Below are 57,671 nucleotides of genomic sequence, written 5' to 3' on the forward strand. Positions count from 1 at the left end.
GCTCCACCGATACTTTTACCAGCTTTTATATCACGAGCAAATTGCTCTACATCTATTTCTATCTTCATCTTTGTGTCCTTTGGTATTGTTTATTTTACCTGTTTGACACAAAATTTTGAACGATCCCATATATACCGAAATAGTCTAGTTTTTTCGGTATATTGTCTTAATATATTGAATTATATTCCTTTTTTCAACATATCAAAAAGTTCTAAATTTATAAAATATTTACTTCTTCCAATTTTTATAGGTTTTAAAATTCCTATATTTTCAAGTTCTTTTAAATATTTAGATGCTGTATCTCTATGAAGATTTAATTTCTCAATTAAAAACTCTATTTTTGTATAAGGGTGCATAAAAAGTATTTCTACTAAATCTTTACTGTAAATTTTTGGCAATTCTTGCGATATTTTATCTTGAGTTTTTATCATCAAATGACTAATATTATTAATAAGCTCAATGGTTTCAAGTGAAGTTTTTTCAACTGCATCAAGCATATATAAAATCCACTCTTCCCATTTATCTTGTGTTCGCACTTCTTGCAAAAGTTTATAATAATCAGCTTTATGAGTGATGATATATCTACTTAAATATAAAACTGGAATATCAAGCAAATCTTTTAAAATCAAATACAAAATATTTATAATTCTTCCCGTTCGTCCATTTCCATCATAAAATGGATGAATTGATTCAAACTGATGATGAATGATTGCCATATTTACAAGTGGGTCAATATCATTTGGTTCATTAATATAATTTTCAAGATTTGTCAAAAGCTCTTGAATAGTTTCATAATCTTGTGGCGGAGTATAAATCACTTTACCAGTCAAAGCATTTTTTAGATTTGTTCCTGCTTGTTTTCTCACACCTGCATCATTTTGTTCTAAAACACCTTGAATTTCTACAATATGTTTTTTAAGAAGTAGTTTTGTATCTTTTACAAGTGCAAAACCTCTTAAAAGTGCCTCTTTATAATTTTGAACTTCTTTTGCTTCATTTGTTACACTTTCAATATCAAGGTTTGCACGATAAAGTTCATCGTGAGTTGTAATAATATTTTCAATAGCTGAACTATCTTTTGCCTCTTGAAGAACTAAAGAGTTTATCAAAATGGCACTATTTGGAATAATACGAGCCACACCATTTAGGTTTGCCAAAGCCCTATTTGCCGATATTGCTTTTTTTAGGACTTTTTGGGTTTCAATTTGTTGTGGTAGAGATAAGGATTTTAGATTAAATGGATTCATTTTCAATCTCTGAATCTAAGTACTTTATCTATCTTATTGATTATTGATAAAGATTGATGGAAATAGTCATTATTTTTCTCAATTTCAATTGTTTTCAACAGAAGGTGTTTTATCTTTTTTAGATAATAATTGATTTCATCATGAAATTCTTCATCTCTTTCTTTGATATGCAATCTTTCTATAAATCTTGAATAACGATGAAATAAATGCCGAAGTTCGTCAAAATATTTATGTTCCATGCACAAGTGAATCAATTCATTCAATTGCATTTCTATTTCCATGTATAAATGCCTATTCTCCTCAAATCTACCATGAACAAATAAATTTCTTCTGTGTAATTCATATTCAGATAATTCTTTTCTTGCTCTAGTCATTTTCTTTTCTTCAAGTTCTCTTATTTTACGAACTTCATCAATAAATATTTTATCAATAGATTGTTTTGGATATTCTTGCTGATAATATTCTAAAAATCTATCCGCAGTATATATATGAAAATCAACTTCTGCTTCATCATAAATTTCTTTTTTTAATTGTGGTAATGGCATAATTCGTTTTCCATCTTTTTCAAGCCACCAATCTTCTTTGACATCTCCTGATATAAAAATTATAGGTTTTTTAGTAACTTTTGCTTTCTCTATAATTTGTTTCCAAAGGATTAAATCTCCATATTTCTTATCATCATCTTTTTTTGCATCTTTAAATCCAGGTGGAATCTTTTTAGAATATCTTATTTCTCCATCTTTTTTTATTTCTATAAGTTTTTTATCATCAAAGCATTCACCAACACAAGAGTTAAATAAGTTATTTATTTTTTCTAGAATATCATCTTTATCTAATAACTTTGGATGAGATTGCTTTTTCTTACTAATATCTTTAATAACAGATTCAAGTCCTTTGTCAATGTTACCTTTTAACTCTTCCCAATCTAAAAAAGGATGATTTTTATAGTCTTTATCAATACTATCTTTTGTAGTTTTTAATATATCTAAAATTGCATCATAAGACTTTTCATAATTTGAAATAACCGTTATTCTATTTTCATAAAACTCAAAACCTACTTGATTGGGAATCCAAAGCTTATTTTTAATTTTAAGCTCACTTAAAACTTCAAAATATTTATCTACTGTATCACGCCGATATCGATACATATTTAACAATGTGTTTGTATCAAACACAAAAATGCATTCATTCCAAAGTTTTTTGAATTCATTTTCTGAGTACTGGTGATATTCTCTAAAAGTTTTTTTCATATATTATTTCCTTATATTTAATTTTCCTTGTTCTTACTGTGCATATCATACAACTCTTTTCTATCTTCACCACTCAAAATCTTCATTTGACTAATAACAATTTTATTAACTTTTTAATTCTTTGGCTTTTGAAAAATCTTTCACTTTAAAATTAAGATCATAAAAATTTTCCACTTATTCTTACTCTTTTTTACTTTCTATCATCTTAATCCAAAAACATCCCGTTCAATCTCACTTTTCAATTCTTCCTCCGTTGGCAAATAAAGCTGATATTTTGATACAAAAAGATTATCTTTACTATTTATATGTGAGTATTTTACGATGATTTCATCTTTGTCTGTGCATAAGATTATTCCTATAGTTGGATTATCACTTTCATTTTTTTCTAAATCATCGTACATATTTACATACATATCAATCTGCCCAATATCTTGATGGGTTAGTTTTCCTATTTTCAAATCCACAAGTACAAAACATTTTAAAAGGTAGTTATAAAAAACTAAATCAATATAAAAATCACTTATTTGTGTTTTGATTCTTTTTTGTCGTGACACAAATGCAAAACGACGACCTAATTCTAATAAAAATTCTTGTATTTTTTCTAGTAAGGCACTTTCAAGTTCATTTTCTCTGAATGATTTATTATCTTTTAAATCTAAAAATTCCAATACATAAGGGTCTTTGATAATATCTTTTGCTGTAAGTTGTAGATTTTTTGTATTTTCTTTTGCTTCTTGAATAACTGATTGTTTTTCCTGACTTGATATAAGTCTTTCATAATAAAGCGAATTTATTTGTCTCTCTAATGCTCTTACACTCCAGTTTGAAGTGATTGTTTCTTGAATATAATAATCTTTTGCTTTTTCGTTTTCAATTTTCAAAATAAGTAAATAATGACTCCAACTCAATTTGGCAAACACTGTCTGCCAAATTGGAAAACAGTTATATAACTGTCTCATATTCCTTATATTTCTTACACTAAACCCACTACCAAAATCAACCGTTAGCTGTTTTAATAATTCACTTATAAGTTTTGAACCATATTTTGCTTTTGTTTCTCAATTTTGTTCAACTTCGACTATCTTTTTACCTATATTCCAGTAGGCTTCCACCATTATAAAATTTACGGATTTATAAGCATTGTCTCTTGCTGTTTGTAAAATAGATTTAATATCATGATAAAAAACAATAAATAATAATTATTTTTTCTTCTCAACTATAACACCAACAAATAAAATATTTAGCAATAATGAACAATTATTTTAGCAATGAATAAGAAGATTAAATTTAAAAAAAACTCTACAATTTCCAAATAAAATTAAAATCTACAAAAGGCAAAAATTAGATGGCAAAGATAAAAAAAGTACTTATAGCAAATAGAGGGGAAATAGCTCTTAGAATCATTAGAGCATGTAAAGAGTTAGAAATCGGAAGCGTTGCTATATTCTCAGAAGTTGATGTTGAGGGTATTTGGGTTAGAAAAGCTGACGAATGTTATCCAATTATGGGTGATTTAATTCAAGCTTACCTTGATTATGACAGAATTATCTCTATTGCTAAAAAATCTGATTGTGATGCTATTCATCCAGGTTATGGATTTTTAAGTGAAAATGCAGATTTTGCAAAAGCTTGTGAAGATAATGGACTAATTTTTATTGGTCCAAAACCTGAACATATTGAACTTTTTGGTGATAAAATGGCTTCAAAAGTTGCCATGAAAAAAGTTGGTGTTCCAGTTCTTGAGGGAACTGATGAGCCTGTTAAAGATATTCAAGAAGGTGAAAAAATAGCAAGAGAAATCGGTTTCCCTGTTATCATCAAAGCTGCATTTGGTGGTGGTGGAAGAGGAATGAGAATTGTAAAACTTGAAAAAGATTTCAAAGATATGTATGAAAGTGCGACAAATGAATCTATGAAATATTTCGGTAGGGATGAAGTTTTCATTGAAAAATATGTTGAAAATCCAAGACATATTGAAATCCAAATTATTGCTGATAAATACGGAAATGTTCTTCATTTAGGTGAAAGAGATTGTTCTATTCAAAGAAGACATCAAAAAGTTATTGAAATTGCTCCAAGTCCAAGATTAAATAACGAAACTAGAAAAGAGCTTTATAGAATTGCCACAAAAGCTATGTTTAAATTAGGATACGAAAGTGTTGGAACTGTTGAGTTTTTAGTTGATGAACAAGATAATATTTATTTTATTGAAATGAATACAAGAGTTCAAGTTGAACATCCAGTTACTGAAACAATCACAGGTGTTGATATTATTCAAAGAATGATTGAAATTGCTGAGGGTGATAAACTTCAATTTTTACAAGAAGAAGTTCATTTTAGAGGTTATGCAATTGAGTTCAGAATCAATGCAGAAAATCCACAAAAAAACTTTATGCCAGGAACTGGGACAGTTATCAAATACTTAACTCCAGGAGGTCCAGGAGTAAGAATTGATACAAGTATTTATACTGGATATAAAGTTCCTTCAAACTATGATTCTATGATTGGAAAACTAATTGTTTGGGCATTAGACTGGGAAGGTGCTGTTAAAAAAGCAAAAAGAGCTTTAGATGAGTTTTATATTGAGGGATTCCCTACAAATATTCCATTACACAGAGAAATTGTAAGAGATGAAGATTTTATTAATGGAACTTTTAATACAAGTTACTTAGATAAAAAAATGGAAATATTTACACTTCATAGTGAAGATAATATAAAAAAAGAAGAAGACAAAATAGCAAACATTATGAAACTAATGGAAACTATTAACAAAAACAACCTAAAAGTAAAACATTAAGAATCTCTTTTGAGATTCTTAATAACTACATAGCAAGAATTAATCAAAACAATGTAACAATCTTTTTATGAAAGATTTAAAATATACGATTATCAAATTAATAATAAGTTTCATTGTATTGGTTATTGCATTTATATTTTTTGAAGAAAAACCTGCTCTTAATGGTATTAATTTTGACATAAATAGAAGAGACAATTCACCAAGTATTCCCTCTCAACTTCAATGGAGTGAACCATTTAAAGGTATTGAAAATGTGCCTCCAAAACCAAGAGAAAATAAATAAAATTTAGACTTTTTTTAAAGCTAAAAATATTCCAAAAAGAATAATAAAAGTTGAAATACCAAGCTCAAAGCTAAACTTTTCATTAAGTATAATCACACTTAAAAAGATAGCCAAAATAGGAACAATAAGTTGCAAAATACTAGCTGTTGTTATTTTGATTTTTGGAAGAACTTCATACCATATCAAATAACCCAATCCTGAAGTAAGCGAACCTGAAAGAACTGCTAAAAAAGAAGTATATAAATCAAACTTAAATTCATTTATAAAAAATATCATAAATATTATTGTAAAGATTGTTGCTTTAAAAAAATTGTCAGTTGTATTTAATAAAGCATTTGTTGAAGATTTTCCAATAACACTATAAATAGCCCAAGCAATACCTGAAATAACCATCAAAAATGTATGAAAAAGTGAAATAGAAAAATCTTCTTTTGGATAAAGCAAATATGCCAATCCACAAAAAGCTACTAAAACTCCTAATAATTTATTAAGTGTAAGTTTTTCTTTATAAAAAAGTGCAATTAAAATCATACTTATTTGAACAACCGCAAAAAGTATAAGTGTTCCAATACCAGCAAACATATTTATATATGAATATGAAAAACAAATTGCATATAAAAAAAGCATAAAAGAACTCAGCCAGTTCTTTTTGAAACTAAATTTTAGATTTTTATTTTTAAAAAAATAGATACATAAAAGTAAAACTGCACCTGATAATATTCGGAAAAATGTAAAAGAAAAGGCATCTATATTTTGAGTAGAAATTGCCATTTTACATAAAATAGAATTTGTTGCTAGAAAAAGTAATGCTATAAATATTAGAATGAAGAGTTTAATATCTATAAAAATATTACTCTTCATCTTTTTATATTTTTGCTATTAATTTGTGAACAATTTTGTGAACTATTGGTGCCACAACCACAATAATTGGAAATGCACAAGTAAAAGCAATCAGCCAAGCTCTTATCCAACTAGATAAAAAAATATCAACAAACCCTAAATTTATAAATGTAATTATAAAACTCATTATAAAACTCATAAACAATGCCATAAAAAAAGCAAAAACTATTCTTTCATATTTTCTATTTATCATATTTATTACTATTAACCTTTTTGAATCATTTGATTTTTTTCTTATTCAAGATGAACAAGAAAGTTTTATATTAGCAAAATTCATAGGAGTTTGTCTAGCATATCTTTCAAAATCTGGATGTTCATCATAAGGATTTTGAGCGATTTTTAATAAATCATTTACTAAAGAATAATTACCATCATGGGCTTTTTCGATAGCTTCTTGAAGAATATAATTTTTTAATATATATTTTGGATTTACTTTTTTCATAACTTCAAATCTTGATTCAAAAGTTGTTTCTTGTTCATCACAAACTTTTTTATAAGATTCAAACCATTGTTTAAGTGGCTCTTGAAAAACTGCAATATCAAGAATTGAGCTTAAATCCTCAAAAGATTTAAGATGAGTTAATCTATAAAAGAAAACATTGTAATCCATTTTTGCATTTTCCAAACTTCCAAGTAACTCTAAAATTAAATTAAGATTTGAGTTTCCACTTTTTGAAGCATCCAAGCCCAATCTTTTATTCATCATATCTAAATATATCTTTTCATGTTGTGGCAAAAATGCTTTCATATAAGATTCTAATTTACTCTCATCACAAATTAGTTTTAGAGTTGGAATCAATGCAAATAAATTCCATCTAGCAACATAAGGTTGGTTATTATAAGAGTATCTTCCCTCTGCATCTGTGTGATTACAAATAGAATTTTTCTCAAAATAATCCATAAAAGCATAAGGACCATAATCAATAGTAAGACCTGCCATTGAAAAATTATCAGTATTCATAACTCCATGTTGAAAACCATAAACTTGCCAAAGTGCTAAAAGTTCAGCTGTTTTATCAGTCAAAGAATAAAACATTTTTTCATATTTATTCTCTTCATTTTCCAAGTGTGGATACGACTGTTTTATCACATAATCTGCTAGTTGAGAGATTGTCTCTTTATCTCTACTTCTGGCAAAATACTCAAAAGTTCCAACTCTAATCCAAGATGGTGACATTCGCAAAACTATGGCACATGATTCTTCTTCCCAATCTCTATGAGCAAAAGAATCTGAATCAATAATTCCTAAAGCTCTAGTAGTTGGAATTCCCAAACCAAACATAGCTTCACTCATAAGATATTCACGAATAGATGAACGCAAAACCGCTCTTCCATCACCCTGTCGTGAATATCGAGTAAGTCCAGAACCTTTTGTTTGTAAATACCAATTATTTACACTTCCTAAATTTATAGCTCGCCCATCACCAAGTTGTGGAACAAAATATCCAAATTGATGCCCAGCATAAGCCATAGCAAAAGGAGTTGAACCTTCTAAAATCTTACTTCCATTTATAAAATCCACAAAATCTTGTGTTTTACACTCTTCATAATCAAGATTTATTAAATCACAAGCAAGTGGGTTAAATGATACAAGTTTAGGATTTTTAAGTGGTGTGGGATTTATTTTGTTATAATACTTTTCATCAAACTCGAAATAATCAACTTCAAGTTTTAATTTGTTTAATTTCATAATTTTTCTCTTTTGATAAATATTTGTTTGTATATATGTAAGAAGCTTACCAAAAGGGAACATAAAAGAGGATGAATTTAGTCTTGTTTAGATATCTTTACAGAATTTACCTTTTTTATTTTTTTTGATATTGTAATCTATCTCTTTTATATAATTCCGAGCTTCAAATAACTCTTTTTTATGATATTCACTTTCTTCCCAAATATCTATGGCTTTTTGCATATACTCTTTTGCTTTTATACACTCTTTTAAATCTTTATATACTAAAGAAATATTACTATAACATGTAGCTAAAGAAAAATGTTTTTTTCCTAATGTTAGTTCAGAAATTTCTAAATCTTTTATTTGATATTCTAAAGCTTTTTTAAAATTTTTCATATCTCGATAAATTAGTGAGATATTATTATAACAAATAGCTAAAGATGGATGATTATCACTTAATATTTCTTTTAAAATTTCTAAATCTTTTATTTGATATTCCAAAGCTTTTCTAAAATCTTTCATATCTCGAAAAATCATTGAAATATTATTATAACAAGTAGCTAAAGATGGGTGTTTTTTATCTAATAAATCTTCAGATAATTTCAATGCCTTTTTTTGATATTCCAATGCCTTTTCAAGATTTTCTTTCCCTTTCATAGCTAAATAAATTAGTGAAATATTATTATAAGAAGTAGCTAAATTGGGATGTTCTTTTTCTAATAATTCTTCAAATAACTCCAATGCTTTTTTTTGATAATCTAATGCATTAACTAATTGTCCTTTGTATTTATAAATTAAAGAAATACTAGAATAAGATACAGCTAATAAATGATGCTTATTTTCTAATTTCTCTTCTCTTATTTTTAAAGATTTTTCTGAATATTCAAAAGCTTTTGTTAATTCTCCAATACTTAGATAAATAGAAGCTGTTGTACCATAACTTAATGCCAAATCAAGATGTTTATTCTCTAATTTCTCTTCTTTTATTTTTAAAGATTTTTCTGAATATTCAAAAGCTTTTTGATAATTTCCTATTACTTGATAAACTATTGCCAATAAGTTATAACTTATTGCTCCTTCTAAACTATTATCACCATAATTATTTATTCTAAATTCCAATGCCTTTTTTTGATAATCTAATGATTTTTCATATTGTGCAAAAGAATAAAACAAATGTGTTATTGAATCAAGAAGTCCACATATAAAATCATCTTCTTTTTCTTTAAATATCTCTAAAAAAGACTCAATTATAGAAATATATCCATTTAATCTGTTTGCAATCAAAGTTGAGTCATCAGGATTTATATATTTTGAAATATTTTCAAAAATAAAAGTAACCTTTTCATACTCAATTTTGTATTCACTTAATATAAATGTTTTAATAATCTGATGAAGTTTATATGAGTCTTCTTTGTTTGTTAGCCAACCTCTTTCAACTAATTTTTGAAGATTTACTCTTAATTTTTCTAATCCAATTGATTTTTGTAAAATCTCAAAACTTATCTCAATAGATGGGAATATTGCTAAGATTTGTAATAGTTCTTTTAGTTCGTCTTTTGATTCACTTGTAAACTGTTTATCAAAGGTATTTTGTAAATGTTCTTGAAAAGTTTTATCATCTTTTGAATCAATTTTTGAGATAGTGTTGTTTTTGATATTTTCTCTTAGTTCATCTAATGTTATATATTTTTTATCAAGTGATTTAGCAGTTAAGGTTATAAATAAAGGATGATTATCTAAATAAACTAAAATATCTTCAATATTTGCATCTTCATTAAAAATACTTAAAAATAACTCTTTTGCATCACTTGGATTTAATGTATCAAGATTTAATTGGTTTTGTTTATCTATATCTTTTCTTGTAGTTATTAATAAATCGAAATTTGTATTTAAAACTTTTACTTTTTCAAAGTCTTCAATATTTTCTAAATTATCTAAAAGTAAAAGATTTCTTTGGGGAAGTCTTTGTAATCGAATGATTACAGAATCTAAAGTTACATCATTTTCTAAACCAAATTCATTTTTAAATTTTCTGATAAAAACCTCTTCAATTGAAGAGTCATCTTTTGTAAACTCAACAAAAGCAATATTTTTATATTTGTGTGCATTTTCGTGTAAATACTTATATGATAACTCACTTTTACCAACTCCACCTATTCCATTTACTATGCAAATCAAACTATTTTGAGTTAGTCGTTTTTTTATCTCTTCTAACTCATCTTTTCTTCCAATAAAATCTTTATTTATACTTGGAAGAGTTGTAAGTTGTTTGAACTCTTGTTTAGTTTGCGTTGGAATTTTTTCTTCTATTTTATTTTCATTGTTTGTTAAAGTTGGAGCTAATGATTTTATTTTATCTATTAAATCTTGTCCATGATTTTCGTATTCTATTACTTTGATATTTTTATTTAAAGTATTTGGCTTTGAACCTTGTTTACATAAAACATAATGTTCATGGCTATTTCCACCAAAAATATCTATTGTTCTATTTAATTGCTTTACTACAAACTCATCATCTAAACTAAAGCCAATAAATAGAAGAGATTTTGTATTTATAGTTGTTCGTAAAGTTTCCAATGCACTTTTATATCTGCTGTTTGTAGAATCTGTTGTGTAAAGTTCATTATATTTTTGTGAAGTTAAAATAGTATTATTAACATTATCAATGTGTCCATGTAAATGCCAAATAGTGGATTGAGATATGCCATCTCTTAACGATGTAGCTTGTTCGTGAATTGCTTCAATATCCCAAATTTTTTTATTTGTATCAGAACAAGCGTGATAAAGTACTTTGTCATAATTAGTAGTGATAATAAGTTTACAATTAAGTTCCCAAATAGTTTTTGCAAGTTCTAAAGTTGTTTCATCAATCGAAGATAAATCAACATCAAAAGTCTCTTTTAATTGCTTATTAAAATCGTCTGTTGTTAACTCTTTTTCAATCATATCTGCAATTTGAAGATAATCAATATCTTTTGATTTTAAAAAAAATTCTATTCCATTTCTTTTATTTTCATCATTTACTTTTTGATTTAATATTTCTAATAATTCTTTCCAATTAACAAAAATATTTTTACCATCTTTATCTTTTACATCTTTAGAAACACCAGCACCCACAAAAGGAATAACTTTCTTTTCTCTAATTAATCTTTTTAATTCTTCTTCCAAATTTAACCAACCAATATATTTTTTACATTTTAGCTAAATTACTAATTAATAACCAAAGTTTAGTTATTACTAGCTACTGACTTAAATCATCTATTTGATATAATACAAAAACATTAATTAAAAGGTTTTCCTATATCAAAAAATAATATCTTAGAGAGTGCTTATAATTTACCAATTAAAGATAGAATCAAGTTAATTGGAGCTTTTTAGAAAGTCATAACTCTTTTAATAATAGTTCTATAGAAAAAGTTTGGATAGATGAAGTTACAAAAGAGCTGAAAAGCTTCCCCATTATGATACTTTATCTTATGAAGAATTTTCTAACTAAATACTAATAAACAGCTAATATTACACAAACCAAATCAGAACATAAGCCATAATATTGTATACAATAAATTGCAACACAAGACAAAGGGAATAATTATATGACTACAAATTTACAATCTATCAAACCAGATAGACCTAATATTATAACTACAAAAGTTGATGGTATAAGTTTTTACCGAAAAATGGATACAGAATCAGTTGTTAGGCAAATGATTGCAGGGAAATCTGTGATTGTTGAAGAATATTATAGTAATGGATTACAAGTTTTAGCTGAATTAAAAAAGAATCTTTCAGAAAAATACAAAGATAAAAGTTTTCAAGGACAAAGAGCTTATCGAACTGCGTTTAGAGAAGCTTCACACAGATTATTTATTAAAGTAATTGACAATAAACTAGCTGTTAAAAAAGCTCCGGATATTGGTTGGTTAAAATTATTATATCCAGAAGTTTCAGAATTTTATATCACTTATCCAGAAGTGCAAGGATTAAATAGTTCATGGCAATGGCATGAAAAAGGTCTTGAAATTAAAACTTTAAATTTATCTATTCATCCTTATTATGGAACTTATTTTCCAACAAGATTTGATCATTTAAAACTGTTTGATAAATGGTTAAAAAAATATGATGGACCTAAAGATAATGCCATTGATATTGGTGTGGGAAGTGGGATTTTAACATATCAATTAATCCAAAATGGTTTTGAAAATATTTATGCAACTGACACTAATAAAAATGCGATTATTGGTGTTTATCAAGAAAGTAGAAAATTAGATTTTCAAAAGAAAATAACTCTAAATCACTGTGATTTATTTGGAGATTTCGATAGAAAAGTAGATGTAATTGTTTTTAATCCTCCTTGGTTATTGGCAAAACACAATCTAGAAGAGGGAATTGATAAAGCGATGTATTATGAAGAAGACCTATTTGCAAGGTTTTTTGAAGAAGCAAAAAAATATCTAAAAGAAGATGGAAAATTAGTTTTAATATTCTCAAATCTTGCTCAAGAAGTTGATAATCAAAGCACTCATCCAATAATTGAAGAACTACAAAAAAACAATAGATTTAGAAAAGATTTACACTTAAGACGAGAAGTAAGAGCATCATCAAGAAGAACTCAACGAACAGATTCAAGAGAAACTGAAAAAGTTGAATTATGGGTTTTAGCTCATAAAAATGTAAAGAGTTAAATACTCTTTACATTTTCTTCTATACTATTGTATGAATAAGTTTTTATTTCATTATTTTCAACGATATATGAAACTTCTATTGGCTTTTTACAGAATTTACAATTATCAATTTTTGTTTGAAATCCAAAATTTTTATACTCTAAAAAAATAGAAATAGCTTGTAAACAATAGGGACATTGAATATATATTTCTTTCATTTTTATCCTTTAAAACTATAAAATATGTTACTATTTCAAAAACTTACAAAAGGACAAATCATAGCAACTTGTAAAAATTGTAAAAATGAAATTGAAGCAAAAAAAAGACAATGCCCATACTGTGGAATTTTAAATCCAACAGTAACCTTAAAAGATATTTTTATAGGATTAACAATTGTTATATTTGTTATGAGTATAGTTACTTATTTTCTAAAGAACTAACTATTTTCCTCTAATAATTGCATATAAAAATCCAACTGCTAAACCAATAAAGTGGGCATACCAAGCAATTGGAAGTCCAATTATCAAAGGTGCCACAGAGATTAGTAAAACCCAAGTTATTATCCCACTTCTTTGGGCTTTATCATAATAAGCCACATAACCTAAAAGCGCACAAATAGCACCTGATGCTCCAACTAAGTTTACATTATGATCCAAATAATAAATATATGCAAAAGAGAAAAGAGAAGTTAGTAAACCAGTTATTAAATATAAAGATACTAACTCTTTGGCTCCTTTAAATCTCTCAATTAGATTTCCAAATTGCCAAAGAACAAACATATTCATTCCAAGATGAGCAATTCCGCCATGAGCAAACATCGAAGTAAGTGGTTGCCACCAAAAACCATATACTAAAAAATATAGATTTAATCCAAATAATATTCCACCATTTGAGATATTTATTTGAATAATATACATTAAAACTGTAATTATTATTAGTACATTTGTAGCTGTAAAATCTTTTTTACTAAAGTTTTTTAACATTGTTTTTATATACCTTTATCGCGCAATCTATTTTTGAAGCTATCTCATTTTTATCATAAAGTTTAAAATCTGTATAAAATTTAAAAATCTCTTTATCATCGGCTAAAAATGAAGTCAAAATTCCTCCTGAACAAAATTTACAATCACTTATTTTCTTATTCTGTTCTTTTTTATCATTTTCTATTATCTCATATTTTATAGTTAAATATTTGGTAATATCTTCTTTTGATTTTTTCTCAATAGCTTTTATATAATAACTATTTAATTCCTCAATAGAGATAAAATCTTCAATAATAGATTGTGTTTGTTGGGATTTTTTATAAGAACCTTCTAATTTATAAAAACCCTTATTTAAAGCTTTTATAGATTTATTTAGAAGTTCTTGATTATAAATTTTTGAAACTGTGAAAACTTCTTTTTCACACAAAAGAGGAATAACTTCCTCTTTTGTTATCTCTTCATAACTATCATTTGCAATATATTTAGAATATAAAACTATAGTTATAGTAATTAATACAATTGAAGCTAGAGTAAAAAAGTTATTTACAATTAAACTATCTCTAGCTCCTCTTTTCATTTATTTAAACTAATGCTTCTTTCAAAACATCTTCTATTACATCAACAGCTTTTATTTCCATAGCATCTTTTACTTCTTGAGGTATATCTTCTAAATCTCTTTCAAAGTTCTTTCTAGGAACTAAAGCTTTTTTCATTTTTGCTTTATATGCTGCAATTAATTTTTCTTTTAGTCCACCAATTGGTAAAACTTTTCCAGAAAGAGTAAGTTCTCCTGTCATTGCAATATCTGATTTAATAGGTCTTTCAGATAAAACAGAAGCTATTGTTAATGCCATTGTAATTCCAGCACTTGGTCCATCTTTTGGAGTTGCACCCTCTGGAATATGTAAATGAATATCAAATCTTTTATAAACTTCACTTGAATCAACTACTACTTTATCCGTAATTTCTTGTGCAGTTTTTGGAATAATTTTATTATCAATTTTTAAAGTTCCATTATCAATAAGAACTTTTACAACTGAATAAGAGATTCTTGAAGACTCTTTCATAACTTCACCTAAGTTTCCAGTAACAGATAAACTACCTTTTCCTTTTAACTTAATAGCTTCAGATTTTAAAACATCTCCACCAACAGAAGTCCATGCTAATCCATTTGCAATTCCAATAGAATTTTTCTTATCAGCTGGATCGATTTCAAAAATTGGATTATCTAAATATGCTTTTAAATCTTTTGTTGCAATTGTAACTTTTTCTATTGTTTGATCATTTAAAATTTGTTTTACAACTTTTCTAAATAATTTAGAGAATACTCTTCGTAAATTTCGTACTCCTGCTTCTCTTGTGTATTTTTCAATAATTAGCTCAATCGTTGCTTTATTTAAATTAATCTCAGATTTTTTAAGCCCATGTTTTGCTAATTCTTGAGGAATTAAATAATCTTTTGCAATATGATATTTTTCATTTGGAGTATAAGATGAAATTTCAATAAATTCCATTCTATCTCTTAATGGTGCTGGAATTTTTCTAGCATCATTTGCAGTTGATACAAAAATAACTTGAGATAAATCAAGTGGAAAATTTAGATATAAATCTCTAAATTCATGATTTTGTTCAGGATCTAAAATCTCAAGCATTACAGCTGTTGGATCACCTCTATGATTTGCACCTAGTTTGTCAATTTCATCTAAAACCATTACTGGATTCATTTTTTTTGCATCAATCAAACCTTTCACAAGTCGTCCTGGCATTGCTCCCACATAAGTTCTTCTATGTCCTCTTAACTCATTTACATCTTCCATTCCACCAAGAGCAACTCTTATAAGTGGTCTTTGTAATGCTTTTGCAATTGAGTTTGCTAATGAAGTTTTACCAACACCTGGAGGTCCTACAAAACATAGAACTGTACCTTTTGATTTTAAATCTTCAATATTTCTTTGTTCAAGAAGTTGTTTAACTGCAAAATATTCTGAAATTCGCTCTTTTGCTTTTACCAATGAATAATGGTCTTTATTTAACTGGTCTTCAACATTTTTAACAGATATTTTTTCATTTGCATATTCTCCAAAAGGAATATCTAAAACTTGTTCAACATAAGTTTGTAAAAGTGAAGCATCAGGAGAATCAGGATTCATTCTTCCTAATTTTTCAATTTGCTTTTTAGTTTCTTTATAACCCTCTTTTGGCATAAACTCTTTTTTAGCTTTTAATCTTTTTTTATAAGATTTAACCTCAGCATCTTTTTGGTTATCGCTTCCAAGTTCTTTTTGAATAGCTTTGATTTGTTCTTTTAGGAAATAATCTTTGTGAGTTTTTTCAATTTTTGAATTTACTTTTTGAGTAATTTCTTTTTGAATTTTAAAAGATTCAATCTCTTTTTTAATTACTTCAATAATATCAAATAATCTTTGCTCGATATTTGTTTGAGCAAATAATTTATAAGCTTCATCTTTTTTTACTTTTAAAACTGATGAAATTAAATCAGCAATTCTTGTTGCATCATCGTTTTCTTCAATTGTTTTTACTAAATCAGCTGGAAATTTGATATTTAATCTCGATAATTTTTTTACATTGTCAATCAATACTTCAATAACTGATTTAATACTTTCTTCTTTTGATTCTTCACTTTTTAAAATATCAACTTTTGCAAATAAAGAATTTTCTTTTGTAAATTCAGAAATATGCCCTTTTACCAAACCTTGAAAAAGAACTTTTATCTTACCATCAGGTAAAGATACCTTTCTCATTATATTTCCAACAACACCTACATCATAAAAAGAATCTGCTTCTCTTTTTCCCTCTTTCCCTTGCTTTGAAACCGTAACAACTACAAGTTTGTTGTGTTCAATTGCATATTCAACTGCTTTAATATTTTCTTCATTACTTAAAAATAAAGGAGCAATCATAAAAGGATATAAAAATATATCATCTTCTATTATTAAAGGTATAGTTTGTGGGAATTCATCATAATTTTCTAATTCCATTTAATTTAACTCCTAAAAATCATATATTATTCAAATATTGCTCTGTACCAAGGTACTTTTACAGGTACAATTTCTGTTGGTTCTACCCAAGAATTTTTTACTTTTTGATCATAAAAAGCACTTCCTAAGTCTTTGTCTCTTCTTATATAAAGCTCTGCTATTTCTTTATCCATAGAAGCTTTTGCCATAAATAATCTCGAATTAATTGTATCAACTAAAGGCATATATGGAGAATTTTTATATTTTACTTTAAATTCATTGATTTGAGTTAAAGTCTCTTCTATTAGTTGTTGATCTCTAAATTGATATTTAAATCCTAAAAAGTTAGCTTTGATTTTTAAGTATCTTGCATAATCAATATCTTTACTAAGACCAAATCTTTTAATATACTCATCCAAATAAAAGTTAGCTAAAGCATACTCTTCTTCATCAATATGTGCATTAACCAATATTAACATTGCTGTTGGAACATATGGAGTATTTCTGTGTTCACTCTCTAGTGATGTATATGTGTCATCAGCTGCATCTAAATCACTTGAAGCAATCTGTTTTAACATTTTGTTATACCAGTAAATCGCTGGTTTATTATACTCTTCTTCATTTTTACTTGAACAAGCAGTAAGTACAAAGGCAGCACAAGCTATTAATAATAAATTTTTAAAGTTAAAGCTTTTGTTCATTTTAAATATCCTTTTTCATAAAAGTGATATTCTATCCAATAGTAGCTTAGGAATAATCTGCTATAATTTATCTAAATAATTAATAAAGGCAATATAATGAAACTTACATTAATTGGTAATGGTATTATGGCTCAATCATTAGCAAGAGGCTTGATAAAAAATCATGAAGTTGAGATAATTGGAAGAGATCATGATAAATTAAAAGCTATCCAAGAAAAAATTCCACAAATTACAATAAAAGAATTAACAGACAATGAAGACATAACAGGAAAAAATATATTATTTTGTGTAAAACCTTATGCTTTACAAAGTGTTTCAGCAAGACTTGTAGGAACTGCAAATATATTATTATCTATTTTAGCGGGAACAAGACTTGAGACATTAAAAAAACAAATACATGCGAAACATTATATAAGAACAATGCCAAATATTGCGGCTTCTGTTCAAAATTCTATGACTACAATTACAGGTGATAATGAAGCTAAACTTGTAGCAATGGAAATATTTGCAAGTATTGGACAAGCTATTTGGGTAAATACAGAAGATCAACTTGATATTGCAACGGCAGTTGCTGGAAGTGGACCTGCATTTTTAGCTCTTGTTGCTGAAGCCTTAGCAGATGGCGCAGTTAAAGCTGGACTGGAAAGACATCTTAGTAATCAATTAGTTCAAGGATTATTTTCGGGAACTGCATCATTATTAAAACATACTCATCCTGCAATTATAAAAGATTCAGTTATGAGTCCTGGTGGAACAACTGCTGCTGGATATGCAAAACTTGAAGAAGCAGGTGTTAGAGATGCTATGATAAAAGCTGTTGAAGAAGCATATAAAAAAGCTATTGAACTTGGTAAAAAATAGTTTTACTTTAATTGAAACTTTAATTAGTATTACTTTTTTATCCGTTGTGATAAGTGGATTCATGTATTCTTCTTATCATGACGAAATAAATCAAGAAAACTTTATGTTATTAAATAATTTAGAAAATAGTTTTAATATAAAAGATTATAAAAACTTTACAAAAACAAATAAAACTCTGAAAATTACACAAAATCAAGAAACAACTCAAAATTTTACCGTTTCAAAGTATCAATTTGAAAACGAAAATATAAAAATCTTTAAATATGAAAAATAGTTTTTCACTACTTGAAGTAATTCTAACTTTAATTATCTCTTCAATAGTAATAATATATTCAACACTTTTTACAAAAGAATTATTTTTTGAAAATAGAGTTAATCAACAACTTGAAATCCAGAAAATAGATTTATTATCTACCAAAATATTTTTCGAAAAACACCAAAATGAAATAGAAAAGTTTAAGTACTCAAATCAAAACTTGTATTTTAATAACTTTTTACTTTTAGAAAATATAAAAGAATTCACTTTAAATAAATCAGCAAATAAAATCAAAATTTTTATAAATTTAGATGATAAAATAGTTCAAACATGGGAATTTTTACAATGAAAAAAGCTTATACCCTACTTTTAACTATTATTTTAATTACTATCTTCTGCATTTTAGGTGTTTTTATTTTAGAAACAAAATCATTGAAAAGTATAAATTTAACAAATCAATACTTATATATTCAAGCAAAAAATAATAAGAATTTTTTAAAAGATTATATAAAAGAGTTGGATTTAAAAGATATAAATCATATAAAAATTGATGATGAGTTATTTGATATTTTTGCACAAATAGAATCCAAAGATTCTATTTATACCATTGATATTTTTGTAAAAGCAAAAAATTATAACATTTCACTTTATGAAAGAGTGACTAAAGAATAACATCCAAAACTTTATTAGCTAGATTTAAAGCTTTACTTCTATGTGAAAATTCTTTTTTTACTTCATTTGGTAGTTCACCTAAAGTTTTATCAAAACCATTTGGAATAAAAATAGGATCGTATCCAAAACCATTCTCACCTAGTTCTTTATTTATTACATTTCCATGCATCCAACCATGAACTGTATAAACTTGATTATTATAAACAAGTGCAATACAAGCCGTATAAAAAGCAGGTGTTTTTTCTAAGTTTAATTCATTTAATTTTGATATTAATTTTGCATTATTATCTTTATCACTTGCATTTATTCCAGCATATCTAGCACTATAAATTCCTGGTTCATTATTAAGTACAGGAACTGAAATTCCTGAATCATCTGAAATTACAATAATATTTGTAAACCCTTTTTCTATTAATAAATCATATATAGTTTGAGCTTTTTTTATAGCATTTCCCTTAAAACTATCCTGGTCTTCATCAATTTCTATTTCACCTAAAATTTCACTAAATGCGACTACTTCATCATCTGGCATTAGTTTTTGAAACTCTGCAATTTTTCCTTTATTTGCTGAGGCTATTACTATTTTCACTATTATCCTTTTTCAACCTACTATTAACTATAATTAACTATAATCTCGTAAAATTATAATATGTTTAGGATTATATATGATTAAATCAGTTTTACCTCTTAGTTTGATTATCGCGCTAAGATTTTTCGGTCTATTTTTAGTTTTACCAGTAATATCAGTATATGCTATAAATTTAGAAGGTGCAACTCCAACTTTAGTTGGAATTGTAATAGGTGGTTATGCCCTAACTCAAATGATCTTTCAAGTTCCATTTGGAATAATTAGTGATAAATTAGGAAGAAAAGGTACTATTGTTATTGGATTAATACTTTTTGCTATTGGTTCTTTAATTTGTGCGCTTTCAACAGATATTTACTCTTTATTATTTGGAAGACTTTTACAAGGTGCTGGTGCTATTGGAGCTGTAGTGACAGCTACTATTAGTGACTTAGTAAAAGAAGAACAAAGAGCAAAAGCAATGGCAACAATGGGAATGTTTATTGGAGTTGCATTTGCAGCATCAATGGCAATGGGTCCTACAATTGGGGCTAAATTTGGTGTTCAAACTCTATTTTATATTACAATGTTTATTGCTATTGGTTCTATTTTTGTTTTATTAAAAATGGTTCCAAATCCTCCACATATCACTCACACTTATAATAAAAAAGTTGAATTAGGTGCAGTATTAGGAAATATAAATTTGATAAAAATGAATATCACTAACTTTTTACAAAAAGGTTTAATGACATTTGCTTTTATGATTATTCCAATGGTTTTAACAAAAACTTATGGATGGCAATTGTCTGATTTATGGCAAGTGTATGTTCCTGCTATGATTTTTGGATTTATTTCAATGGCTCCTGCTGCTATTATTGCAGAGAAAAAAGGGAAATTTAGAGAAATTTTAATCATTGGTATTATTTTCTTTGCTGTTTCTTATTTAATTATTGGATTTAGTACAAGTGCTTCTATATTTGTAATTGGTGTTGTTATATTCTTTATTGGATTTAATATGCATGAACCAATTATGCAATCACTTGCTTCAAAATTTGCAAAAGTTCACCAAAGAGGTTTAGTTTTAGGAATCTTCAACTCAGCTGGTTATTTAGGAACTTTCTTAGGTGGAATGATTGGTGGAATGTTTTATCAAGATGTGTCATTAACTACTTTAGCTGTTGTTATTGCTGTTGTTTGTGTTTTATGGGCTATTTTAATTATCACAATGCACAATCCATCTAAGAAAAAATTTGCTTATTTATCATTAAATGAATTTCATTTAGAAAATAGTGGGAAATTAACTCACGATGCAATTGATGAGTGGTATATAAATAATACTGAAAATATAATTGCAATAAAATATGATAATGAAAAAATCAGCGAAGAAGAGATAAAAAATCTTCTAAAATAATATTTCATTTTTAATGAAATATTGGCTATTATAGATACAAAAAAAGGAGATTAAGATGCAAAAAATACTAATAATATCTTTTGTTCTAATCTCTTTTTTCTCTTTATTTTCCAGCGCTTCAAAAACTTTTAATATCGAAGAACCTCAACTAAAATCTATTGAAAACAAATTTGGAATTCAAGCAAGAACCAGAGTCGAAGAATGGGATGCGATGATAGAATCTTCAAAAGATGAAACTATTTTGAATAAAATCAAAAATGTAAATGATTTTTTTAATAAAATTCCTTATGCTTCAGATTTAAGTACTTGGGGTGTAAAAGATTATTGGGCAACTCCTTTTGAGTTTATGGGAATTGGTGCTGGGGATTGTGAAGATTATGCAATTGCCAAATATTTTTCTTTGATTAAATTAGGAATTTCTGATGAAAAACTAAGAATTACTTATGTATCTTATAAAAAAGCAAATAGCAAATTTGAACAAGCACACATGGTTTTAACTTATTATCATAAAGTAGGAGTTGAACCTGTTGTTTTGGATAATATCAATAAAACTTTACAAGTTGCATCAAAAAGACCCGATTTAGTACCTGTTTATAGTTTTAATGCATCTGGATTATGGCAAGCAAAAACAAAAGGTGAATCAAGAGTTGGAAATAATGAACTTAAATCTTGGAAAGATTTAATGAGTAGATTTTAAAAAAGGAATACAAAATGTCTTTATCTAAACAGTTATATATAATCATATCAATAATATTTTTTATGATTTTTACAGGTAATTTTATTATTAGCGTTAAAAATACAAAAGAGTATTTAGAAACTGAGTCCGTAACAAAAGCTCAAGATACGGCAACTTCATTAGGAATGAGTTTAAAAAATCTTCTAAAAGATAAAACAAATCCTGAAATTGAATCAATTATAAATGCCATTGCAAACAGAGGTTTTTATAAAGAGATTAGATTAGAAAACTCATATATTTCTTTAACTGATAGTGATTTAATAAATAATACAAAAGATTTAGATAATGATAAATGGCAAATTTCTAATGTTAAAGTTGAAGAAAAAATCGGGAAAATTGAAATATTTACTTCTATTTCTAGTATGGAAAATGAATTAAATGCCCTTGAAAATCCAAATGAGATAAACACTCAAAAACAAACAGATATTCCAGAAGTTGAGAATAGTTATATTTTTACGCCAAATGAAAACTATCAAAGCGATAAAAATGTACTTGTATCTTTTACAGCCACAAATATACTTGGTAAAAAAATCAATGCAACTTCTTCTTTAAAAATTAGTAATATTTTAGTAAAAGTTTCAAGAGAAATAAAATTTGATTATATTCCTCAATGGTTTATTAATGCCATTCCAATTGAATTAAAAGAACAAGCAAGTGAAATAAGTGATGGTTGGCAAACAAGTGCAATTATTTATGTAAGTGCAAATCCAGGTGATGCTTATGCAAAACTTTATGAACAAGCAAAAAGTGCTAGTATTTATGCAATTATTGCATTTATTATTTCTATTGCAATATTATTTATTTTTGTTCAATATATTTTGAAACCTTTAAAAAATCTAGAAAAACTAGCAAATAATATAGCAAGTGGAAAATTTGGAACAATAAAACATCTTCCTTGGACAACAGAAATAAAAGCAGTTGCAATTGCTTTTAATGATATGTCAACAAAAATAGAAGCAATAATAAATAGATTAAATAATACCCTTGAAAATTTAAGTAAAAAACTATCAACAGACGATTTAACAGCACTTTGTTTAAAACAAAATTTTGAAACTGATATGAAACATATGTTTATAAATAAATCAACTGGTTATGTTTTTGTAATAAAAATCACTGATTTAGCATCTTTTGCAAAAGCTCATACAACAAGTGAAGTTAATGATTTTATTAAAAAATTCGCAAAAATTTTAAGAGCTAATAAATATAAAAATCTAAAAACAAGTGCTTATAGATTTTTTGGTTCAGAGTTTGCTCTAATTGCTAAAGATTTTACTTATGAAGATGCAATAGGTTTTACAAAACAATTACAAAAAAGTTTCGAAGAGTTATCTATAGAATTTAACAAAAAAGAAATTGTACATATAGGAGGAACTCCATTTAACCCAATTGGAACAACACCTGAAATTCTGCAAAGCGCAACTCAAGCTTATGAAAAAGCTACTTTGATTGGACCAAATGAGTTTTTTATTACTGATGCAAATGAACTTTCACGAGATATGGAATCTTGGAGAAATCTAATTTTTGATATTATTAATGGTTCAAGATTTGAGGTTAATTATATTGGAAATTGTAAAACTCTAAATACAAGTGATGAAAAGATTGTTATGCAAGAAGCATTTACAAATTTAAAAGATAAAGATGGAAATAATATTCCAATTGGAACATTTGTTTCTATTGCTGAAAAATATGAAAAAGTAGTTGACTTCGATAAAAAAGTTATTGAAAAAGTTATTCAACATATCATAATAAATAGTATTAAACATGATATTTCAATAAATTTATCTTTAGAATCTATTAATAATACAGCATTCATTGCATGGATTAAAAATAAAATTATTGAAAATAAAGCAATTGCTACACAACTTGTATTTTCAGCAACAGCTTATGCGGTTGCTAAAAATGTAGATAAATTTAAGTTTTTTGCAGACGAAATTCATAAATGTGGTGCAAAAATAATTATAAAAAGATTTGAAACTAAATTTATTCCTCTTGGAAATCTAAAAGATTTCAATCTTGATTATATTAGACTTGCAAGAGATTATACTTGTGATATTAATAAAGATTATTCAAAACAAAGTTTTATAGAATCTATTAGTGACTTAGCAGGTTTATTAAATATAAAAGTTCTTGCTGAAAATGTAAAAGATGATGAAGATATGGAATTTCTAAAAAAATATAATTTATATGCAGTGAGTAGATAAGTTAAAGAATTTCAAGAATTTGTAAATCCAAAAAGGATTTACAAGTCTTACTCAATTGCATCATAACAAAGAGGTTTATCAAAATAATAACCTTGACAGTAATCTATTTTTAACTCTTTTATTTTATTATAAATATCTTCATTTGAAACATATTCAGCAACAGTTTTTACTTTAAACTCTTTTGAAAAGTTTGCAATTGTATTTACAATAATTTCTAAATCTTTTGAAGTATTTATTCTTTCAATTAATGAACCATCGATTTTAACAAAATCAATATCAAGTAAAGTTAATAAATTAAAGTTTGAATATCCAGCACCAAAATCATCAACTCCAACAATACAATTAAATTTTTTAATTTCAGAAATAAATTTTGAAACTTCATTAAAATCAGAAATTTCTTCTGATTCTAATATTTCAAACTCTAAGAACTCTGTATATTCTTTATTTTGTTTCAAAATTTCATAAATAAATGCTGTTGTTTCTTCATTTGCAATATCATCAAATGAAATATTTACAGAAACTCTTTTATTTTTGTTTTTTATTAATCTGAAAGCATCTTGAATAACAATTTTTATGATATTAGGATAAAGTTTTGTTTTTTTAGCAACATTTATAAAATTGTAAGGAGCAATTTCAACACCCTCTTTTGTGATATATCTTATTAATGCTTCATATTTATGAACTTTTTTTGTTTGTGTATCAACAATAGGTTGAAAATATGCTTGAAATAAGTTTTCTCTAAACCCTACTTTTAGTTGTTTTACCCATTTTATATTTTCTTCAAATGATTGTTGAATTTTAAAAGATTCATTATAAATCATTATTCTTTGAAGTTTTGTTCTTGCGTAATTTATAACTCTTTGTGAATATTTAAAAGCTCTTGCTCCATCACCTTGAGCAATACCAATAGTAATATTTATATCTATTTCAGCTTCATCAATAAGTAAAGATTCTTTTTCTATTTTATCTGCAAATGCTTTGCAAAGGTCGTAAAATTCATTTATATCTTGATTATGTTTTTTTGAAACAATAGTAAATTTATCAGCTTCAATTCTATAAACAATATAATCTTCATCACTAAAATAGCTTTTTAATTTATTAGCTAATTCATATAATATTCTATCACCGATTTTTTCACCAAAAAGGTCATTTATTGTTGAGAATTCATCAACATCTAAAAGAGCCATTAAATCTATATCATTTTCATCTAAATCTTTTTTTAGTTTATTTCTATTTGGAAGATTTGTTAGTTTATCTGTATATAAATCTTTTAATTCATGATAAATTAAAGATTGTGACATTACTTGTAAAAGTTTCGCAATATCTATAGGTTTTAGAACATATTTATCCACGCCAATATCAATGGCTTCGAGTAAATATTCTTTATTTGAAAATGCTGTTGCTACGATTATTGGAATATTTAGATTGATTTTTTTTATCTCTTTTACCATATCCAAACCATTTAAAATAGGCATATTAACATCAGTAATAATTAAATCAATCTCTTTTTCATATTTTTTGAAGAGTTCTAGTCCCTCTTGTCCATTTTGAGCGACATATTGCTTTTTTGTGAAGCCTTTTAGAATCTGATGTGTAACTTCTCTTAAGTCTTTTTCATCTTCTGCATATAAAATAGTTATATTTTTTAGTATTGAAATATTATTTATCATTAAGACTCTCTCCAAAATTATTAAGATATAATATCATAAATTTACATAATATATAAACAATCAAAAGTAATAGTAACCGTAGGAGTTTTTTTGTCTAAAGTTAAGTGTAATCATTGTCATTTAGAATTTACTAAAGTGATTATGATAGAAGAAAATGATTTAAATTTCTGCTGCAAAGGCTGCCAAGGAGTTTATCATCTGTTAAAAGATGATGGCTTAGATTCTTTTTATGAAAAGCTTGGGAATAAGACGATTTCTCCACCTTTAGAAATAGATAATAACGATTTAGACAAATTTGATTCTAAAAACTTCCTAGATAATTATGTAAAAATAAATAAAGATGGCTTTGCTCAAATAGATCTGATTATTGAGGGAATTCATTGTGCCGCTTGTGTTTGGTTAAATGAAAAAGTTTTATACGAAACAAAAGGAATAATCGAAGCTAACATAAATTTCACTACAAATAAAGCTCGAATTACTTGGGATGATGAAAAATTAAAACTATCAGAAATTATTTTAAAAATTAGAGCCATTGGATACAACGCTTATGCTTATGATTCAAGTATAGCAGATATACAAGCCACAAAAGCAAAAAGAGATTATTTTATTCGTATGATGGTTGCTGTAATTGCAAGTATGAATATAATGATGTTAAGTGTTGCAAAATATACTGGATTTTTTACAGGAATTTCAGATGAAGTAAAAAATATGATTCATATTGGTGAATTTTTATTATCTACACCTGTATTATTTTATAGTGGTTGGATATTTTTCAAAGGTGCTTATTTTGGGCTTAAAAATCGTATTATTACAATGGATTTTTTAGTTGCCTTTGGTTCTACTTTAACCTATACCTATTCCTTATTTATTTTATTTGGTGCAAAAGGTGAAAGTTATTTTGATTCGGTTGCTATGATTATCACTTTTGTTTTAGTTGGAAAATATTTAGAAGTTATAGGTAAAAAATCAGCAGTCGATACTTTAGATAAAATAAAATCTAGTTTGCCACTTGAAGCTGTTGTTGTAGATGGAAACAATAATAAAAAATTAGTTGCATTAAATAGTATAAAAATAGATGATGTAATTGAAATAAAAGCTGGTGATAAAGTGCCAGTTGATGGACAAATTGTATATGGTGAAGGTTTTTTTGATGAATCAACACTTACAGGAGAATCTATTCCTGTATACAAAAAAATTGGAGATATTGTATATAGTGGAACAATAAATAGTAACTCTTTGATAAATTTTAAAGTTACGAAAGATTTTAAAAATTCTACATTTTCATCTATTGTTACACTTCTTGAAGATTCTTTAAACTCAAAACCAAAAATACAAACAAAAGCTGCTCAAATTTCAAAAGGATTTAGTGTAACAATTTTATCAGTTGCTTTGATGACATTTTTAGTTTGGTATTTTTTTGGTATTGATTTAGGATTTGATTATACAGGAACTACGCAATTTGAAAGGTCATTTATTGTTGCAGTTTCTGTAATAGTTATTGCTTGTCCTTGTGCTTTAGCTCTTGCTACGCCAATGGCTAGTTTAGTTGGGATTTCTGAACTTGCAAAAAAAGGTTTACTTTTTAAAGAAGCAAAATTTATTGAATCAATGGCTGTTGCTTCAAGTGTAGTTTTTGACAAAACTGGAACTTTAACAAAAGGTGAATTAACTGTTGTAAAAGCAATAATTATGGATGATAATATTCATAAATTAAATCTTTTATTCTCTTTATTGTCAGCTTCAAACCATCCTGTGAGTAAATCTATTAAAAAATATTTATCAAAGAAATATGACTTAAAAGAAAAAAAATTAGACAGTGTAAAAAATATTGAAGCAAAAGGAATGAGCGCTAAATATACAAATATTGACGGAAAATCTTTTGAGCTTTTAGGTGGGAATATTGATTTACTAAAACAAAATGATATTTATTATAAGTTTGAATCAAATAAAACAGTTTATATTTTCGTAATAAATAAAAAGGTTATTGCAACATTTGAACTTGAAGACGAAATAAAAGATAATGCTAAAGAGTTAATATCATATTTACAAAAACACAATATTGAAGTTACAATGCTAACAGGTGACAATGAAAATGTCGCTTCAAATATTGCGAAACAATTAAATATAAAAAATTATTTTAGCTCTCAAACTCCTATTTCAAAAGCTGAATACATTAAAAAATTAAAAATAGAAGATAAAGTAGTTGTAATGGTTGGGGATGGAGTAAATGATAGTGTGGCTTTATCAAATGCTGATGTTGCAATTGCCATGGGAAATTCAGCAGATGTTTCATTGGCTGTTTCTGATATTGTTTTATTAAATTCTTCATTAAAATCTTTAATGGATGCTTTTATAATCTCTTCTCGAACATATAAATTTATAAAACAAAATTTATATTTATCATTAATATATAATGCAGTAACGATTCCTTTGGCAATGGCTGGATATGTAATTCCATTAATTGCAGCACTTTCGATGAGTTTAAGCTCATTAATGGTTGTATTAAACTCACTTAGAATAAAAATGAAATAGGAATAAATATGATAAATGATACGCTTTTTTTTATGTTAATAGTAGGAATTATAATTTCAGCAGGAATGTTACTTCTTTTTATTTGGGCTGCAAAAACAGGACAATTTGATGATTCAAGTAAGATGGTAAATGGCTTATTATTTGATAGTGTTGATGACTTAAATGATGCAATTAATAAAGAGAAAAATCTGAAAGCTGCAAAAGAGGAAAAAATAAAAAGTGAAAAAGAAAAATTAAAAAAAGAAGTAGAAGAAGAAAACTAGTTAACTTTCATTAACTAGTTTTAAAAAATTATTTCATTGCAGCAATTTGTTTAGCTAAATCAGCAATGTCAGCGTCTGCTAATTTAGTAGCTTGACCTTTCATAACAGCACCCATACCGTGAACATTTAAAGTTCCAGCTTTGTATCCGTTTAATGCTTCAATAGTTTTAGCTTCTGGCCAACCTTTAATAATTTCAGATTTTCCTAAAGCAGCTTTTTCACCGTTTGCACCATGACATGCAGCACATGCTGTAAAAGATGCAGCTGATAAATATGCCGCAGTTGCAGCAACAAAGATAGAAGTTAATACGATTTTTTTCATTTTTTTTCCTTTAAATTTAAGAAAAATATTTTAGCTTTTTTTTCTTTTTTTTTGCTTAATATTTTAGCTTTTTTTGTTGATAACAATTAGAAGTTTTACTCTTAATTGTATATATATTGTGAAAAGAAAAAAAGCCCTATTTTGCTAAGATAAAGGGAGTTTTTTATATAGTATATTTTTTAAAAAGGGTATAAAATTGAATCAAAAAAGAGTTTTAGATATAAAAAATTTAACTTTTTATTACAAAAAAGATAATCCAATTTATAAAGATTTTTCTTTAGAATTAAATAAAGGTGAATTAGTAACAATTTTTGGGAAAAGTGGAACAGGGAAAACTACACTATTTGAGTTAATTTTTGGAAGTCTAAAACCAATAACTGGAACTATAAAAAAATCAAAAATTGCTATGATTTTTCAAGACCCATATAATTCATTTCATCCAACATATTCAATTAAAGAGCAAATAAAAGATGTTGTAGGAAATATTTCTTCAAAAGAATTAACTGATTTTTTAGAAAAATTGACTTTAGAAGAAGAGATTTTAAATAAAAAACCTTATGAATTAAGTGGTGGACAATTGCAAAGATGTTCGATTTTAAGAGCGTTATTAATGAAACCAGATTTACTTTTAGTTGATGAACCAACATCAGCTTTGGATAATATCATAGCTTATGATGTGATGAAATTATTAATCACACTTTTAGATAAATGTGCTATTTTGCTAATTACTCACGATTTAGACATGGCTTCATGGTGTAGTGATAAAATAATAAGATTGGAAGAAAATGCAAAAAAATAAAAAAGCACTTGTACTACTTAATATGGGTGGAGCTAGAAATAAAGCTGAATTGAAAATGTTTTTAACAAATATGTTTAATGATAAAAATATATTAACAATGAAAAGTAATCTTCTTAGAAAACTAATTGCTACTTTTATAGTAACTTCAAGACTGGATAGTGCATGGAAAAATTATGAAAAAATAGGAAATGAATCTCCTATAAATAAATTAACAGAAAAATTAGTCCAAAAAGCAAATGAAAAAATAGAAGATTTTATGACATATCAAGTTATGCGTTATACTCCACCTTTTGCAAAAAATGTTATAGAACAAATGAAAAAAGATGAAATAACAGAGGTTATACTTTTACCACTTTATTCTCAATATTCAACGACAACTACAAAATCTTCTTTAGAAGATTTTATCTATTTTGCAAAGGATAATTTCAAAATACAAATAATTGAAACTTTTTATAAGAATGATTCTTTTAATGAGTGTATTTTAGATGAAATTATTTCAAAAATACAAAGCCCAAGTGAATATAATCTTATTTTTTCAGCTCATGGTCTTCCTCAAAAAATAGTGGATGCAGGTGATCCTTATGAAAAACAAATGAATGAACATGTAAAAATATTATCTGATAAATTGTCACAAAAAGGAATAAATTTCAAATCAATCAACTTAGCATATCAATCAAAAGTTGGACCACTAAAATGGCTTGAACCTTCACTTGAAAATATGCTAAAAAACTTTAAAAATGAAAATGTACTTATTTATCCAATAGCCTTTATAGTTGACAATTCAGAAACAGATTTCGAACTTGATATTGAATATAGAGAAATTGCCCATGAAATAGGAATAAAAGATTATAAAGTATGTAAATGCGTAAATGATAGTGATGAATTTATTGAAGCAATAAAGGATATTATTAAATAAATGTTTTTACTAAAAAAAACAATCTCAGCTTTTTTATTACCTATTCCAATAGGTTTATTTTTACTTCTTACATCTTTTATTTATTTGATGTTTAATTCATATAAAAAAGCCAAAATATTCTTATTTTTAGGTTTATCTTGGTTTTTATTTTTCTCTTTTCAGCCAATTTCAAATGCCCTCTTATCACCATTGGAAAATACACATAAAGCTTTATTAGAAACTCCAAAAGTAAACTATATTTTGGTTTTAGGAAGTGGCCATAAAAGCAATGAGAGTTTAAGTATCACATCTCAGGTAAAAATGGTAGGAATAAATAGATTAGTTGAGGGAATTAGACATTATAAAAATCTAGAAAATGCAAAATTAATAGTTTCAGGATATGGCTCAAATGATGAAAATTCTCATGCTTTTATGCAAGAAAGACTAGCAATTTCATTAGGTGTAAAAAAAGAAGATATTATCAGACTTGATACTCCAAAAGATACAAAAGAAGAGGCAATTGAAGCAAAAAAAATAATAGGAAATGATAAATTTATTTTAGTAACAAGTGCTTCTCATATGAAAAGAGCCGTTTTATTGTTTCAAAAAGAAGGATTAGAAGTATTTCCAAGCCCAACAAATCATCTATCCTATAAAGATGATTCTTATTCAGCATATTTTTGTGCAAAAAACATTAGAAATAGTGAAACAGCAATTCATGAATATTTAGGGTTATTATATTCTTATCTTAAAAAAGAGATTTGATATTAGATTAATCCAATCTTTGATATTATTGCAACAAAGTTGCAAATAAAGGTTTTTAGTGGAATTAATAAATATTAGTAATCTATTTTACAAATATCATAAAACAGATGTATTAGAAAATATAAATTTATCAATAAAAAATGATGATTTTCTAGCAATAATTGGTCCAAATGGTGGAGGAAAATCTACTTTACTAAAACTTATTTTAGGTTTATTAACTCCTCAAGAGGGAAAAATTGAGAAAAAAATAAAAAATAATCAAGTGGGATATGTCCCTCAAAATACAAACTTAAACATAGATTTTCCAATAACAGCAATAGAAATAGTTTTGATGGGACATGTTAGCTCACAAAAAAAACTATTTGGATATTCAAAACAAGATGTAGCTTGTGCGATGGCTTCTTTAGCAAAAGTTAGTATGGCTGAATTTGCAAATTCAAAGATTGGTGATTTAAGTGGTGGTCAAAGACAAAGGGTTTTTATTGCTAGAGCGTTATGTTCAAACCCGAAAATTATGCTTTTAGACGAACCAACTGCTAGTATTGATGTAAAAGGTCAAAGAGAAATTTATGAGTTGTTAAAAGAGTTAAATAGCTCAATTTGCATAGTTGTAGTAAGTCATGATATTTCTGTTTTATTAAATTATGCAAAAAATGTAGCTCATATAAATAAAAATTTAGTTTATCACTCTTTAGAAAATCTTGAAAAAAATATAAATACACAAAATGAACATTTATGTGAAGTTGAACTTTTATCAGCTTTAGGAAAATCTCATATTTGTTGTGAACATACTCATTAAAGGCAAAAAATGTTAGAAATATTACAATATGATTTTATTCAAAATGCCTTAATTGCAGGAGTTTTAATCTCAATTGCAGCTGGAATAATAGGTTCTTTAGTTGTCGTAAATAAAATTACTTTTTTAACAGGTGGAATTGCTCATAGTTCTTATGGAGGAATTGGTCTTGCTATTTATTTAGGAATTCCTGTACTTTTTGGAGCTACAGTTTTTGCAGTTTTAACAGCTATTTTAATCGCAATTATTACTCTAAAAAACAGAACAAGAATTGATGCGATTATTGGAATGATGTGGGCTAGTGGTATGGCTATTGGTATTATTTTTGTGGATTTAACACCTGGTTATAATGTGGATTTAATGTCATATTTATTTGGTTCAATAATTGCTGTTTCAAAAGAAGATTTAATATATATGAGTGTTTTAGATATTTTTATTATCTCAATAATTGTCTTTTTTTATAAACAAATTTTAGCAGTTTCATACGATAGTGAATTCGCAAGTTTAAGAGGTATAAATGTTAAGTTCTTTTATACACTAATCTTGATTTTAGCTGCACTTTGTGTGGTGGCAGCTATCAAAGCCGTGGGATTGATTTTAGTAATCGCACTTTTAACGATCCCTACATATTTAGCTGAGAGTTTTGCATCAAGATTATCAACAATGATGATAATTAGCTCTATTTTGGCTACAATATTCACAATTTTAGGATTAATAGTATCTTACACTTATGATATTAGCTCAGGTGCAAGTATAATTTTAGTAGCTGTTGTTTTTTTAGCAATAGTGAAACTTTTTAATCTAAAAAAATAAAAAAAGAAACGGAAAAACCAAATGAACGAAAAACAAATAAACGAACACATTTATGTGGGAGAATTAAATACTCTTGCAGTTAACAGAGTTAGTGAACCTGGAATTTATCTAATTAGTGATGATGAAACTGAGGTTTTACTTCCAAATGCTTATGTTACAAAATCTATGGAAATAGGAAGTTTTCTTGATGTATTTATTTATACAGATAGTGAAGATAGACTTGTAGCAACTACACTTAAACCTTATGTATATTTATATGAATTTGCATCTTTAGAAATAGTAGATAATATGAAATTTGGCTCTTTTGTAGATATTGGACTTCCAAAACACATATTAGTTCCTAAAAATAAACAAAAAAGTAGATCTTTTGAGGTAGGTGAGAGAAAAGTATTACAACTTCAACTTGATGATAAAACTGATAGATTAATTGCTTCTGAAAAATATAATTTATTAAAAGAGATAAAAGATTTAGAAAAAAATGCTGAAGTTGAGATAATTTTATATTCAAAAACACCTCTTGGATATAAAGTAATTGTAAATAATTCTTATGATGGAATGATTTATCATACAGAAATTTTCGAGAATATAAAAATTGGTGATACAAAAAGAGCTTATGTAAAAAATATACGAGATGACAATAAAATAGATATAACTTTACAAAAAATTGGTGAAAAAATATCTGGAGATAAGATTTTTGATCTTTTAGAAAAAGAAGGTGGAAAACTTAATTTTACTTATAAAAGTGAAGCTGATGAAATAAAAGAAAAATTTGGAATGAGTAAAAAAGCTTTTAAGGCATCTTTAACTAAACTACTAGCTGAGAATAAAATCATCTTAGAAGAAAACTGTATCAAAATTAAATTATAATTTTAAAAATTTAACTTTGACAATAAACAATTAAGACTAATTTTATCCTATTTTATTATAATACCAATAAATATTTTTATAAAGGAAAATAAATGGCAACAACAAAATTTAAAGGTAACGAAGTTACTTTAAGTGGTACAGAATTAAAAGTTGGAGATGTAGCTCCGGTAGTTACAGTAGTAGCAAAAGATTTATCTGATCTTCAAGTAGGTGGACAAAAAGGTAAAGCTCAAATCGTAGTAGTAGTTCCTTCTTTAGATACAGCAGTATGTGCAGCAGAAACTAGAAAATTCAATGAAGCAGCAGCAAAAGTTGAAAATGCAGAAGTAATCGTAGTTTCTATGGATTTACCATTTGCAATGGGAAGATTTTGTACAACTGAAGGAATTTCAAACTTAAGTGTTGGTTCTGATTTTAGAGCAAAAGCTTTTGCAAAATCTTATGGAGTATTAATTTCATCAGGACCATTAGCAGGTGTTACTTGTAGAGCAGTATTTGTAATCAATGCATCAGGAATTATTACTTATAAAGAAATTTGTCCAGAAATTACAGAAGAGCCAAATTATGAAGCAGCATTAGCAGCTGTTAATGAATCTGTATCTACTTCTTGTTGTGGTTCTTGCCACTAATTCTTAAATAAAAAAAGTCATCATTTTGATGACTTTTTTCCTTTTATGTTAATACCTCAAATAAGTAGTATAATGAATTACACTAAATTTATTAGTAGGAGAAAATCATGTTACAAAATTTATTAAAAATCACATTGTTTTTTTTGTTTGGACTACAAACTTTATTTGCAGCAGATGTAAATGATGGTTTTAACCAATACAAAAAAGGAAATAATGAACAAGCTATTGAAATATTTAAAAAAGCTTGTGATGAGGGTGCATCATCTGGATGTTATAACCTTGGACTTTTATATTACAATGGAACTGAAGTTGAACAAGAGTATTTCAAAGCAGCGGAAGCTTTCTCGAAAGCTTGTGATGATGGACATACAAAAGCTTGTTATAACTTAGGATATATGTATCAAAATGGTTATGGAGTTAGATTAGATTCAAAAAAAGCATTAACATTATACGAAAAAACTTGTGATGCTGGAATCGGTGCTTCTTGTTACAATATAGCAAATATGTATGAGGTTGCAGATGGAGTTGAAAAAAATTCATTTAAAGTAATTGAATATTTGACAAAAGCTTGTAATTTAGATCATCCAAAAGCTTGTTATAATTTAGCATTAAAATATAAAAATGAAGATGGAGTTGAAAAAAACCCATCAAGAGCAGCGCTACTTTATGAAAAATCTTGTAATTTAGGTTATGCAAAATCTTGTTATAATTTAGGAATAATGTATATTGAAGATGAAGATTTAGAAAAAAATAATATTAAAGCTCTTGAATTATTTACAAAAGCTTGTGGTATGAATCTAAAAGAAGCTTGTAAAGCTTATGATGATTTAAAAGGCTTAGTGTATTAAGCTCACTTGTTTAAAATCAAGGATTTTTATTTTTATACTAGATACAATTCTCAAAATTAAAAAGCCACTTTTAAAGTGGCTTTATTTCAGGAGAAATTATGTTTTTTTCATGGTATAAGAAGTTTTCTTCTCAACCTCATCAACCATTTTTTACAAGTGGTATCTTATTTTTAATTCTTTTTATGGCTTTATTTGTATCAGTTTATTCAAATACTCTAATTTTAGATAATAGTGTTTTAACTTATCACGCATATACTATGGTTTTTGTTATTTTTATTCAGTTCTTTTTAGGATTTTTATTTGTTGTTTTCCCACGATTTCTAATACAAGCAGAAATTGAAATACAAGTTTATATGAAACAATTTTTATTATACTTTTTTGCCTCTTTAGGAATATTTTTAACTCTTATTTTTTATTCAAAAGCTACTTTTATTTTTCAAATTTTGATGTTAATAGCTCAAATTATGAGTTTTAAACTACTTTATTCAATCCATAAAAAAAGTATTGTAAAAATAAAAGAAGACACAAAATGGGTTTTAATATCTCTTTTTTCAGGACTTGTTTTTCACAGTTTATTTATAATCTCTTCTTTAAATTTCCCTTATTCTTATGAACTTTCAAGATTTGCAATAGATGGAGGATTTTATCTATTTCTTTTTATGATTATTTTTGCAATATCACAAAGAATGATTCCTTTTTTTACTACTGCAAAAGTTCCAAGTTATGTGGCAAATAAAAGTGTAAATTTACTTACTATACTTTTCTCATTATTGGCATTTAAAGTAATTTTATTGTCTTTTGATAATGCAAAAATAAATTTATTAGCAGATATTCCTTTATTTATAGTGATTACAAGAGAATTAATAAAATGGAAATTACCATTTTTTAAATCACCTGCTATTATGTGGGTTTTATATTTAGGACTTTACTGGATTCCAGTAGCTTTTTTTGTATCAATTATCGAAGGATTAATGGCATTTTATGATCCTAATATAATCTTTGAAAAAGCAGTAATTCATACAATGGCACTTGGATATTTTTTAACTGTTCTTATTGGTTTTGGAACACGGGTAATTTTGGGACATTCAGGAACAACTCCTCATGCAAGTAATTTTGCAATATTTATTTTTGTTGTTGTTCAGTTTATAGCATTACTCAGAATTTTTTCTTCATTTAGTTTTAATTTTGGTTTAAATTATACATTTTTTATAAACCTTACTGCAATTTTATTAATTATTGGCCTGCTTGTGTGGTCAAGTAAATATATAACTATTTTATTAAAAGGGAAATAGTTAAAGAACACATTTTAAGTGTATGTAATATATAATGTTTTACAAAAAATCAAAGGCTTGTAAATAAATAAAAAATCAAAAACTTCTCTTACTTTATTTACGATAGCTTTTATACTTGCTATAGCTTTTTTTTACTTTTTCTTGAAGAAAGAAGAAACAAAAACGACTACTCCTTCTAACAAAATAGAAGATACAAGAGAACCGCAGATTAAAGATACAAAAGAAGTAATAAAAAAAGAACCAAAACTTTATAGTGAAGTCAATTTAAAAGAACTTTCTTTTAATCATTATGAATATATTCTTCCTTCAGATAATTTTCTAAAAATAAATTTAAAAGATAATGACGTTAAAAATATAAGATATGTTGAATTTGATGAAAATCAATTAGAAGGAAAGTTCAACGAAAAAACTAATGAGATAGAGTTAAAATCAACTTATGAGATAGTGCCAGGCAAAAATAAATTAGTGATTTTTTATAATGATAATACTCCATTAGAAATAAAGTTAGATATAAAATATTTATATGATGTTGAGAAAAATCAAAAGGATGTTTTTTTAGAGAATTGGATTTTTCATAAAACTTCTACTTGTCCAGCTTATGGAATTAGAAATGCTGGAGAAGTTATATTAGGTGGAAAATGTGATAAAAAAAATATTATTATGGAATATGAGAAGAATTTTGATAGAAATATAAATATTATTTTTGATTTTATGCCACTTAAAACGAAAACTGTAGACATGAGACTTTCATTTGGAGAAAGAATAGTTATAAATTTTGATAATAAAAGAATTAAATTTTTACAACGAGAATTAAATAATAATGAAAGAGTTATAGTAAAAAGTATTGATTATAATAAATTTAAAAATGATAAAAATTATAGAATAGATTTCTCAAGAACAGAAAATAAGTATCAATTAAAGATTATAGATAATCAAACAAAAAAAAATTTAATTGAAACAGAATATACTGATAATGAAAATAATAAATTAGAATTTGAAAGGTATAAAAATTTACAAATTTCTGTTGGAACAGAAAATACAAGAATCTTAGTTTCGAGAATTGAGATTTTTTGATGAGTTTTTTACCTGTAGGTTTGCAAAATCTTATCAATTCAATAGAGACTAAGATATGGAAATATATTCTAATTGGATTGTTTATTTTGTTAGGAATGTTTCTTTTTTGGGTTTTTTATACTTATGAATATGATAATGGTATAAAGAAAAAAGAAAATATAACTATTTCTTTAAATACAAAAAAAAATATAAGCATTTTTAAAGATGTAGAGCTTAAATTACATAATCAAAAATGTAGTAGAATAAATGAAAATAAACTTGAATTTGAGTGTAATAAGCCTAAAAATGGTAAATATAGGATTGAAATAAATAATTATATAGATAATATTGAAATAATAGATAATATATATACGTATTCTATAAAAAGTATAGATAAGGAAGATTCTTTAATAAAAGAAGCTTCCTTAAAATTAAAAGATAATAAATTTGAAGGTAAATTATTAGTTGTGAAAAAAGATAATAATATTCCTAAATATGTAGATACAAATAAAAAGTTCAATTTAAAAATTTATAATTCTAATTTTCAAGCAAGTATAGAAAATACAGAAATTTTGTTCTCTAAACCATGGAAAGATTTTTTTAATGTTTATTATTTAAATAATAAATTATTTGTAGATTATGAAATAGATAATGAAAAATTTTATTCTTATAAACCATATTTCTTAACAAAAGAATTAGATGTTGATGATTTATTCAGCTTTGGACAAAATAATGAAAATATTATTATAAAAGATGTTTTAAAAATAAAAGATAATAATTTAGAAGTTTTAAATTATTCAAAAAAATTACCAAATATAAATTTATTTAAAGTTCAAACAGATGAAAATAAAAATGGGTATATAAAATTTACGATTAAAAATATAAATAAGGATAATATTTTTAATCTATATATGAATACTAGACATGTTTTTAAATATGAATATCCAAATTTTAAATTCGATATAAGAGAAGTAAGAGACAGTGATAATTTTACTGAACGAATTATCATAGGACCTGAATCATTTATACAAGATTCTATTGCTCCAAATGAAAAAGAAGCAAAATTTGAAAAAGGTATTATAAAAAATTTATATTTTTTATTTGAAAAAAAAGATAATAATTGTAAATTAACAGTTAATGCTGATAAGTATAAAAAAGTTACAAAAGAATTTTTATGTAAAGATGATAGTTTAAATGAGAGTATAAATAGTCAATTACACATAGAAAATTCAAAATGTACAAATAATAATGATAAAAAATGTGTTTTATTTGAAATCTCAGATTTTGAAACAGGTTTAGATTTCTCAAGTAGTCCAACTAGAAACTATAGTTACTAAACATAGCCTTTATATAAAATTTCTATAATATGAAAAATATGAAAAGGCTATTTAATGAATATAATTAAAAAAAAATCTTGGCAAATAAATGAAAATCTAGTAACTCCAAAAGAATTATTTGAAAAAAGAAGAAGTTTTATAAAACTAGGAGTTGCTTCACTTGTAACAAGTGGCGCTATTATGGAACTTCTTGCAAAAGAAAATCTTCCAAATATTACCCTTGATTTTATAAAAGATGAAAATAAAAATAATTTAAAATTAAACACTTACGAACAAATAACTTCACACAATAACTTTTATGAATTCACAACAAATCAAGCAAAAGTAAAAGATATTGCAAATACTTTACAAACTGATAATTGGAAAATAAAAATAGATGGTTTAGTTGAAAATCCAATGGAAATTGATTTGGATGACTTAAAAAATCAGCTTACCTTAGAAGAACGAATATATAGATTTAGATGTGTTGAGGGTTGGAGTATGGTTGTTCCTTGGAACGGTTATTCACTTAGCTCTTTGATAAAAAAAGTAAAACCTCTTTCAAGTGCAAAATATATAAGATTTGAAACTTTAGTTGATCCAGTTAGTTTTCCTGATCAAAAAAGGGGTGCTTTTTCTGCCGTTGAATATCCTTATGTTGAGGGTTTACGAATTGATGAAGCTTATAATGATTTATCATTTTTAGCCATTGGGCTTTATGGCGAAATTATGCCAAAACAAAATGGTGCACCAATTAGATTAGTTGTTCCTTGGAAATATGGATTTAAATCTATAAAATCAATAGTTAAAATCTCTTTTGTGGATAAAGAACCACTAAATACTTGGCAAAAAGAAAATGCGGATGAATATGGATTTTATGCAAATGTAAATCCAAATGTTGATCATCCAAGATGGTCACAAAAAAAAGAGCGAGTTTTAGGAAGTTTTATAAAACAAAATACTTTAATGTTTAATGGTTATGAAAAAGAAGTATCAGGGCTTTATACAAAAATGGATTTAACAAAGTTTATATAATGAAAAGATTTTTTATTTATTTAATTGCTTTTTTACCAATAGTTTATTTACTTATTCGCTTATTTATCTTTGATGATGTATATGACCCAATAAAATATATTTACGCCATCACAGGTGTTAGTGCAACTATAATTTTATTTATTTCTATAATTATTTCCATGATAAAAAATAAAATAAATCTTATGAAATATAGAAAAAAAGTTGGACTTTTGGCCTTTTTCTATGCTTTTTTACACCTAACAAATTTTATAGTTTTTGATGCTTCCTTTGATTTTGAGTTTATTATAAAAGAGACATTGGATAAACCGTTTATTTATTTAGGAATGATTTCTTTTTTTATACTTTTATTTATGGCAATTACTTCTTCAAAACAGTTATTTAGAAAATATAATAATTATCATAAGTTAGTTTATATTTCTTTAATTTTAATTACAATTCATTGGATTATGGCTCAAAAATCTATAAATATAACTCAATTTATTTATATAGGAATTATTTTAATAATTGGATATTACAAACTTTTACAACAAATTGTTAAAAATAGTAAAATATAGTTTACTATTTGTTAATCTTCGATTATATTTTAGTTAATTATGAGCTGGTAGAATGTTTTTGTAGGTAAGTTGACGCAGCGACTTATTTATACATCGCTTTAAGATAAATTTTTTAGACAAAATAATTTTTATGTTTCCTTGTGTAGAAAAGGAGATGTCAAAAGGCATCCCTTTTTTATTTCAATCTGTATTAATTCTATTATGATACCATTTCGAAATGATTAAACTTTTCCCAAATACAACAAACTAATCCATGCCTTTATCAAACCTAAATCAAGAACAACTTAGTGCTGCAACTTGTGGTGCTGGTTATAATCTAATAATTGCAAGTGCTGGAACTGGTAAAACTTCTACTATTGTTGGAAGAATTGCAACACTTATAAATAGTGGAGTTAAACCAAATGAAATTTTACTTTTAACTTTTACAAATAAAGCAGCCGCAGAAATGGTAACAAGAGTTGCTAAATTTTTTGGAAAAGATATTGCAAAACAAATTATGGCAGGAACTTTTCACTCTGTTTCTTATAAACTTCTAAAAGAATTAAATGTAAATATCACTTTAAAACAACCAAATGAACTAAAAACACTATTTAAATCAGTTTATGAAAAAAGAGTATTTTTTGATAGAACCGATGAAGCAAATCCTTATGATGGTGGATATTTATATGATATGTACTCTTTATATCTAAATTCAAATGATGGCGAAAATTTTGGCGATTGGATAAAATCAAAAAGTCCAAGCCATGAGATTTATATTATGATTTATGAAGATGTTGTTGATGAATTTAATGAATTGAAAATAAAATATGGATATGCAAATTTTGATGATTTACTAACAATTATGTTAGATACATTAAAAGACAAAGATTTTAGTTTTAAAGAGATTTTAGTGGATGAATATCAAGATACAAACCCTCTACAAGGACGACTTCTTGATGCTTTTAGACCAAAATCTTTATTTTGTGTTGGAGATTATGACCAAAGTATTTATGCTTTTAATGGCTCTGATATTGGGATTATTTCTACTTTCGCTACAAGATATGAAAATGCAACAGTATTTACTTTACGAAAAAATTATCGTTCAACAAAACCTATTTTAGATTTAGCTACAAAAGTTATAGAATACAATGAAAGAGTTTATGAAAAAAAACTTGAAGTTGTTCGAACTGAAAATGAACATAAACCAAAACTATTGGCTTTTAATGAACTTTTTTCTCAATATGAATATATCTCAGAGTTAATCTCAAAAAGTTCAACACCACATAACGATATTGCGATTATTTATAGAAATAACTCAAGTGCAGATGGAATAGAAGCAAACTTAAGAGAGTTTTCAATTCCAGCAAAAAGAAAAGGTGGAATGAGTTTTTTTGATTCTGTTGAAATAAAATTTATTTTAGATGTTTTAGTAATGCAAATCACACACAACGATATGATGGCTTTTATTCATGTGGTTGAACATGGAAAAGGTATTGGAAAAGCAATTGCAAAAGATGTTTTTGATGCACTTATAAAACTAGGAGATGGAGATTTATTAAAAGGTCTTTTTTCACCAAGAGCTGATATAAATAATCCTTATGAAAATGGAAAAATCAAAAATAGACAATTAGGACTTTTTGATGATTTTATAGAATTAGGTTCTATTTCAAAGTTTAAAGATTGTAATTTTGAAGAGGCTTTTTTAGGAAATCCAATTTTAAAACATCCAAAATTAAATGTTGATGGTGGAAAATATTTATATGATATTTATTTATTAATGAAACATTTAAGACGAACAAAAGTTCCAGAAACTCTTGTAGGAAGCATTTCTTCTTCTATGGCTTATTCTAAATTAAAAGATTTTTTATCAACTAAAAGAGCAACACAAAAAGATGGAACTATAAATCCAAGCCAAAAAACAAAATCACTTGCGAAAATAAATAGAAAAGTGATGCTTTTAAAAAATCTTTCAAGAAACTTCCAAGATTTATCAAAATTCATAAATTCTATGATTTTAGGTGGAAGTGAAATGAGTGAGGGAGATGGTGTAAATCTTCTTTCAATTCATGCAAGTAAAGGTTTGGAATTCAAAGAAGTTTATGTAATTGATTTAATGGATGGAAGATTTCCTAATAGAAAACTTATGAGTAAAGGTGGAAGCATAGAAGAAGAACGACGACTTTTTTATGTAGCAGTTACAAGAGCTAAAGATATTTTGTTTCTTTCTTATGCAAAATATGACAAAATAAAAAAAATGACTTTTGTTGCCAGTCCATTTCTAAAAGAAGCTGGAATGATAATAAAAGATGCTGAAGAATCTTAAGTTTAAGACAATATAATAAAATATATAAAATATGAATAGTAATTATAAAGTAGGAGTAAGATAAGTGGAAAAAATTTTTTTAATGATTTCAGTGTGTACGATTATTATGATGGCACCAATTCTCTCAAAAATAGTAAAAGCACCTGTCGTTGTTGTTGAAATAGTTTTAGGATTAATTGCTGGTTATTTAGGCTTAATATATGATGATGAGATTTTAAAATTAATTGCTAAATTTGGATTCGTTTATTTAATGTTTCTAGCTGGTCTTGAAATAAATTTCAAACTTGTAAAAATTATAAAAGCAACTTTAGCCGTAAATGTAATTTTATATTTTATCTTATTGTATTCAATATCTGGATTTGTTTGTTGGTTTTTTTCTTTAGGACTTCCCTATTTTGTTGCTTTACCTATTTTTTCTTTAGGTATGATTATGATGCTTATAAAAGAGTATGGAAAAGAAGAACCTTGGTTAAATCTTGCTTTATCTATTGGTGTTGTGGGAGAAATCATAAGTATTTTAGCTTTAACATTATTTAGTGGTTGGACAGAACATGGATTAAGTATTAGCTTTTTTATAGCTATTTTAACTGTAATTAGTGTTGTTGCAATTACAATTTTAGGATTAAGAGTTTTTTATATCGCTTTTTGGTGGTTTCCTGAATTAAAAAAATTCCTTATTCCTGATTCTCAAAATGACAGATACGATCAAGATATAAGATTTTCTATTTCTCTTTTATTAATTTTAGTTTCTATTATGTTATTGTTAAAAATTGATGTTGTGTTAGGTGCATTTACAGCTGGATTATTCTTTAAAATGTTCTTTAATCAAAAACATGAACTTCTTGATAAAATCGAATCTTTCGGTTTTGGTTTTTTTGCACCAATATTTTTTATTTATACAGGTTCAACTGTAAAACTTGATATGATAGATTTAGATATTTTACAACATGCAGGATTTATTATAGTTGCTATTATTTCAATTAGATTAATAAGTTCTTATTTAGTATTTTTTAAATACTTAAAATTTAAACAAACAGCACTTTTTGCATTGAGTGATTCTATGCCTCTTACTTTTATGGTAGCAATTGCAATGTTATCTTTTAATTATGGTCTAATAACTCAATCTGAATATTTCTCATTTATTATAGCTAGTATGGTTGATGGATTATTTCTAATGATATTAATTAGAAAACTTTATAAGTGGTTTAGATTAGAGAAAGTAAAAATATAAATTTTTACTTCTCTTCTTTTTTTACAAATTTTTATTTTAGTAATTCATTAAACTTAGCTAACCACTCAGGATGAGCAGGCCAAGCAGCTGCAAGTACTAAAATACCATGACAAACAGAAGCTATTGGTTTATTACTTTTATTGAAATTTTGAACAATTTCAATAACTCTTGGATTTAATCTAATATACTCAGGAGCTCTTCCACCTGGAATTACTAAAGCATCATAAGTTGATTCATCTACTTCATCAAAAGATGCATTTAATGTAAAATTATGCCCAGGCTTTTCAGTATAAGTTTGATCACCCTCAAAATCATGAATTGCAGTTTTAATTTGCTCATTTGCCTTTTTATTAGGACAAACAACATCAACAGAGTAACCTAACATTATCAATCTATATTAAAATAAAATTTAAAATAAAGCAAAATAGCATCATAAGAAAAAAGTAGATATAATCGCGAATATATATAGAAAACATAGGATTTTTAATGAGCGAAAAATACGAACCATCACAAGTAGAAGATAAATTTTATAAAATATGGGAAGATAGAGGTTATTTTGAAATAGATGGAAATAAGTCTATTCAAGAGTCTGATGTTAATGGAAAACAAAAAACATTTTCAATTATGATGCCACCACCAAATGTAACAGGAAGTTTACATATTGGTCATGCTTTGACATTTACACTACAAGATATTATCACACGATACAAAAGAATGGACGGCTTTAAAACTCTTTGGCAACCAGGAACTGATCACGCAGGAATTGCAACTCAAAATGTAGTTGAAAAACAATTAATTGCTGAGGGAACTACAAAAGAAGAAATAGGAAGAGAAAAATTCCTAGAGAAAGCTTGGAAACAAAAAGAAGTTTCAGGTGGAAATATAGTTCATCAAATGAGAAAACTAGGAGTTACTCCAGCTTGGAAACGAGAACGATTTACTATGGATGAGGGATTAAAAGAAGCTGTAAAAGAAGCTTTTGTAAGCCTTTATAACGATGGACATATCACTCAAAATAACTACATGGTAAACTGGTGTACACACGATGGTGCGCTTTCTGACATCGAAGTTGAACATGAAGAAGTAAACGGTAAGTTTTATACTATGATTTACAAATTTGCAGATGGAAGTGGTGAGCTTCAAGTTGCAACTACAAGACCTGAAACATACTTTGGGGATACTGCTATCATGGTTCATCCAGATGATGCTAGATATTCAAGTATTGTAGGAAAAGAAGTTCTTTTACCTTTAACAGAGCGGAAAATCAAAGTTATCACAGATTCTCATGTTGATATGGAATTTGGAACAGGTGTTGTAAAAGTAACACCTGCACACGACCAAAATGACTACGAAGTTGGGAAAAGACACGATTTAGAGTTTATAAAAGTATTTGATGAAAAAGGTATTCTAAACGAATATTGTGGAGAGTTTGCAGGACTTGAAAGATTAGAAGCAAGACCAGTTATTGTGGCAAAACTTCAAGCTGAGGGATATATCGTAAAAATCGAAGATCATATTCATCAAGTTGGGCATTGTTACAGATGTAAAAACATAGTTGAGCCGTTTATCTCTCAACAATGGTTTTTAAGCTCTGATATGGCTCAAGAGTCTATTAGAAAAACAAAAGAGACTACAAAAGAGCGAGCTTTAAGTGGTGAGCATAATGGGACACTTTTCCACCCAGCACATTGGATAAATTCATATACAGCTTGGATGGATGAGTTAAGACCTTGGTGTATTTCAAGACAACTTTGGTGGGGACATAGAATTCCAGTGTTTACTTGTGAAGATTGTGGACATCAATGGGCTGATAAAGCTGATGAACCTGATCATTGTCCAAAATGTAAAAGTAAAAAAATGACTCAAGACCCAGATGTTTTAGATACTTGGTTTTCATCAGCACTTTGGGCAATGTCGCCATTAGGTTGGGGAAATAATGGAAAACTAGAAGAGTTGTATAACTCAAGTGATGAAGCAGATTTTTATCCAAACTCACTACTAATTACTGGTTTTGATATTATGTTCTTTTGGGTAGCAAGAATGATGATGATGGGTGAACACTTCAAAAAACAATTACCATTTGAAGATATTTATATGCATGCCTTAGTTAGAGATGAATTTGGTGCAAAAATGTCAAAATCAAAAGGAAATGTAATTGACCCACTTGATATGGTAAATGAACATTCTGCTGATATTATTAGATTTACATTGGCATATTTATGTGTTCAAGGAAGAGATATTAAGTTAGGTGCTAAAAACTTAGAGCAATTTAGAAACTTTACAAACAAGCTTTATAATGCAACAAATTTTTTACAGTTAAATGTAGAAACTTTCCCTGATTTAAAAGACATAAAAATCCAAACACCACTTGGACTTTATATGCAAAGTAAATTAAGTGTTGCAGTTGATGAATTAAGAGCTTCATTAGAAACTTATAAATTCAATGAATCAGCATCTATTTTATACAAATTTGTATGGAATGAATTCTGCGACTGGGGAATCGAATATGCAAAAGCTAGCAAAGATTCAGTTGTAGAACTTGGAGCAATTTTTAAAGAAACGCTTAAGATGGTAAGTCCATTTATGCCATTTATTTCTGATTATTTATATCACAAATTAAGTGGAACAACACTTGAAGATGGTGATTCATTAATGATTATGAATTTCCCAAAAAATATAGCAAAAAATCAAGAAATTGAAGATATGTTTGCAATCATCGAAGAAGCAATTACAGCAATCAGAAGAGCGAAAGTTATCATAGATATGGGTAACTCAAAAATTGCAAAAGCTTATATAAAAATCAATAAAAATATAGATAATGAAATGGCAAAACCATTTATCGAAAAACTTGCAAAAGTAGAAAATTTAGAGTTCGTCCTAGCAAAAGTAGAGAACTCAATCACAGATGTAAGTGATAACCTAGAAGTTTATATTCCAAGAGGTGAAATAGATATGACACCAATTATTTCTAAACTTTCAAAACAACAAGAAAAACTGGAAAAAGAGATATCAAAACTATCAGGAATGTTAAATAATGAAAGATTCGTAGCAAATGCACCAGCAAATGTTTTAGAAGAAAATAGAGCAGGATTATTATCAGCTGAAGATAAATTGGCTAAGGTTGTAGCTGAATTGAAATCTTTGAGTTGATTTTATTCATTTAAGATACAATATCAATAAATATTTATATATAAGGGAGTAATAATATGGCATTAGTTATAAAAAAAGATGAAAAGATAAAATCACTAGTTGATACATTGGGTAGAGATTGTAATGCAGATGAATTTGTATTAAAGTTCAAAATTGATTATCCAAAAGATTGGAAAAAAATTAATGATAGTTATATAAATCATGAAAATGACAATCAAAATAAAAAAAATCCTACGCATCCAATGCCTAACCCAGAACAATATGTTAAAAACATGTTAAATGTTTGGTTGAATAAATAAAGTTTATTCTCGTTCCCATCATTTTCGATGGGAATATATACTAAAACTATTTTCTCTTAAAAAATAAAAAGTTTTTTACTTCTTCTTACTTTGTATGGACAAAGTAAGCAAAATCGCCAACGGCTTCGAAGCCCTTTTGGTTCCTTCGCTTATTATTTTATCTTTTCTGTTTTCTAAAACTCATAATCAATAATCTCTTTCTCTCTTCAACTCATTCCTCCCAAATTTTACAAAAAATCACACTAAATAAACCACTAGTTTATTTAAAATAAAGTATTCACAAGTATAATTAGACCATCAGTTTATAAAAGGATAATTATGCCAAGAATTATAAATAAAGAAGAAAAAATCGATTACATTTGTAATGAAGCTTATAAAGTATTTGTTGAAATTGGAATTGATTGTTTTTCTTTAAATAAATTTATTACAGATATTAATATGTCAAAAGGACAGTTTTATCATTATTTTTCTACAAAAGAACAATTAATATATCAAGTTATGTCAAAAAAAACATTTGAACTAATCAATAACACAATAGAAAAATATAAATATGAAGAAAATTATATTGATAAAATAAATTTGATTTTTGAAATATATCTAAATGAAGAAGAATCTTACAAGGATTTAAGAAAATTATATATAAATACTTTACATATGTATATTACATCAAATGATGATGAAATAAAAAAGTTCAATACTAATTTATACAAAAGTATTTTTAAGAGTTTAGAGCAACTTTTTGATGATGAAATACAAAAAGGCAATTTTCATGCAGATTCAAAAAACTTAGCAAAATCTTTATGTGCAACAGCCGATGGAATGTTTTTATTATCAGTTATGATAGAAAATTATGATTTAAAAACAGAATTAATAAACTACTTTTTAGAAATAGAAAAGTTATCAAAAATAAAAGAAATTATATGAATGTAACAAAAGATAAAATATCATCAGTTTTTTTTCATTACTCAATTCCCTCAGTATTAGGTATGTTGGCGATTTCATCAGCAAATATTGTTGATGGATTTTTTATAGGTAATTATGTGGGAGATTTTGGACTGGCTGCTATTAATATAAGTTTTCCTATATTTTCTTTGCTATTTGGTTTTGCTTTGATGTTGGCAGTTGGTAGTAGCGTTACAACTGGAAAACTCCTAGGAGAGGGAAATATTAAAAATGCTTCTATGATTTTTACTAAAACTATGATTTGTATTACTTCTTTTAGTTTTATATTATGCACAATTTTATTTTTTAATATAGAAAGAATTTTGCATCTTTTTGGAGCAGATGAAAATTTGACGATAATTGCAATTGAATATTTATCAATTATTCTAATTTTTATTCCTTTTTTGATGATTGGAGTTGTATTAGATTATTTTGTTAGAATTGATAATCGACCAAACCTTGCTTTTGTAGCTTTAGTTTCAAGTGCTTTTATTAATATTTTATTAGATTGGGTTTTGATAGTATATTTGCAAAAAGGTATTTTTGGAGCAGCATTAGCAACTGGAATATCTCAACTTGCATTATTGATTATACTTTTACCGCATTTTTTTTCAAAAAAAGCAACTCTTAGATTTGTAAAACCAATAGGAAATTATATGCAAATTCTAAAAGCATCTTACAATGGAGCTTCTGAATTTGTAAATGAAATCTCAATAGGAATTACAACTTTGATTTTTAATTATGTGATGATAAAGAATTTTCATATTGAAGGTGTTGCTGCATTTACTGTAATCAATTATCTTTTATTAATTGGAATAATGATAAGTTTTGGAATAAGTGACTCTCTACAACCAATAATAAGTAAAAATTTTGGAGCAAAAGAAAATAAAAGAATTGAAGAATTTCTAAAATTTGCTTTTATAACAACAAGTTTTGTGGGTATCGTAATGATAATGTTAATTATATTTATCCCAAATACCTTAGCAAATATTTTTTTAGAAGATTCAAATTATCAAACAAAACAAATAGTTTTAAGTTTTGCAACATTTATCTGGGCGGCTTTTCTTTTTAATGGAATTAATCTTGTGATTTCAGCTTATTTTACAGCTATTCATAAGCCTTTACATTCAATGATTATTGCAATATCGCGAAGTTTTCTTTTTCCTATATTTTTTATATTTACATTACCATTTTTATTTAATACAAATGGAATATTTTTAGCAATACCAATGGCTGAATTTATTACTTTTATAATAGCAATGATTTTATTAAAAAAATTTAGTCCTAAAAAGATAATTTATAAAGAGGGATAAGTAAGTGGGCTTTTTCTTTCCCATCATTTCTGGTGGGAAAGAATATTTATATTAAAATTATTTAGAATCTTTTTTTGATTTTTTATCTGCTCTTTTTTCTTTTAATGATTTAGCAGGTTCTTTTTTTGTAGCTTTTTGAACATCTTTACCTTTTGCCATGCAAACTCCTTTTTTTAAGTTATACAGGCTAGTATACCTTAATAAATACAATAAGATATTAATTTTTTACAAAACTTCAACTTTTACAATAAAGAATCAATTTTTATTTTATACTCTAAATCTTTTCCAGCTAAAGGATGATTAAAATCAACTATTACTTCTTTTTCACCAATCTCTTTTACAATAAATTGTATAGGTTGATCATTTTCATCTTGACCTTGGATTTGCATTCCAATTGTTAGATTTTCTATTCCTTCAAATTGTTCTTTTGGTAAAGTTTGAATTCCTGCTGAATCATATTTACCATAAGCTTCAGCAGCAGGAACTAATATGTCTGCAGCTTCACCTACTTTCATATTTATTATTCTTTTTTCAAGACCAGCTATTACTTGTCCTGTTCCAAATGAAAATTCAAAAGGTTTATTACTTCTACTTCCATCTACTAAAACACCATCTACTCTTACTTCAAACATTATTTTAACGGTTTGATTAATTTCTATTGGCATATAATTCCTTAATTTTATTTCTTAGGCTACTTTAACCAATTTGAAACAATACTACTTTTTTCAAAAAGTTTACTTTTGATTCTTGTTATATTTGCAATACAAACTAACTGTTTTGCTGCTATTTGTAAATCATCATTAATTATCAAATAATCATAATCTTGGAAATATTCAACTTCACCCTTAGCATTTTTTATTCTTTTTTCAATAATTTCAATACTATCTGTATTTCTACTATTTAATCTAGTTTCTAAAACTTCTAAAGATGGTGTTGTGATAAAAACAGAAGTAGTTATAGAATTAAGCTTTTTTCTTACTATTTCGTGACCTTGAACATCAATATCAAAGATAACTAGTTTACTCTCATTTAAAGCTTTGTTAATAGGTTTTATTGAAGTTCCATAATAGTTATCATGAACTTTTGCATACTCTAAAAAGTCTCCATTATTTATATCTTTTTCAAATTCTTCTTTTGTAACAAAAAAATAATCTATACCATTAACCTCTCCTATTCTAGGAGCTCTTGTAGTAGTTGAAATAGAAAAATAATAATCTTCAATATCTTTATAAACCTCTTTTAATAGTGTAGATTTACCACAACCACTAGGACCAGAGATTATTAAAATAGCACCTTTTTTCTCTTTTATCAAAGTTTATTCCTTCAAACTCAATCTAATATCAACACTTTCACCACTTGAAAGTCTATCAATTACTGTTTGGTCAAACTTTTCTAACAATGGTCGTAATTCATTAATATGAAAATCACTTAATACTAGACTATAGTGTTTTATTGGAGCTTTAGTTAAATCAAATTCATACTCTTTAACTTCATCTAAAGCATCATCAATAATAGCTGCAATATCTTTCCAATCTGTTTTTTCTAAATTAATTTCATTTTGAATAACATCTTCTCTCAAAATATTATTGATTTTACTTAATTCTCTATGATCTAAAATTCCACCAATATTTAAAGAATTTGAACTTATCAGACTTTCATCATCCTCTTCTTCATAAAAATCATCATCTGAATAATTTGTATTTGTAGTATCTAATGATTCAATATACTTTTTAGTAATTGGAACAAATACTTCTTCATCTTCTTCATATTTGTTTAAATTTAACTCTTTTTCTTTTGCTTTTTCTTCTTTAATATATTCAATTTGTTCTATTAAAATTTCTTCAAGTTTTGTAGGTAAAAAAGGTCTTTGTATGATAAAATCTCTTGATTTATCAAATGACAACTCTTCTGAACTAATTGCACCAAGTTTTTTTGAGAATTGTTTTATTGTATTAAATTTATCATCTATAAAACTTTGATCAATAATAATTAAATCAAATTTTTCATTTACACTATTCGTTTTTTGAATAGTTAATTTTATATGCAATCTTTTACAAACTAAAGTAAAAATATGTTCAATTATTGCAGCATCACATATTAATAGTATAGTCACTTTATCTCCTGCAAAGTTAAATCTTCTAATTTATAAACTTTATCACATCTATTAGCTAATTCATGCTCATGTGTCACAAGTATTAAACCCGCATCATTATTCTTAATATATTTAAATAATGTATTCATTACAATATTAGCAGTATCTTTATCGAGATTTCCAGTTGGTTCATCTGCAAAAATAATTTTTGGTTTTTTAGTCATAACTCTTGCTATTGAGAGTCTTTGTTGCTGACCACCACTTAATTCACCAACACCTTGATTTATTACATAATCAATATTTAACTCTTTTAATAAGTTTTTATCAATTTCTTCACCACTTAAAAGCGTAGCAATTTCAAGATTCTCAATTGCAGAAAATCCACGAAATAAATAATGAGCTTGAAAAATAATTCCAAAATCATCTCTTCTAATTTTTAATAATTGATTTTGTTTTAGTGAATAAATATCTTTACTTTTAAAAATAACAGTACCAACAGATGGTTTTAAAAGAGAAGATAAAATATTTAGAAGTGTAGATTTTCCACTTCCACTTGTACCTATAATTGCAATTGATTCTTTTTTATGAAGAGATAAATTAATATCGTTAAAAAGCTCATAATCAAATTTATGAGATAAATTTTTAGCTTGTAGTAAAAAGTCATCTGCAATGAGTGCCTCCATTTTATTAGCTTCACTCATTACATCTTCCTTTTTTATTTATACATAGTTGTTAAACTACGATTATTTTCCCATTTGTTTTGCAACTTCAGCTGCGAAATCTTCTTCTTTTTTCTCAATACCTTCACCAAGTTCAAATCTAATGTACTCAGTAATTTTAATAGATGCATCAACATCAGCAATTGCTTGCTCTACAGTTTTTTTGTCATCCATTACATAAGCTTGAGATAAAAGTGCAAATCTACCATCTAATTGAGTATTATCTGTAATATATCTTTCGATTTTTCCAGGAATAATATTTGCCCAAATTTTTTCAGGTTTACCTTGTTCTTTTAATTCAGCTTCAAAAGCTGCTTTTGCAGTTGCAATAGCAGCTTCTGTTAATTGAGATTTAGAAACAAAATCAGGAATATTTTTTAATGTTTTCCCTAATCTTTTTAACTCATCATTATCAGCTGTAATTTCTGCAACAATTGCTCTGTTTTCAGATTCTACAAATGTAGGATCTAAATCTGTGTAAGAAATAACAGTTGGTTTCATAGCAGATGCGTGCATTGCTAATGATTTTAATAATGTAGCAGCTTTATCTTTAGCAGCTTCATCACAAGAAGCAGCTAATAAAACTCCAACTCTACCATTTGTATGAACATATGCATTTACAACAGTTCCTGTAACAGTAACTACTTTTCTAGCAACTAGATTTTCACCAATTGTAGCAATTTTACCGTTTAAGAAATCTGAAAAACTTGTTCCATTAATAGTTGATGTAGCTAAAGCATCAGCATCAGCAATATTATTAGATTGAACATGAGAAATAATTTCTTGTGTTAAATCTAAAAAGTTTTGATTTTTAGCAACAAAATCTGTTTGTGCATTTAATTCAAGCATTGTCGCAACAGTGTTATTTGCGTTAACTTTAACAGCAATAACACCCTCAGCAGCAATATTTCCAGCTTTTTTAGCAGCTTTCCCTAGTCCAGCTTCTCTTAAAGCTTGAACCGCTTTTTCTAAATCACCATCAGTTTCATTAAGTGCATTTTTGCAATCAAGCATACCTGCACCTGTCATTTCTCTTAATTCTTTAATTAATTGTGGAGTTGCACCAGCCATAATTATGCTTCCTCTGTTTCAAAAGCGATTTCTTCACCTTCAGCTACTGCTTCAGCAATTAAAGCTTCTGCTTCTTCTTGTGATACAGGCTCAAGATCTCCACCAATATCATCAGCTAATACAGCTTTTCCTTCATTCATAGCTGCAGCCATTTCGTTGCAGAATAAGTGAATTGATCTAATTGCATCATCATTTCCAGGAATTGGTAAATCTACAACATCAGGGTCACAATTTGTATCTAATGGAGCAACAACTGTAATTCCTAATCTTCTAGCTTCTGCAATAGCAATTTTTTCTTTAACAGCATCAAGAACAAACATCATATCTGGAAGTTTGTGCATTTCTTTGATACCACCAAGGTATAATTCTAATTTTTCTTCTTTTCTAGAAAGCATTAAAGCTTCTTTTTTAGTTAAAAGATCTAATTGACCTTCTTCTCTCATTTTTTTAATAATTTCTAATTTTCTAATTGATTTTTTAATTGTTCCAAAGTTAGTTAACATTCCACCTAACCATCTATGATTAACATATGGCATTCCACAAGAAATTGCAGCTTTTTTAATAGCTTCACTAGCTTGTTTTTTAGTACCAACAAAAATCATTGTTTGACCTTCAGCAGCTCTATCTTTAACAACATTATATGTATATCTGAAATATCTTAATGTTTTTTGTAAATCTATAATATAGATATTTTTTCTAACACCGAAAATGAATTTTTTCATTTTTGGATTCCATCTTCTTGTTTGGTGTCCGAAGTGTACACCACATTCTAATAGGTCTTTCATTGTAACCATAGTAATTCTCCTTGAATTAATTGTATTTTTGTAATTGGGTTTAGCCTCTGTGTCCCTTAATGCTAAGATTTCTCTTTTCACAACCCATACAAGGATTGACACATGTGAGGTTCTAATTTAAAATTAGAGTTGCGATTATATATAAAGTATGATTAATTCTTCTTTAATCAAAGAAGAAAACTATTCTGCTTTTATATGTTTTAAAATTTCTTCTTTATCAGAAAAAGGGAATTTTTTATCATAAATGATTTGAGTAGCTTCATCACCTTTTCCAAGAACTAAAACTACAGAATTTTCATTTGCCATTTCCATAGCTTTTTTAATGGCTTCTTTTCTATTGATTTCAACTAAAACACTTGGATGATTTTTAATTCCTGATAAAATATCTTCAATTATTAAATCTGGATCTTCATTTCTTGGATTATCGCTAGTTACAATTATATGTTTTGCAAAATTTGCAGCAATTTGTCCCATTAATGGTCTTTTTAATTTATCTCTATCTCCACCTGCACCAAATACGCAAATGATTTCTTTTTCATTAAAACTTTGTAAAACTTCTTTCATTCCATCAGGTGTATGCGCAAAATCTACAATTGCCAAAGGATTAGAACAAACTGTTTCCATTCTTCCACTAACTCCTGCAAATCCCTCTAAAGCTTCACAAATTTCATCTAAAGGTTTTTGTGTAGTTATATGAACAGCTGCAACTGCTGCCATAAGATTATAAACATTAAAAATTCCCATCATAGTTGATGAAAACGAGTGCATTTCTCCAAAATGAGAAAACATTACATGTGTTCCATTTTTAAAAGAATATGCTGTAACTTTATAAGTTGATGGTTCATCCAAAGAATAAGCAAAACCATTTTTAGAATTGTATTTTACAATTTTGTCATCTTTATTTATAAGTTTTTTACAATCATCATCAAAAAATGAGTTTTTAACTCTAATATATTCTTCAATAGTTTTATGATAATCCAAATGATCTCTTGTTATATTTGTATGAATTTTAAGAGCAAACTCTAAACCTTCAATTCTTTTTTGCTCAATTGCATGAGAACTTACTTCCATAACAAAAAAAGTACACCCATTTTGCATAGCTTTTTGAATATGCGCAAAATTTCCAAGCTGAACAGGGGTTGTTAAAGAGTAATCTTCAACTCTTTCATCATTAATAAAAAATCCTCTTGTTCCTTGAAGTGCAACTTTATATCCTAAATCTAATAAAATAGAATAAATGGCAGCAGCAGTTGTTGTTTTGCCATTTGTTCCTGTTATTCCAATAACTTTAATACTTGACATATCTAAATGATTTTTCAACTCATTTGCAGTTATTATTTCTTTACAACCATTTAAAATTGCACTATCTTTAAACTTTTCATTTTGTTTTGAAACTACAAAAACAGAATTTTCATCTGCTTCATTTGAATTATCTGTATAAACTCTATTATTTATGATTAACTGCAATTTTTTTCTCTTCTAATTTTTTATATAATTTTTCAATCTCTTTATCATAAGAGAAATATTCATTAAATCCATCTAAATATGTATAAGCTGTACTATTAAAATCATTATCAATCAATTTTGTAACAAAATCAAAAAAATCATCTTTATTTTCAATGGCAACTTTTGTAGAAAACATAATATCTTCAAAAGCAATTCTAAATGACCCTCTTGATCCTATTAAATTTTTAAAATCCTCATATCTAATCGCATCAAGTGATTCAATAGTCGAAGTACTCAACTCTTTTAAAACTTCCATCATTTTATCAATATCACCATCATAAGCATTTATCATATCTTCAACATATCTTATTGCTTCTTCTAGATTTTCATCTTTTACGATATTAAAATAGTCATAAAGTGAAATTGCTTTTTCTTCATCTTCACTTGCAATATCGCAAAACAACGCATAAATGGGATATTCCTTATTTTGTGGAAAATTTGATGATAGTTGTGAATATAAAAATAAAGCTTTATTAAATTCTTTTTGAGTAAAAAAACTATTTGCTTCATTTAATAATCTATCTTCATTTATCATTAAAATTCCTCTAATTTATTTTCCATACCTTGTGGTACATTAACTATTTGTAACTCTGGATGAATTGCTGCTTTTAACTCTTTTTCTACAATATATTTTAATGTACTTCCACTAGCACTACATCCAACACATGCACCTTTTAATTGAATAAAAACTTTTGCATTTTTAATATCCAAAAGTTCAATTGCTCCACCATCTCGAGCAAGCATCGGTGCAATCTTATTTTTTATAATTGAACTTACAGGCTCTTGTAAATCTTCATCAGAAAATGGCATCATATTATTTTACCTCTTTTGCTTTTCTTTTTACATAATATATTCCAACTGCTATAAAGACTAAAATTACAGCTATTGTTTGGAATATAAAAGTAAGTGTTACTTCTTCTTGAAACATTTTTTTCCTATTTTAAAACTTCTTCACATCTATTACAAAGTGTTTCTTCTTTAACAGCTGTAAACTTCCAACATCTTGGACATTTATGCTTATTTGCTTTATAAACTTCAAACTCTTTCCCATCAATTTGGAAACTTCCAAGTATATCAGAGTTTTGTTTATCTTTTGTTACGCTACTTACTAAAAACCAATCACTTGATTCTACTTCGTCTAAACCTAAAATATCTTCACAATTTGTATAAATCATTAATTCTAATGTTGATTTTATTACTTTTTCTTTACTTAGAGCATCTTTTATTTCAGAGAATTTTTCTTTTGCTGCAAATAAAGTAGCTTCATTAATAGTTACTTCAACATTTGGTAATTCAACTTTTTTATAATCAAAAATATCTTCACAATCAGCTTTTATAAAATCAGGTGCAAATACCAATAATTCGTCCATTGTATAAGTTAATATTGGCGCCATTGTAGAAATTAATTTTTTAACAATTAAAGCCATTGCACTTTGAGATGCAAGTCTATGAATATCATTTTTATCATCACAATATAATCTATCTTTACAAACATCAAGATAAATTCCAGATAAATCCACAACTAAGAAGTTATTTAATTTGTTTAAACCTTTTGAAAATTCATATACATTAAATGCAGCTTCGATTTCATCAAATACTTTTTTAGCTTTATTTAAAACCCATTTATCT

At 26.5% G+C, this 57,671-nt stretch carries 58 protein-coding genes and 1 pseudogene (1 of these 59 running past the window's edge); 32 read left to right on the forward strand and 27 right to left on the reverse strand.

Translation table 11 applies throughout. From position 1 onward, the window contains the following. Positions 1-179: 179 nt before the first annotated feature. The 4 genes and pseudogenes from B0174_RS07080 to B0174_RS12445 form a co-directional block, all read right to left on the reverse strand. Positions 180-1,247, reverse strand: coding sequence for a Fic family protein (locus tag B0174_RS07080; protein ID WP_108559112.1), 1,068 nt, complete (start codon positions 1,245-1,247; stop codon positions 180-182). A gap of 2 nt (positions 1,248-1,249) precedes the next feature. After that, positions 1,250-2,497: a PIN-like domain-containing protein gene (locus tag B0174_RS07085; protein WP_108559114.1), complete on the reverse strand. Its 1,248-nt coding sequence runs from the start codon at positions 2,495-2,497 to the stop codon at positions 1,250-1,252. A gap of 200 nt (positions 2,498-2,697) precedes the next feature. Continuing rightward, positions 2,698-3,291, reverse strand: coding sequence for a PDDEXK nuclease domain-containing protein (locus tag B0174_RS07090; protein ID WP_228156433.1), 594 nt, complete (start codon positions 3,289-3,291; stop codon positions 2,698-2,700). Continuing rightward, positions 3,280-3,687 (reverse strand): annotated as a pseudogene (locus tag B0174_RS12445) (DUF1016 N-terminal domain-containing protein); the annotation flags it as partial. The pseudogene B0174_RS12445 and the gene B0174_RS07090, both read right to left, overlap by 12 nt. A 155-nt stretch (positions 3,688-3,842) precedes the next feature. On the opposite strand from B0174_RS12445, the gene B0174_RS07095 reads away from it, so the two are divergent. Continuing rightward, positions 3,843-5,294 (forward strand): acetyl-CoA carboxylase biotin carboxylase subunit, encoded by a 1,452-nt coding sequence (locus B0174_RS07095; protein ID WP_108559116.1) that lies wholly within the window; start codon positions 3,843-3,845, stop codon positions 5,292-5,294. Positions 5,295-5,361: 67 nt separating this feature from the next. Continuing rightward, entirely contained in the window at positions 5,362-5,577 is a 216-nt protein-coding gene (locus B0174_RS07100; protein WP_108559118.1) for a hypothetical protein, read from the forward strand. 3 nt (positions 5,578-5,580) lie between these two features. Here B0174_RS07100 and B0174_RS07105 read toward each other — a convergent pair whose 3' ends face one another. From B0174_RS07105 to B0174_RS07120, 4 genes are all read right to left on the reverse strand, one after another. Beyond that, positions 5,581-6,438 (reverse strand): DMT family transporter, encoded by an 858-nt coding sequence (locus tag B0174_RS07105; protein WP_108559119.1) that lies wholly within the window; start codon positions 6,436-6,438, stop codon positions 5,581-5,583. Positions 6,439-6,442: 4 nt separating this feature from the next. After that, positions 6,443-6,670 (reverse strand): DUF2798 domain-containing protein, encoded by a 228-nt coding sequence (locus tag B0174_RS07110; RefSeq protein ID WP_108559121.1) that lies wholly within the window; start codon positions 6,668-6,670, stop codon positions 6,443-6,445. 45 nt (positions 6,671-6,715) lie between these two features. Continuing rightward, positions 6,716-8,167 (reverse strand): protein adenylyltransferase SelO, encoded by a 1,452-nt coding sequence (locus B0174_RS07115; protein WP_108559123.1) that lies wholly within the window; start codon positions 8,165-8,167, stop codon positions 6,716-6,718. A gap of 87 nt (positions 8,168-8,254) precedes the next feature. Then, on the reverse strand, positions 8,255-11,317 hold the full coding sequence (locus tag B0174_RS07120) for a tetratricopeptide repeat protein (protein ID WP_108559125.1): 3,063 nt from the start codon (positions 11,315-11,317) through the stop codon (positions 8,255-8,257). Between the two features lie 425 nt (positions 11,318-11,742). Here B0174_RS07120 and B0174_RS07125 point away from each other — a divergent pair, with 425 nt between their 5' ends. Beyond that, positions 11,743-12,831 (forward strand): methyltransferase, encoded by a 1,089-nt coding sequence (locus B0174_RS07125; protein ID WP_108559127.1) that lies wholly within the window; start codon positions 11,743-11,745, stop codon positions 12,829-12,831. On the opposite strand, the gene B0174_RS07130 is transcribed toward B0174_RS07125, so the two are convergent. Beyond that, complete coding sequence (locus B0174_RS07130) at positions 12,828-13,028, reverse strand: CPXCG motif-containing cysteine-rich protein (RefSeq protein WP_108559129.1); 201 nt, start codon at positions 13,026-13,028, stop codon at positions 12,828-12,830. The genes B0174_RS07125 and B0174_RS07130 overlap by 4 nt on opposite strands. 24 nt (positions 13,029-13,052) lie before the next feature. Here B0174_RS07130 and B0174_RS07135 point away from each other — a divergent pair, with 24 nt between their 5' ends. Then, positions 13,053-13,250 carry a hypothetical protein gene (locus B0174_RS07135; protein WP_108559131.1) on the forward strand — a complete coding sequence of 66 codons (198 nt, stop codon included), beginning with the start codon at positions 13,053-13,055 and terminating at the stop codon, positions 13,248-13,250. On the opposite strand, the gene B0174_RS07140 is transcribed toward B0174_RS07135, so the two are convergent. The 4 genes from B0174_RS07140 to B0174_RS07155 are packed head-to-tail and all read right to left on the reverse strand — an operon-like array spanning position 13,251 to position 17,472. After that, positions 13,251-13,793, reverse strand: a complete 543-nt coding sequence (locus tag B0174_RS07140) for a rhomboid family intramembrane serine protease (protein ID WP_108559133.1) — start codon at positions 13,791-13,793, stop codon at positions 13,251-13,253. It abuts the gene before it with no gap. Further along, entirely contained in the window at positions 13,777-14,370 is a 594-nt protein-coding gene (locus tag B0174_RS07145) for a hypothetical protein (protein WP_108559135.1), read from the reverse strand. Before B0174_RS07145 ends, B0174_RS07140 begins: the two co-directional genes overlap by 17 nt. 4 nt (positions 14,371-14,374) lie before the next feature. Beyond that, positions 14,375-16,792: an endopeptidase La gene (gene lon, locus B0174_RS07150; RefSeq protein WP_108559137.1), complete on the reverse strand. Its 2,418-nt coding sequence runs from the start codon at positions 16,790-16,792 to the stop codon at positions 14,375-14,377. A 26-nt stretch (positions 16,793-16,818) separates the two neighbouring features. After that, positions 16,819-17,472 carry an outer membrane protein assembly factor BamD gene (locus B0174_RS07155; protein ID WP_108559140.1) on the reverse strand — a complete coding sequence of 218 codons (654 nt, stop codon included), beginning with the start codon at positions 17,470-17,472 and terminating at the stop codon, positions 16,819-16,821. A 96-nt stretch (positions 17,473-17,568) separates the two neighbouring features. On the opposite strand from B0174_RS07155, the gene B0174_RS07160 reads away from it, so the two are divergent. From B0174_RS07160 to B0174_RS07175, 4 genes are read left to right on the forward strand one after another with little or no spacing between them, the layout of a single operon-like run. After that, positions 17,569-18,333: a pyrroline-5-carboxylate reductase gene (locus B0174_RS07160; protein ID WP_108559142.1), complete on the forward strand. Its 765-nt coding sequence runs from the start codon at positions 17,569-17,571 to the stop codon at positions 18,331-18,333. After that, positions 18,320-18,607: a type IV pilus modification PilV family protein gene (locus B0174_RS07165; RefSeq protein ID WP_108559144.1), complete on the forward strand. Its 288-nt coding sequence runs from the start codon at positions 18,320-18,322 to the stop codon at positions 18,605-18,607. The genes B0174_RS07160 and B0174_RS07165 overlap by 14 nt, the downstream gene beginning before the upstream one ends. Beyond that, positions 18,597-18,938, forward strand: coding sequence for a hypothetical protein (locus tag B0174_RS07170; protein WP_108559146.1), 342 nt, complete (start codon positions 18,597-18,599; stop codon positions 18,936-18,938). Before B0174_RS07165 ends, B0174_RS07170 begins: the two co-directional genes overlap by 11 nt. Next, positions 18,935-19,261 carry a hypothetical protein gene (locus B0174_RS07175; RefSeq protein ID WP_108559285.1) on the forward strand — a complete coding sequence of 109 codons (327 nt, stop codon included), beginning with the start codon at positions 18,935-18,937 and terminating at the stop codon, positions 19,259-19,261. The genes B0174_RS07170 and B0174_RS07175 overlap by 4 nt, the downstream gene beginning before the upstream one ends. Here the strand turns inward: B0174_RS07175 and B0174_RS07180 are convergent. Next, a complete protein-coding gene (locus B0174_RS07180) occupies positions 19,251-19,850 on the reverse strand; it encodes a non-canonical purine NTP pyrophosphatase (protein ID WP_108559148.1) in 600 nt (199 codons plus the stop codon). The two genes, B0174_RS07175 and B0174_RS07180, sit on opposite strands and share 11 nt — an antisense overlap. Before the next feature lie 76 nt (positions 19,851-19,926). Here B0174_RS07180 and B0174_RS07185 point away from each other — a divergent pair, with 76 nt between their 5' ends. The 3 genes from B0174_RS07185 to B0174_RS07195 are packed head-to-tail and all read left to right on the forward strand — an operon-like array spanning position 19,927 to position 24,174. Continuing rightward, the gene (locus tag B0174_RS07185; RefSeq protein ID WP_108559150.1) at positions 19,927-21,237 is read left to right on the forward strand and encodes an MFS transporter; all 1,311 of its coding nucleotides are present in this window, start codon (positions 19,927-19,929) and stop codon (positions 21,235-21,237) included. 55 nt (positions 21,238-21,292) lie between these two features. Then, positions 21,293-21,934 carry a transglutaminase-like cysteine peptidase gene (locus tag B0174_RS07190; protein WP_108559152.1) on the forward strand — a complete coding sequence of 214 codons (642 nt, stop codon included), beginning with the start codon at positions 21,293-21,295 and terminating at the stop codon, positions 21,932-21,934. 14 nt (positions 21,935-21,948) lie between these two features. Next, entirely contained in the window at positions 21,949-24,174 is a 2,226-nt protein-coding gene (locus B0174_RS07195) for a bifunctional diguanylate cyclase/phosphodiesterase (protein ID WP_108559154.1), read from the forward strand. Positions 24,175-24,221: 47 nt separating this feature from the next. Here B0174_RS07195 and B0174_RS07200 read toward each other — a convergent pair whose 3' ends face one another. Further along, the gene (locus tag B0174_RS07200) at positions 24,222-25,844 is read right to left on the reverse strand and encodes an EAL domain-containing response regulator (RefSeq protein WP_108559156.1); all 1,623 of its coding nucleotides are present in this window, start codon (positions 25,842-25,844) and stop codon (positions 24,222-24,224) included. A gap of 90 nt (positions 25,845-25,934) precedes the next feature. Between B0174_RS07200 and B0174_RS07205 the strand changes: the two genes are divergently transcribed. After that, on the forward strand, positions 25,935-28,376 hold the full coding sequence (locus B0174_RS07205) for a heavy metal translocating P-type ATPase (protein WP_108559159.1): 2,442 nt from the start codon (positions 25,935-25,937) through the stop codon (positions 28,374-28,376). Positions 28,377-28,384: 8 nt separating this feature from the next. Further along, complete coding sequence (gene ccoS / locus B0174_RS07210) at positions 28,385-28,639, forward strand: cbb3-type cytochrome oxidase assembly protein CcoS (protein WP_108559162.1); 255 nt, start codon at positions 28,385-28,387, stop codon at positions 28,637-28,639. 28 nt (positions 28,640-28,667) lie between these two features. On the opposite strand, the gene B0174_RS07215 is transcribed toward ccoS, so the two are convergent. After that, a complete protein-coding gene (locus tag B0174_RS07215) occupies positions 28,668-28,961 on the reverse strand; it encodes a c-type cytochrome (protein ID WP_108559164.1) in 294 nt (97 codons plus the stop codon). A gap of 196 nt (positions 28,962-29,157) precedes the next feature. Here B0174_RS07215 and B0174_RS07220 point away from each other — a divergent pair, with 196 nt between their 5' ends. The 15 genes from B0174_RS07220 to B0174_RS07290 all read left to right on the forward strand — a co-directional run bounded on the left by B0174_RS07220 (position 29,158) and on the right by B0174_RS07290 (position 44,156). Beyond that, on the forward strand, positions 29,158-29,760 hold the full coding sequence (locus B0174_RS07220) for an ATP-binding cassette domain-containing protein (protein WP_108559166.1): 603 nt from the start codon (positions 29,158-29,160) through the stop codon (positions 29,758-29,760). Then, complete coding sequence (gene hemH / locus B0174_RS07225) at positions 29,747-30,676, forward strand: ferrochelatase (RefSeq protein ID WP_108559168.1); 930 nt, start codon at positions 29,747-29,749, stop codon at positions 30,674-30,676. The genes B0174_RS07220 and hemH overlap by 14 nt, the downstream gene beginning before the upstream one ends. Continuing rightward, entirely contained in the window at positions 30,677-31,420 is a 744-nt protein-coding gene (locus B0174_RS07230; RefSeq protein WP_108559171.1) for an ElyC/SanA/YdcF family protein, read from the forward strand. A gap of 58 nt (positions 31,421-31,478) precedes the next feature. Beyond that, complete coding sequence (locus B0174_RS07235; RefSeq protein WP_108559173.1) at positions 31,479-32,219, forward strand: metal ABC transporter ATP-binding protein; 741 nt, start codon at positions 31,479-31,481, stop codon at positions 32,217-32,219. Between the two features lie 9 nt (positions 32,220-32,228). Beyond that, positions 32,229-33,029 (forward strand): metal ABC transporter permease, encoded by an 801-nt coding sequence (locus B0174_RS07240; protein WP_108559176.1) that lies wholly within the window; start codon positions 32,229-32,231, stop codon positions 33,027-33,029. Between the two features lie 21 nt (positions 33,030-33,050). Then, positions 33,051-33,896, forward strand: a complete 846-nt coding sequence (locus tag B0174_RS07245) for a CvfB family protein (protein ID WP_228156430.1) — start codon at positions 33,051-33,053, stop codon at positions 33,894-33,896. A gap of 92 nt (positions 33,897-33,988) precedes the next feature. Then, entirely contained in the window at positions 33,989-34,525 is a 537-nt protein-coding gene (gene prx-suh, locus B0174_RS07250; protein ID WP_108559178.1) for a thiol peroxidase Prx-SUH, read from the forward strand. A gap of 107 nt (positions 34,526-34,632) precedes the next feature. Next, a complete protein-coding gene (locus tag B0174_RS07255) occupies positions 34,633-35,373 on the forward strand; it encodes a tetratricopeptide repeat protein (protein WP_108559180.1) in 741 nt (246 codons plus the stop codon). Between the two features lie 98 nt (positions 35,374-35,471). Then, positions 35,472-36,665 (forward strand): NnrS family protein, encoded by a 1,194-nt coding sequence (locus B0174_RS07260; RefSeq protein ID WP_108559182.1) that lies wholly within the window; start codon positions 35,472-35,474, stop codon positions 36,663-36,665. 141 nt (positions 36,666-36,806) lie between these two features. Beyond that, complete coding sequence (locus B0174_RS07265) at positions 36,807-37,739, forward strand: hypothetical protein (protein WP_108559184.1); 933 nt, start codon at positions 36,807-36,809, stop codon at positions 37,737-37,739. An 86-nt stretch (positions 37,740-37,825) separates the two neighbouring features. Next, entirely contained in the window at positions 37,826-39,055 is a 1,230-nt protein-coding gene (locus B0174_RS07270) for a hypothetical protein (RefSeq protein ID WP_133174792.1), read from the forward strand. 54 nt (positions 39,056-39,109) lie between these two features. After that, positions 39,110-40,069 (forward strand): protein-methionine-sulfoxide reductase catalytic subunit MsrP, encoded by a 960-nt coding sequence (msrP, locus tag B0174_RS07275; protein WP_108559188.1) that lies wholly within the window; start codon positions 39,110-39,112, stop codon positions 40,067-40,069. Continuing rightward, complete coding sequence (locus tag B0174_RS07280) at positions 40,069-40,623, forward strand: ferric reductase-like transmembrane domain-containing protein (RefSeq protein WP_108559190.1); 555 nt, start codon at positions 40,069-40,071, stop codon at positions 40,621-40,623. The genes msrP and B0174_RS07280 overlap by 1 nt, the downstream gene beginning before the upstream one ends. A gap of 253 nt (positions 40,624-40,876) precedes the next feature. Continuing rightward, complete coding sequence (locus tag B0174_RS07285; protein ID WP_108559192.1) at positions 40,877-42,925, forward strand: ATP-dependent helicase; 2,049 nt, start codon at positions 40,877-40,879, stop codon at positions 42,923-42,925. A 64-nt stretch (positions 42,926-42,989) separates the two neighbouring features. Further along, positions 42,990-44,156, forward strand: a complete 1,167-nt coding sequence (locus tag B0174_RS07290) for a cation:proton antiporter (RefSeq protein ID WP_108559194.1) — start codon at positions 42,990-42,992, stop codon at positions 44,154-44,156. A 31-nt stretch (positions 44,157-44,187) separates the two neighbouring features. On the opposite strand, the gene B0174_RS07295 is transcribed toward B0174_RS07290, so the two are convergent. Then, entirely contained in the window at positions 44,188-44,541 is a 354-nt protein-coding gene (locus B0174_RS07295) for a DJ-1/PfpI family protein (protein ID WP_228156431.1), read from the reverse strand. A gap of 101 nt (positions 44,542-44,642) precedes the next feature. On the opposite strand from B0174_RS07295, the gene B0174_RS07300 reads away from it, so the two are divergent. From B0174_RS07300 to B0174_RS07315, 4 genes are all read left to right on the forward strand, one after another. Beyond that, a complete protein-coding gene (locus B0174_RS07300; RefSeq protein ID WP_108559196.1) occupies positions 44,643-47,306 on the forward strand; it encodes a valine--tRNA ligase in 2,664 nt (887 codons plus the stop codon). Between the two features lie 56 nt (positions 47,307-47,362). Further along, positions 47,363-47,605 carry a hypothetical protein gene (locus B0174_RS07305; protein ID WP_108559198.1) on the forward strand — a complete coding sequence of 81 codons (243 nt, stop codon included), beginning with the start codon at positions 47,363-47,365 and terminating at the stop codon, positions 47,603-47,605. Between the two features lie 318 nt (positions 47,606-47,923). Further along, positions 47,924-48,529 (forward strand): TetR/AcrR family transcriptional regulator, encoded by a 606-nt coding sequence (locus tag B0174_RS07310; protein ID WP_108559200.1) that lies wholly within the window; start codon positions 47,924-47,926, stop codon positions 48,527-48,529. Then, on the forward strand, positions 48,526-49,860 hold the full coding sequence (locus B0174_RS07315; protein ID WP_108559202.1) for an MATE family efflux transporter: 1,335 nt from the start codon (positions 48,526-48,528) through the stop codon (positions 49,858-49,860). The genes B0174_RS07310 and B0174_RS07315 overlap by 4 nt, the downstream gene beginning before the upstream one ends. A gap of 242 nt (positions 49,861-50,102) precedes the next feature. Here the strand turns inward: B0174_RS07315 and B0174_RS07320 are convergent, their stop codons facing one another. The 10 genes from B0174_RS07320 to ileS all read right to left on the reverse strand — a co-directional run. After that, positions 50,103-50,525, reverse strand: coding sequence for an FKBP-type peptidyl-prolyl cis-trans isomerase (locus B0174_RS07320; RefSeq protein ID WP_108559204.1), 423 nt, complete (start codon positions 50,523-50,525; stop codon positions 50,103-50,105). Positions 50,526-50,551: 26 nt separating this feature from the next. Continuing rightward, positions 50,552-51,169 carry a guanylate kinase gene (gene gmk, locus B0174_RS07325; protein ID WP_108559289.1) on the reverse strand — a complete coding sequence of 206 codons (618 nt, stop codon included), beginning with the start codon at positions 51,167-51,169 and terminating at the stop codon, positions 50,552-50,554. Between the two features lie 6 nt (positions 51,170-51,175). Then, positions 51,176-51,973 carry a hypothetical protein gene (locus tag B0174_RS07330; protein ID WP_108559206.1) on the reverse strand — a complete coding sequence of 266 codons (798 nt, stop codon included), beginning with the start codon at positions 51,971-51,973 and terminating at the stop codon, positions 51,176-51,178. Continuing rightward, positions 51,970-52,653 (reverse strand): ABC transporter ATP-binding protein, encoded by a 684-nt coding sequence (locus B0174_RS07335; RefSeq protein WP_205663506.1) that lies wholly within the window; start codon positions 52,651-52,653, stop codon positions 51,970-51,972. The genes B0174_RS07330 and B0174_RS07335 overlap by 4 nt, the downstream gene beginning before the upstream one ends. Before the next feature lie 42 nt (positions 52,654-52,695). Further along, positions 52,696-53,742, reverse strand: coding sequence for a translation elongation factor Ts (tsf, locus tag B0174_RS07340; RefSeq protein ID WP_108559207.1), 1,047 nt, complete (start codon positions 53,740-53,742; stop codon positions 52,696-52,698). A gap of 2 nt (positions 53,743-53,744) precedes the next feature. Beyond that, entirely contained in the window at positions 53,745-54,536 is a 792-nt protein-coding gene (rpsB, locus tag B0174_RS07345; protein WP_108559209.1) for a 30S ribosomal protein S2, read from the reverse strand. 180 nt (positions 54,537-54,716) lie between these two features. Then, entirely contained in the window at positions 54,717-56,003 is a 1,287-nt protein-coding gene (locus B0174_RS07350; RefSeq protein ID WP_108559211.1) for a UDP-N-acetylmuramoyl-L-alanyl-D-glutamate--2,6-diaminopimelate ligase, read from the reverse strand. Next, positions 55,984-56,577, reverse strand: coding sequence for a hypothetical protein (locus B0174_RS07355; protein ID WP_108559213.1), 594 nt, complete (start codon positions 56,575-56,577; stop codon positions 55,984-55,986). The genes B0174_RS07350 and B0174_RS07355 overlap by 20 nt, the downstream gene beginning before the upstream one ends. Next, complete coding sequence (locus B0174_RS07360) at positions 56,577-56,855, reverse strand: NifU family protein (protein WP_108559215.1); 279 nt, start codon at positions 56,853-56,855, stop codon at positions 56,577-56,579. Before B0174_RS07360 ends, B0174_RS07355 begins: the two co-directional genes overlap by 1 nt. Positions 56,856-56,977: 122 nt before the next feature. Next, positions 56,978-57,671, reverse strand: the final stretch of a protein-coding gene (ileS, locus tag B0174_RS07365; RefSeq protein WP_108559217.1) for an isoleucine--tRNA ligase. 2,036 nt of this gene lie beyond the right edge of the window; the window shows 694 of its 2,730 coding nt (coding positions 2,037-2,730); its start codon lies off the right edge, out of view — the gene reads right to left on this strand; it ends in the stop codon at positions 56,978-56,980.

Origin of the sequence: Arcobacter caeni (assembly GCF_003063245.1) — a bacterium.
Lineage (GTDB): Bacteria > Campylobacterota > Campylobacteria > Campylobacterales > Arcobacteraceae > Aliarcobacter > Aliarcobacter caeni.

Coding starts and splice junctions, on each gene's coding strand:
- B0174_RS07080 (WP_108559112.1), bottom strand. CDS start 1,247: ATGAATCCATTTAATCTAAAATCCTTATCTCTACCACAACAAATTGAA.
- B0174_RS07085 (WP_108559114.1), bottom strand. CDS start 2,497: ATGAAAAAAACTTTTAGAGAATATCACCAGTACTCAGAAAATGAATTC.
- B0174_RS07095 (WP_108559116.1), top strand. CDS start 3,843: ATGGCAAAGATAAAAAAAGTACTTATAGCAAATAGAGGGGAAATAGCT.
- B0174_RS07100 (WP_108559118.1), top strand. CDS start 5,362: ATGAAAGATTTAAAATATACGATTATCAAATTAATAATAAGTTTCATT.
- B0174_RS07105 (WP_108559119.1), bottom strand. CDS start 6,438: ATGAAGAGTAATATTTTTATAGATATTAAACTCTTCATTCTAATATTT.
- B0174_RS07110 (WP_108559121.1), bottom strand. CDS start 6,670: ATGATAAATAGAAAATATGAAAGAATAGTTTTTGCTTTTTTTATGGCA.
- B0174_RS07115 (WP_108559123.1), bottom strand. CDS start 8,167: ATGAAATTAAACAAATTAAAACTTGAAGTTGATTATTTCGAGTTTGAT.
- B0174_RS07125 (WP_108559127.1), top strand. CDS start 11,743: ATGACTACAAATTTACAATCTATCAAACCAGATAGACCTAATATTATA.
- B0174_RS07130 (WP_108559129.1), bottom strand. CDS start 13,028: ATGAAAGAAATATATATTCAATGTCCCTATTGTTTACAAGCTATTTCT.
- B0174_RS07135 (WP_108559131.1), top strand. CDS start 13,053: ATGTTACTATTTCAAAAACTTACAAAAGGACAAATCATAGCAACTTGT.
- B0174_RS07140 (WP_108559133.1), bottom strand. CDS start 13,793: ATGTTAAAAAACTTTAGTAAAAAAGATTTTACAGCTACAAATGTACTA.
- B0174_RS07145 (WP_108559135.1), bottom strand. CDS start 14,370: ATGAAAAGAGGAGCTAGAGATAGTTTAATTGTAAATAACTTTTTTACT.
- lon (WP_108559137.1), bottom strand. CDS start 16,792: ATGGAATTAGAAAATTATGATGAATTCCCACAAACTATACCTTTAATA.
- B0174_RS07155 (WP_108559140.1), bottom strand. CDS start 17,472: ATGAACAAAAGCTTTAACTTTAAAAATTTATTATTAATAGCTTGTGCT.
- B0174_RS07160 (WP_108559142.1), top strand. CDS start 17,569: ATGAAACTTACATTAATTGGTAATGGTATTATGGCTCAATCATTAGCA.
- B0174_RS07170 (WP_108559146.1), top strand. CDS start 18,597: ATGAAAAATAGTTTTTCACTACTTGAAGTAATTCTAACTTTAATTATC.
- B0174_RS07175 (WP_108559285.1), top strand. CDS start 18,935: ATGAAAAAAGCTTATACCCTACTTTTAACTATTATTTTAATTACTATC.
- B0174_RS07185 (WP_108559150.1), top strand. CDS start 19,927: ATGATTAAATCAGTTTTACCTCTTAGTTTGATTATCGCGCTAAGATTT.
- B0174_RS07190 (WP_108559152.1), top strand. CDS start 21,293: ATGCAAAAAATACTAATAATATCTTTTGTTCTAATCTCTTTTTTCTCT.
- B0174_RS07195 (WP_108559154.1), top strand. CDS start 21,949: ATGTCTTTATCTAAACAGTTATATATAATCATATCAATAATATTTTTT.
- B0174_RS07200 (WP_108559156.1), bottom strand. CDS start 25,844: ATGATAAATAATATTTCAATACTAAAAAATATAACTATTTTATATGCA.
- ccoS (WP_108559162.1), top strand. CDS start 28,385: ATGATAAATGATACGCTTTTTTTTATGTTAATAGTAGGAATTATAATT.
- B0174_RS07215 (WP_108559164.1), bottom strand. CDS start 28,961: ATGAAAAAAATCGTATTAACTTCTATCTTTGTTGCTGCAACTGCGGCA.
- hemH (WP_108559168.1), top strand. CDS start 29,747: ATGCAAAAAAATAAAAAAGCACTTGTACTACTTAATATGGGTGGAGCT.
- B0174_RS07230 (WP_108559171.1), top strand. CDS start 30,677: ATGTTTTTACTAAAAAAAACAATCTCAGCTTTTTTATTACCTATTCCA.
- B0174_RS07240 (WP_108559176.1), top strand. CDS start 32,229: ATGTTAGAAATATTACAATATGATTTTATTCAAAATGCCTTAATTGCA.
- B0174_RS07245 (WP_228156430.1), top strand. CDS start 33,051: ATGAACGAAAAACAAATAAACGAACACATTTATGTGGGAGAATTAAAT.
- prx-suh (WP_108559178.1), top strand. CDS start 33,989: ATGGCAACAACAAAATTTAAAGGTAACGAAGTTACTTTAAGTGGTACA.
- B0174_RS07255 (WP_108559180.1), top strand. CDS start 34,633: ATGTTACAAAATTTATTAAAAATCACATTGTTTTTTTTGTTTGGACTA.
- B0174_RS07260 (WP_108559182.1), top strand. CDS start 35,472: ATGTTTTTTTCATGGTATAAGAAGTTTTCTTCTCAACCTCATCAACCA.
- msrP (WP_108559188.1), top strand. CDS start 39,110: ATGAATATAATTAAAAAAAAATCTTGGCAAATAAATGAAAATCTAGTA.
- B0174_RS07280 (WP_108559190.1), top strand. CDS start 40,069: ATGAAAAGATTTTTTATTTATTTAATTGCTTTTTTACCAATAGTTTAT.
- B0174_RS07285 (WP_108559192.1), top strand. CDS start 40,877: ATGCCTTTATCAAACCTAAATCAAGAACAACTTAGTGCTGCAACTTGT.
- B0174_RS07295 (WP_228156431.1), bottom strand. CDS start 44,541: ATGTTAGGTTACTCTGTTGATGTTGTTTGTCCTAATAAAAAGGCAAAT.
- B0174_RS07300 (WP_108559196.1), top strand. CDS start 44,643: ATGAGCGAAAAATACGAACCATCACAAGTAGAAGATAAATTTTATAAA.
- B0174_RS07305 (WP_108559198.1), top strand. CDS start 47,363: ATGGCATTAGTTATAAAAAAAGATGAAAAGATAAAATCACTAGTTGAT.
- B0174_RS07310 (WP_108559200.1), top strand. CDS start 47,924: ATGCCAAGAATTATAAATAAAGAAGAAAAAATCGATTACATTTGTAAT.
- B0174_RS07315 (WP_108559202.1), top strand. CDS start 48,526: ATGAATGTAACAAAAGATAAAATATCATCAGTTTTTTTTCATTACTCA.
- B0174_RS07320 (WP_108559204.1), bottom strand. CDS start 50,525: ATGCCAATAGAAATTAATCAAACCGTTAAAATAATGTTTGAAGTAAGA.
- B0174_RS07335 (WP_205663506.1), bottom strand. CDS start 52,653: ATGAGTGAAGCTAATAAAATGGAGGCACTCATTGCAGATGACTTTTTA.
- tsf (WP_108559207.1), bottom strand. CDS start 53,742: ATGGCTGGTGCAACTCCACAATTAATTAAAGAATTAAGAGAAATGACA.
- rpsB (WP_108559209.1), bottom strand. CDS start 54,536: ATGGTTACAATGAAAGACCTATTAGAATGTGGTGTACACTTCGGACAC.
- B0174_RS07355 (WP_108559213.1), bottom strand. CDS start 56,577: ATGATAAATGAAGATAGATTATTAAATGAAGCAAATAGTTTTTTTACT.
- B0174_RS07360 (WP_108559215.1), bottom strand. CDS start 56,855: ATGATGCCATTTTCTGATGAAGATTTACAAGAGCCTGTAAGTTCAATT.